Source organism: Amycolatopsis sp. (assembly GCF_025464955.1).
GTDB lineage: Bacteria > Actinomycetota > Actinomycetes > Mycobacteriales > Pseudonocardiaceae > Amycolatopsis.
On sequence record NZ_JAODNM010000174.1, the window covers coordinates 1 to 57,671 of the forward strand.

Sequence of the window (57,671 nt, forward strand, 5' to 3'; positions counted from 1 at the left end):
ACCGCACGTGCCGGCTTGCGGCACCGGGATCCGTCATTGGCGCGGCCGCTGGCGGGGCGGCCCGGGTGGCAAGACGTCGACGTGCGCGCGGTGGACACCGCCCGGTTGCTCGCCGCGGACGCCGTCCAGAAGGCGGGCAATGGCCATCCCGGGACGGCGATGAGCCTGGCACCGCTGGCATACCTGCTGTTCCAGAACGTGATGGTCCATGATCCTGCCGATGACCAGTGGCTTGGCCGGGACCGGTTCGTGCTGTCGGCCGGGCATACCTGCCTGACCCTCTACATCCAGCTGTTCCTGTCCGGGTATGGGCTGGAGATAGCGGACCTGGCGGCACTGCGCACATGGGGCTCGAAGACGCCTGGGCACCCGGAGTACCGCCACACCCGTGGGGTGGAGATCACTACGGGCCCCCTCGGCCAGGGTCTGGGCGCTGCCGTCGGGATGGCCATGGCCGCGCGGCGGGAACGCGGGCTCCTGGACCCGGAGGCGCCGCCGGGTGAGAGCCCATTCGACCACCATGTCTACGTCATCGCCTCGGACGGCGACATGATGGAGGGCGTCTCGAGCGAGGCAAGTTCACTGGCCGGCCATCAGCAGCTGGGCAGCCTGATCGTCTTCTACGATCAGAACCACATTTCCATCGAGGACGACACCGACGTCTCGTTCAGCGAGGATGTCGCCACCCGCTACGCCGCCTATGGCTGGCATGTCCAGAGCGTGAGCTGGCGTCGCCGGGACGGGTACGTCGAGGACGTGAATGCGGTTCTTGACGCTGTTACCGCGGCCAGGCAGGAGACCGGCCGCCCGTCGATAATCGTGCTCAACACCATCATCGGCTGGCCGGCACCCACCAAGCGGGACACCGGCAAGGCCCATGGCGCTGCCCTCGGCGCGGACGAGGTCGCGGCCACGAAAACGCTGCTCGGTTTCGACCCGGCGCAATCCTTCACCGTGGAGGAGCCAGTACTGCGGCACGCCCGCGAGATCGCCGACCGGGGCCGCGCCGCGCACGCAGCCTGGCAGCCCCGCTACCAGGCCTGGCGATCAGGCAACCCGGACCGGGCCGCCTTGCTGGACCGGCTCCAGGCCCAGCGGCTGCCAGACGGCTGGACCGGCGCCCTGCCCGGCTTCGAACCCGACCCGAAGGGGATGGCGACCCGCAAGGCAAGCGGCATGGTCCTGTCCGCACTGGCGCCGGTATTGCCTGAGCTTTGGGGCGGGTCGGCGGATCTGGCCGAGAGCAACAACACCACCATGGACGGCGCGGACTCATTTATCCCGCCGGGCCGGCAGACAAAGGAATGGCACGGGGGTTTCTACGGGCGGACGCTGCACTTCGGCATCCGCGAGCACGCCATGGGCTCGATCCTCAACGGGATCGCGCTGCACGGCGGCACCCGCCCGTACGGCGCGACGTTCCTGATCTTCTCCGACTACATGCGCCCGCCGGTCCGGCTGGCCGCGCTGATGAAGGCGCCGGTCATCTACGTCTGGACGCACGACTCCATCGGTCTCGGCGAGGACGGCCCGACGCATCAGCCGATCGAGCAGCTCTCCGCGCTGCGCGCGATCCCGGGCCTCAACGTCGTCCGCCCGGCGGACGCCAACGAGACCGCGGCCGCGTGGAAGGCCTCCCTGGAGGACATCCACCACCCGTCCGGACTCGCACTGAGCCGGCAGAACCTGCCAATCCTCGAGGGCACCAGCACCGAGGGTGTCGCCAAGGGCGGTTATGTCCTGTCCGATAGCGAGGGAACTCCCGATGTCGTCCTGATCGGCACCGGCTCGGAGCTCCACCTCGCCGTGAACGCGAAGAAGACCCTCGAAGAGTCCGGCGTCAAGGTCCGCGTCGTCTCCATGCCCTGTGTCGAGTGGTTCGACGCGCAGGACGCCGAGTACCGCGAGTCCGTGATCCCCGCCGGGGTCAAGGCGCGCGTCTCGGTCGAGGCCGGCATCGCGCAGTCGTGGCACAAGATCACCGGTGATGCCGGCGAGAACGTGTCGATCGAACACTTCGGTGCCTCGGCCGACGCCGGGACGCTGTTCCGCGAGTTCGGTTTCACCGCCGAAGCCGTCGTAGACGCCGCTCGCCGCTCAATCGCCAAAACCCAGAACGCTTGAGCCCTCTTAACCACAGGGCGAATCCATTACCCACGAACAGGGGATGACGAAATCATGACCACCGATCGCCTCGGCCAGCTTTCCGAAGCCGGCATCTCGATCTGGCTCGACGACCTGTCCAGGCAGCGCCTGGTCAGCGGAAACCTTGCCGCGCTCATCCGCGACAAGCACGTCGTCGGCGTCACCACGAACCCGACCATCTTCGCGAACGCCCTCTCCAATGGCGAAGCGTACGACGAGCAGGTCCGCGAGCTCGCCGCCCGCGGTGCCGACCTCGACGCCGTCGTCCGCGAGCTGACCACGTCCGACGTGCGCAACGCCGCGGACCTGTTCCGCGACGTCTACAACGCCTCGAACGGCGTCGACGGCCGCGTGTCGATCGAGGTCGACCCGCGCCTGGCCAAGGACACCGACAGGACCGTCGCGGAAGCCCAGGACCTCTGGAAGACCGTTGACCGGCCCAACGTGCTGATCAAGATCCCGGCCACCGAAGAGGGCATCCCCGCGATCACCCGCGTGCTCGCCGAGGGCATCAGCGTCAACGTCACGCTGATCTTCTCGATCGAGCGCTACCGCGCGGTCATCGAGGCTTTCTTCGCCGGTCTCGAGCAGGCCAAGGCCAACGGCCACAACCTCGCGGGCATCCACTCGGTCGCGTCGTTCTTCGTGTCCCGTGTGGACAGTGAGATCGACAAGCGCCTCGACGCCATCGGCTCCGACGAGGCCAAGGCCCTCAAGGGCAAGGCCGCCATCGCCAACGCCGTCCTCGCGTACTCGCTGTTCGAGAACCTCACCGGCACCGACCGCTGGGCCGCGCTCGCCGCCGACGGCGCCAACGCGCAGCGTCCGCTGTGGGCCTCGACCGGCGTCAAGGACCCGGCCTACTCCGACACCCAGTACGTCGACCAGCTCGTCGTCGCGGACGTCGTGAACACCATGCCGGAGAAGACGATGGACGCCGTCGCCGACCACGGTGAGATCACCGGCGACACCGTCACCGGCAGGGGCGCGCAGGCGCAGGAGGTCTTCGACCAGCTGACCGCCGTCGGCATCGACATCGACGACGTCTTCGTCGTCCTCGAGACCGAGGGCGTCGAGAAGTTCGAGAAGTCGTGGAGCGACCTCCTCGAATCCGTCACCGGCCAGCTCGACAAGGCGAAGGGCTGAATCGACCTATGTCAGGAGCAGGAATCGGCGTCGACATCGTCGACGCCGAACTGAACAGCAAGTCCGCGGCGCTGCTGAGCAAACTTGTCGAAGACAAGGTCGCTTCGAAACTCGCCGCGCAGGACCCCACGCTTTGGGGCCCTGACGCCGAATCCGAGGCGTCGATCCGGTTGTCCTGGACGACGCTGCACAAGACCTCGCGCTCGCTGATCGGCGAGATCGAGACCCTGCGGGCGGAACTGTCCGCCGAGGGTGTCGACCGCGTGGTGCTGGCCGGGATGGGCGGCTCCTCGCTCGCCCCCGAGGTCATCACCGGCACCGACGGCGTCGCACTCGTGGTGCTCGACACCACCGACCCCGGGCAGGTGGCCGACGCGCTCGCCGGCGACCTGTCCCGCACGGTGCTCGTCGTGTCGTCGAAGTCGGGCGGCACCGCCGAGACCGACAGCCACCGCCGCATCTTCGCCAAGGCGTTCGCCGAGGCCGGGATCGACGGTGCCAGCCGGATCGTGGTCGTCACCGACCCCGGTTCGCCGTTCTCGAAGCTCTCGGAGACCGAGGGCTACCGCAAGACGTTCCTCGCGGACCCGAACGTCGGCGGCCGCTACTCGGCGCTGACCGCGTTCGGTCTCGTGCCGGCCGGGCTCGCCGGGGCGGACATCGCCCGGCTGCTCGACTCCGCCGCCGGTGCCGCCGAAGCACTCGGCGCCGACTCCGCGGACAACCCGGCGCTGCGCCTCGCCGCCGCGCTGGGCGCCGCGCACACCGCGGGTGCCGAGAAGGTCGTCCTCGCGGACACCGGTTCGGGGATCAAGGGCTTCGCCGACTGGGCCGAGCAGCTCATCGCCGAGTCCACCGGCAAGCTCGGCACCGGCCTGCTGCCGGTCGCCGTCGAGAGCTCGGACGCTCCCGGTTTCGCCGACGCGAAGTCCGACGCCACCCCGGTGGCCATCGGACCGGTCGCCGGTGCCGCCAAGATCGCCACCTCCGGCGGCCTCGGCGGGCAGATGCTGCTCTGGGAGTTCGCCACCGCGATCGCCGGGCGGCTGCTGGAGATCAACCCGTTCGACCAGCCCGACGTCGAGTCCGCGAAGGCCGCCACGCGCGCCCTGCTGGACAACCCCGACGCACTCAAGGGCGGCGAGAAGCCGTCCGGTGTGGACGGTCACGTCGAGTTCTACCCGGCTGACGGAGTTTCAGGCGAGGGCAGCCTGGTGGACGTGCTCCGCGCGTTCATCGCTTCGGCTCCCGAGCACGGTTACCTCGCGGTGCAGGCGTACCTCGACAGGCTCGACGACGCGTCGACAGCGTTGCTGCGCCAGGAGTTCGCGAAGAAGACCGGCCTGCAGACCACGTTCGGCTGGGGCCCGCGCTTCCTGCACTCCACCGGGCAGTACCACAAGGGCGGCCACCAGAACGGCGTCTTCCTGCAGATCAGCGGGGCAGTCGAAAACGACATCGACGTCCCGGACCGCCCGTACACGCTGGGCGTCCTGCAGCACGCACAGGCGCTCGGCGACGGTCAGGTGCTCCACGAGCACGGCCGTCCCGTTCTGCGTCTGCACCTCACCGACCGGGCCGCCGGCCTGGCCGAGCTCGTTCGCGCTGTGCAGGAGGTAGGCGAGTGACCGGCGCCTGGAACAACCCGTTGCGGGACCCCCGCGACAAGCGCCTGCCCCGGATCGCCGGGCCATCCAGCCTGGTGATCTTCGGTGTGACCGGCGACCTGGCCCGCAAGAAGCTGATGCCGGCCATCTACGACCTCGCGAACCGCGGGCTGCTGCCGGCGGGCTTCTCGCTCGTCGGGTTCGCCCGCCGCGACTGGGAGCACGAGGACTTCGGCGAGCTGGTGCACGACGCCGTCAAGGAGCACGCGCGGACCCCGTTCAAGGAGTCGGTGTGGAACCGGCTGGCTGAAGGCATCCGGTTCGTGCAGGGCACCTTCGACGACGACGACGCGTTCGACAGGCTCGCGCAGACGGTCAAGGACCTCGACCACGAGCGGGGAACCGGTGGCAACACCGCGTTCTACCTCTCGATCCCGCCGGGCGCGTTCCCCGTAGTGACCAAGCAGCTGGCTCGCTCCGGGCTCGCGAACGCCGACGCCGACACCTGGCGCCGCGTGGTCATCGAGAAGCCGTTCGGGCACGACCTGAAGAGCGCCAAGGAGCTCAACGGGATCGTCAACTCCGTCTTCCCCGAGGCGTCGGTGTTCCGCATCGACCACTACCTCGGTAAAGAGACGGTGCAGAACATCCTGGCGCTGCGCTTCGCCAACCAGATGTTCGAGCCGATCTGGAACGCCAACTACGTGGACCACGTGCAGATCACCATGGCCGAGGACATCGGTCTCGGCGGCCGCGCGGGGTACTACGACGGCATCGGTGCCGCTCGCGACGTCATCCAGAACCACCTGCTGCAGCTGCTCGCCTTCACCGCGATGGAGGAGCCCGGCTCGTTCTCGCCGCGCGCGCTCCGCTCGGAGAAGATCAAGGTACTGGCCGCGACCAAGCCGGTCTACCCGCTGGAGGAGACCACTTCGCGTGGTCAGTACACCGGCGGCTGGCAGGGCGGTTCGAAGGTGCCCGGCCTGCTCCAGGAAGGTGGCTTCGCGAAGGACTCGAAGACCGAGACCTACGCCGCCGTCACCGTCGAGGTGCAGAACCGCCGCTGGGCCGGGGTGCCGTTCTACCTGCGCACCGGCAAGCGGCTCGGCCGTCGTGTCACCGAGATCGCCGTGGTGTTCAAGCGCGCGCCGCACCTCCCGTTCGACTCGACGTCGACCGAGGAGCTGGGCCAGAACGCGCTGGTGATCCGCGTCCAGCCGGACGAGGGCATCACGATGCGCTTCGGGTCCAAGGTGCCCGGCAACACCATGGAGGTCCGCGACGTCACGATGGACTTCGGTTACGGGCACGCGTTCACCGAGTCCTCCCCCGAGGCGTACGAGCGGCTCATCCTCGACGTCCTGCTCGGCGAGCCCTCGTTGTTCCCGGTGAACGACGAAGTCGAGCTTTCCTGGGAAATCCTGGACCCGGTGCTGGAGCACTGGGCGAAACATGGCACCCCCGAGACCTACGCACCGGGTACCTGGGGCCCACCGTCCGCGGACGAGCTTCTCGCCCGCAGCGGCCGGAACTGGAGGCGACCGTGATCATCGACCTGCCCTCGACCACCACTTCGGCGGTCAACCACAAGCTGGTCGAACTGCGGGCCCGCGGCGGGGCCGTGGCGCTCGGCCGGGTACTGACCCTGGTGATCGCGGCCGACGACGACGAAAAGCTCGAAGAGGCCATCGACGCGGCCAACGAAGCCAGCAGGCAGCACCCGTCCCGGGTGATCGTCGTGGCGAAGGGCGCCCGCACGGCCGCCCCGCGGATCGACGGCCAGATCCGCATCGGCGGCGACGCCGGCGCGAGCGAGGTCATCGTGCTGCGGCTCTACGGTCCACTGGCCAGCCAGGGGCAGAGCGCCGTCGTCCCGCTGCTGCTGCCGGACGCGCCGATCGTCACCTGGTGGCCCGGCGTCGGCCCGAAGTCGCCGGCCACGGACCCGCTCGGTGAGCTGGCCCAGCGCCGGATCACCGACTCGGCCGCGGAGAAGAGCCCGGTCAAGGCGCTCACCGGACGCAGCAAGACCTACGTCGAAGGCGACAGCGACCTGGCGTGGACCCGGCTGACGCACTGGCGTGCCCAGCTCGTCTCCGCGCTGGACCTGCCGCCGTACGACAAGGTCACCTCCGCGACGGTCACCGGCGAGGCCGACTCACCGTCGACCGAGCTGCTCGCGGGCTGGCTGGCCGAGTACCTGAAGGTGCCGGTCAAGCGGGTCAAGAGCTCGGGTGCCCAAGGCATCATCTCGGTGTCGATGGAACGCCGGTCCGGGGCGATCTACCTGCACCGGCCGGACGGCCGGGTGGGCACGCTCACCCAGCCGGGCCAGCCGACGCGGCGTATCGCGCTGCAGCGCCGGGACAACAAGGACTGCCTGATCGAGGAACTGCGCCGGCTGGATCCGGACGAGGTCTACGAGGCGGCGCTGAACGGGCTGTCGAAGATCGGCACCGGGGTACCGCCCAAGGCTGCCCCCGAGTCGAAGCCCGCCGCTGCCGCGAAGGCTCCGGCGGCCAAGGCCGAAGCGAAAGCCGCGCCTGCTGCGAAGAGCAAGGCACCCGCCAAAGCCAAGGTGACGGAGAAGAGCAGTTCATGAGCAAGACCGAGGTCGTCGTCTACGCCAATCCGGACCTGCTCGCCGCCGCCGCTGCCGCGCGGCTGGTGACCAGGCTGGTGGACGTGCAGTCGGCGAAGGGATCCGCGTCGCTGGTGCTCACCGGTGGTGGCACCGGCGTCGCGGTCCTCGAACAGTTGCGCGACTCCCCCGCGAGGGACGCCGTCGACTGGTCTCGGCTCGACATCTACTGGGGTGACGAGCGGTTCGTCCCGGCGGACAGCGACGAGCGCAACGAGAAGGCGGCACGCGAAGCGCTGCTGGACCACGTGCCGGTGGACCCGGAGCGAGTGCACGTGATGGCCGCTTCGGACGGCGAGTTCGGTGACGACGTCGACGCGGCGGCCGCGGCTTATGCCGAGGTGGTGGCGAAATACGCGCCGACGTTCGACATCACCCTGCTCGGGCTGGGTGGCGAAGGGCACACCGCGTCGGTGTTCCCCGAGTCGCCCGCGGTCTACGAGACCGTGCGGACGGTGGTGTCGGTGCGCGACTGCCCGAAGCCGCCGCCCACCCGGATTTCACTGACCCTGCCGACCATCCGCCGTTCTCACGACGTCTGGTTGATGACAGCGGGCGAAGCGAAGGCCGAAGCCGTCTCGCTGGCCCTCGCCGGTGCCGGCGAAGTCCAGCTCCCGGTCGCCGGTGCCCGCGGCCAGCGCCGCACGCTCTGGCTACTGGACCGCTCCGCCGCCGGCAAACTCACCAAGGTCCACGCCTAGCCGCACTGGCGAACAGGCGATCCAGGGACGCCTGTTCGCCAGTGTGGGCGGTTCTCGCACGGCGCTCGGCGGCGTTCGCTACCGTTCCTTCCCGTGACCGTCAGCGAACCCAGCACTCGACCGATCACCCGGTCGCCGGTGCGGTTGGACTTCGCGGAACCGCTGGACGCCGGGGAGCGGCACGCACTCGGCGTGGTCCGGCGGCTGGGCACGGTCGGCGCGCTGTTCCTGGCGATCGGTTCGCTCGGGGCCGGGGCCGCGCCGGTACTGAACCCGGTGCAGACCCTCCCGGTGCTGCGGCTGTTCGTCCGCATCCCCACCGTCTCCCTCGCCGTCGCGTTCGCCGGGATGGCGATGCTGGTCATCGGCTGGCTGATGCTGGGCCGGTTCGCCCGGCCCGGACGCCCTCGGCTGGCCAGCAACCGGCAGATGAGCCGCACGCTGATGATGTGGCTGACGCCGTTGCTCGTCATCCCGCCGCTGTTCTCCCGCGACGTCTACGCCTACCTCGCGCAGAGCGAGATCGTGCACCGCGGACTCGACCCGTACTCCCTCGGCCCGGCGCAGGCGCTCGGGGTTGGTGACCCACTCACCATGGGCGTGTCCAGCATGTGGCGGGACACGTCGCCGCCCTACGGCCCGCTGTACCTGAGGGTCGGCGGCTGGCTGGCCGGCATCTCCGGTGACCACATCGCGGTCGGCGTCCTCCTGCACCGGGTGCTCGCGCTGGCCGGAGTGGCGCTGATGGTCTGGGCGATGCCGAGGCTGGCCCGGCGGTTCGGCGTGCAGCCGGTCACCGCGCTGTGGCTCGGCGCGCTCAACCCGCTCGTGCTGTTCCATCTGGTCGCGGGCGCGCACAACGACGCACTGGGGATCGGGCTGATGATGGCGGGGCTCGAACTCGGCCTCCGGCGCCTGCCGATCCGCGTCAAGGGCGACACCCCGCCGCCACTGGCGCAGGGCGAGCTGCTGTTCATCGCGCTCGGGACGTCGGTGATCACAATCGGCGTCGCGGTGAAGCTCTACGCGATCTTGGCGCTGCCCTTCTTCACCGTGATGGTGGCCAGGCGCTGGCACGGCAAACTGATCGACCTGTTTCGTGCGGGCGCGGCGATGTTCGCGGTGTTTGCCGTGGTACTGGTCGCGGCCTGCCTCGGCTCCGGCCTCGGGTTCGGCTGGCTGAGCAACCTCGGCACGCCCGGACTGGTCCGCGCCTGGATCTCACCGATCGCCGAGCTCGCCAACGTCGGCGGTGTCCTCGGGATCGCGCTCGGCCTCGGAAACCACACCGACGCGCTGGTGCCCATCATCGGCACGCTCGGCTACGTGCTGGCCGCCGCGATCACGGCGAAGTTCCTCTGGGACAGCTTCAAGTGGCGCTACCGGCCGATCATCGGGCTCGGGGTCTCGCTCGGCGCGGTGATGGTCCTGCAGATCGCGCTGCAGCCGTGGTACCTGCTGTGGGCGGTCGTGCCGCTCGCGGCGGCGGCCGGGACGTCCCGATTTCGCGTCGCGGCGACGGTGATCAGTGCCGTGCTCGCGTTCGTCGACTTCCCCAATGGCGGCACCTACGGCGACCATGCGTACGTCGTCCCGCAGGCGTACGTAGCCGGGGGAATTGTCGTCGCACTCGCCCTGGTCGTCGTCCGACTGTCCGCGCCGACACTCCTCCGCCGCCCGGAGCGCCAGACGCCGGTCACTCTCGAGGTCTTCGAAACGTGAACCTGTCACTCGATCTGGTGACGCTGGGTGAAACTAACCGCCTTCTCACAGCTGTTCGTTAGCATCCGCACATTTGTTTGGCTCCACGCGTCCCGTTCGGGTGGCTCGGCACTCTCCTGTGCAAGTCCACAAGACGAGTGAGGTCCAAGCGATGAGCACAGAGGGACTCTCCATTCCAGGCATATCGGTCGGCAGTCCGGGCACCGGCGCGGCTGATCGAGCGCGGCGGATGGCCGCGTTCAGGTCTTTCCCACTGTTCCAACGACCCGCACTGCAGTCACTGGCCCTCGACGCGGCCGCGCTCATGCTGGCGGTGCTCGACGTCTGGCTGGTCATCCCGACCAAGGCCCAGCCGTACTCGATCTACCTCTCCGGCATCGCCTGCGGCGCGATCCTCTTCCGGCGGAAGCTCCCGTTCATCGCCGTCCTGGTCGCCGTCCCCGGCTTCTTCGCCGGCTGGTCCCAGCTCGCGGCCATGATCACGCTCAGCATGCTCGCCACCCGCAAGCAGCTGCACTGGCAGACCTGGACCGGCGCCGTGCTCGTCTGGATCTGCCGATTCGTCCAGTGGCCGTTCAGCGAGTTCACCGCATTGAGCTGGCGCGAGCACTTCCTCGACGGCATCTATGGAGTCCTGGTGGCCGGCATGCCGGTGGCGCTGGGGCTGCTGATCGGCGCTCGCACCGAACTCTCGGCGAAACTCGCCGAGCTGGCAGCGAGCCGCGACCGCGAACACCGGTTCCACGCCGACGCCGTGCGAGCCGAGGAACGGGCGCGGTTGGCGCGGGAGATGCACGACGTCGTGTCTCACCAGATCACTCTCATCGCCATGCAGGCGGGGGCGCTCCAAGCTTCTTCGACCGACCCGCAGGCCCTGCAGACCGCACGGGTCATCCGGCAGCTGAGCACTCGAACACTGGAAGAACTCCGGTCACTGGTGAGCGTGCTGCGCTCCGGCTCGGAGGACGACGGCCCCAGCCACGGCATCGGGGAGCTCGACGTGCTCATCCGGGCCTCTGACGTGCCCGTGCACCTCAGTGTCGAACAACTTCCGGAGACACTCCCCAAGCAGGTGTCCGCGGCCGCTTACCGGACCGTTCAGGAGTGCCTGACGAACGTCCACAAGCACGCCCCGGGCGCTGCCGCGACGGTGCGCATCCACCACGACCGCGACGGCCTCCGCGTGGAGGTCCGCAATGAACGCTCCGGGCAGTCGGTGAGCGGCCTACCCTCGGGCGGCCACGGGCTGACCGGGCTGGCCGAACGCGCCCGTCTGCTGGGCGGCAGTTTCGAAACGAAGGACACCGAGGACGGCGGCTTCCGCGTACGCGCCCGCTACCCCCTCGACCACTGACTCTCCCCTGCGTCCCCCAACCCTCAGGGGCACCTTCCGCCGAAGGTGCCCCTGAGGGCTTTTCGGGACACACAAAACGACTCGGGGGACCCCTGTACGAATGATTCGTACAGGGGTCCCCCGAGTCGGATGAAACGGTGAAGCTCTAGATCTCCCGGCGCTCACGGAGACGCTGGAGTGCCTCGGCGAGGATCGCTTCGCCATCAGCGTCACTCCGGCGTTCCTTCACATAAGCCAGGTGAGTCTTGTACGGCTCGGTGCGCGGAGCGGCGGGAGGGTTTTTCTCGTCCTGCCCTCCCGGGAGACCGCAGCGAGGACAATCCCATTCGACCGGGATCTCCGCTTCCTTCGCGAAGGAAGGCTGTGCCTCGTGCCCGTTCGCACACCAATAGGAAATCCGGTTGCGGGGAGCGGACTCGCCGCGCTCCGACTCACCGATAGGACCGGCACCGACTCTGGTGCCACGAATCGCGTTACCGCCAACCATGAACCCTCACACCTAAGGAATCGGCGGCGCGCCCCCCATAGGCACGCCGAAACACTTAAACCTTGAGCAGGAGCCCAAGGCCGACGATGCTGATCAACCAGACCGCACCCAGGAGCAGGGTGATCCGGTCGAGGTTCTTCTCGGCCACGCTGGAGCCGGACAGGCTGGATGCCATGCCGCCACCGAACAGCGACGAAAGACCGCCCCCGCGTCCTCGGTGCAGCAGGACGGCTATCACCAGCAGCGTGCTGGTGGCGATCAACAGGATTTGCAGGAACAGCTTCATCTCATCCTCGCTGTGTGACGGGCCGAACACGCAGATTACCCGATAGTGGCCTCGATCAGGGCAGCGGCCCACCAGCGGCAAGCGCGCAGAGTTTGGTGAACTCGTCGGCGTCGAGACTGGCACCACCGACGAGTGCCCCGTCGACATTCTCCTGGGCGACCAATTCACTCACGTTGTTGGCCTTGGCGGAACCCCCATAAAGGACCCTGACCTCGGCCGCGACGTCGGCGCCGTACTTTTCGGCCAGTGCCGCACGCAGCGCCGCGCACACCTCTTCGGCGTCGGCCGGGGTCGCCACCTTGCCCGTGCCGATTGCCCAAACGGGCTCGTAGGCGATGACCACAGTGCGCACCTGCTCGGCTTTGAGCCCCTTGAGGCCCGCGGCAAGCTGGTCGGTGGTGTGCTGAATCTGGCCGCCGGCCTCGCGCACGTCGAGCTTCTCGCCGACGCAGAGGATCGGCGAGATGCCGTGCTTGAGCGCCGCCTTGACCTTCTTGTTGACGAGCTCGTCGTCCTCGCCGTGGATCTCACGCCGCTCGGAGTGACCCACGGTGACGAAGGAGCAGCCGAGCTTCGCGAGCATGACACCCGAGATGTCCCCGGTGAAAGCACCCGAGTCGTTCGGCGACAGGTCCTGCGCGCCGTAGGTCAGCGGCATCTTGTCACCGTCGGTGAGAGTCTGCACGCTGCGGATGTCGGTGAACGGCGGAAGCACCGTCACGTCGACCTTCGCGTAGTACTTCTCCGGCAGCGTGAACGCGATCTTCTGGACGAGCGCGATGGCCTCGAGGTGGTTGAGGTTCATCTTCCAGTTGCCCGCGATGAGCACCTTACGAGCCACTACTTGCTCTCCTCAAGAACCGAAACCCCGGGCAGTTCCTTGCCTTCGAGGTACTCCAGCGACGCGCCGCCACCGGTGGAAATGTGCGAGAACCCGTCTTCGGGCAGGCCGAGCTGCCGGACCGCGGCGGCGGAGTCGCCACCGCCGACCACGGTGAACGCGCTCGAGGCGACGAGGGCCTCGGCGACGGCACGGGTGCCGCCCGAGAACGCCTCGAACTCGAACACGCCCATCGGACCGTTCCAGAACACGGTCTTCGCGTCGGCCAGCTTGCCGGCGAAGAGCTCGCGCGTCTTCGGGCCGATGTCGAGGCCCTGCCTGTCGGCGGGGATCGCGTCGGCGTCGACGATCTTGATGTCGGCGTCGGGCTTGAAGTCGTCGGCGGCGAGGAAGTCGACCGGGAGAACCAGGTCCACGCCGCGCTTCTCGGCCTCGACGAGGAAGCCCTTGACCTGGTCCAGCTGGTCGGCCTGCAGCAGCGACTGGCCGACCTCGTGGCCCTGAGCCTTGAGGAAGGTGTACGCCATGCCGCCGCCGATGAGCAGCCTGTCGACTTTGCTCAGCAGGTTGGCGATGACGCCCAGCTTGTCCGAGACCTTCGCGCCGCCGAGGACGACGACGTACGGGCGGGACAGCTCGTCAGTCAGCTTCTTGAGCACCTCGACCTCGGCCAGCACAAGACCGCCCGCGTACGCCGGAAGCGCCCGCGCGATCTCGTAGACCGAAGCCTGCTTGCGGTGCACGACGCCGAAGCCGTCCGACACGAACGCGCCACCGGGGACCAGCGCGGCGAGCTCGGCGGCCAGCTCGGCCCGCTCGGACTCGACCTTGCTGGTCTCACGGGCGTCGAACCGGACGTTCTCGAGCAGCGCGACCTGGCCGTCGGCGAGCGCGCCGACGGTGGCCTTGGCCGACTCTCCGACGAGGTCGCCGGCGAGCGCGACGTCGGCGCCCAGCAGCTCGGAAAGCCGCGTGGCGACCGGGCTCAGCGAGAACTTCGGGTCCGGCTCGCCCTTGGGGCGGCCGAGGTGAGCCGTGACGACGACCTTGGCGCCCGCCTCGGCGAGCTTCTTGATCGTCGGCACCGCGGCGCGCACGCGGCCGTCGTCGGTGATGGTCTGCCCGTCCAGCGGGACGTTCAGGTCGGAGCGTACGAGTACGAGCCGACCTGAAACGCCCTCGCCGAGCAGGTCATCGAGGTTTTTCAGAGCCATGGATTCAGGAGAGCTTCGAGCCGACGAGGACGATGAGGTCCGCGAGGCGGTTGGAGTAGCCCCACTCGTTGTCGTACCAGCCGACGACCTTGACCGTGTTGCCGAGGACCTTGGTCAGCGGCGCGTCGTAGATGCAGGACGACGGGTCGGTGACGATGTCCGAGGAGACGATCGGGTCGGTGTTGTAGCGCAGGTAGCCCTTGAGCGCGCCTTCGGAGGCGGCCTTGTAGGCGGCGTTGACCTCGTCGAGGGTGGCGCTCTTCTTCAGCACGACGGTGAGGTCGGTGGCCGAACCGGTTGGGACCGGGACGCGGATCGCGTAGCCGTCGAGCTTGCCGAGCAGGTCCGGGAGGACGACGCCGATGGCCTTGGCGGCACCGGTCGACGCCGGCACGAGGTTCAGCGCGGCGGCGCGGGCGCGGCGGAGGTCCTTGTGCGGCCCGTCCTGCAGGTTCTGGTCCTGTGTGTAGGCGTGGATCGTGGTCATCAGGCCGTTTTCGATGCCGAACGCGTCGTTGAGGACCTTGGCCAGCGGGCCGAGGCAGTTGGTGGTGCACGAGGCGTTGGAGATGATGTTCTGCGAGCCGTCGTACTTCTCGTCGTTGACGCCCAGCACGACCGTCAGGTCCTCGCCCGAAGCGGGCGCGGAGATGATGACCTTCTTGGCGCCGCCGGCGAGGTGGGCCTTGGCGGCCTCGGCCTTGGTGAAGAAGCCGGTCGACTCGACGACGACGTCCACGCCCAGCTCGCCCCAGGGCAGGTTCGCCGGGTCGCGCTCGGCCAGTGCCTTGATGGTCTTGCCGTCGACGACGATGCCGCCTTCGCCGACGCTGACCTCACCCGGGAAACGGCCGAGGATGGAGTCGTACTTGAGCAGGTGGGCCATGGTGGCCACGTCGCCGAGGTCGTTGAACGCGACCACCTCGATGTCGTGCCCCGCGGCCTTCACGGCGCGGAAGAAGTTGCGGCCGATGCGACCGAAGCCGTTGACACCTACGCGAACCGTCACTGCTGTAACTCCTCTGAAACTCGACCGGTGTGTTTACACCGAGAAGATCTGCTGGGGTTCCAGTCGCAACACTAGCGTGCTGGACTGGGGCGCTCGGACTGCCCCGAAGGGACAGTAGTGAGACTTGCATCATGACCCTCACCAGGTCAAGAATCGATCAAGAAGACAAGGTTTTCTCGAGTGGCGTACGGAACTTCGGGATCACTCTGGTGGTGCCGAACCACTCTTCGAGGTGGTTCGCTTCGGCCGTTATAGCCGCCTCGACGTCGGCGCCGACGTCTTCCAGTAGCCGGTACACCACCTCGCCCGAGGCGCGCTGCGCCCAGGCGCCGACGATCCGGCCGTCCGAGAGGATCGTGGGACCGATGTTGCCGGTGCGGTCGAACAGCGGTTCGCGGTGGGCGCCGAGGTAGAAGTCCCGCTGCTGCCAGCCCATCGGCGTCGGGTCGAGGGCGGGCAGCAGCGCGACCCACGGATTGGGGACCACCGTCGGCTCGACGTCGTCCGGGAGCACGAGGCACGCGACGCCGTCGACGTCCACCTCGACCGGCCCGATCTCGGCGAGCGACTTGGTGGTCTGGCCGGCCGTCCAGCCCGTCCACCAGCGCAGATCGGTGACCGGCGCCGGCCCGAAAGCGAAGAGCCAGCGACGGGCCAGTTCGGTGCGCGCGGCCTCGGCGGACAGCTCGGGGAGCCCGCCCGGAAGCCAGTCCTCGACCGTCGACCATTCGTACTGGGTGCTGATCCACGAGCCGCGCGGACGGCCGCGCACGATGCGGCCGTCGACGGCGAGCTGAAACAACACCCGGCTGGTCACACCGCCGATCGACTCGTACGGCTTGCCCTTCGCCATGATCAGCTGCTGCCGCAGCCGGGGCTCGTCCGCGGAGAGCTGCTGGGCGGTGGCTGTGCCCCGCGCCGACAGGGCGGCCGCAGCGGACTCCTCGACCTCGGCGAGCCACGCATCGGCGTCGGCGACGTTGTCCGGGTAGCCCTGGGTGGACAGGTGCCCGACGAGGAGCTTGCGCTGTTTCTTGGCGATGTCGGCCGAGCACGCGGCTTGGACGACCGGCGCGAGTGACCGGCTGACGACGAACATCGTCCGCCGCATCCCGAGCATCCGCAGCAGCGACTTGTCTTCGTACAGGGCGCGCCCGACTTCGCCCACGACCTCGCACCTCGCCCTGGCCCGCACGGCGAGGTACACCGTGGCCGGGTCCGTGGCATGCAGCGCCACAACCGCGTCCGCGGCCTCCTCCGGGCTCGCTCCCCTGTTCGCGAGGCCATGGCGCACGCCCAACCTCGCCCGCCGCTCGCCGATCCCGAATCTCCGCACGGATCAGTCGTACCAGGCGACACCGACATTCCGGCGCGCCACCTTCACGGCGTAAGGCGTACTCAACTAGGCCTTCACACCGTCTCTGCCCTACCGAGAGTGCCTTCGGGAGCCCCAGCAGTCACATCGCCATCACCAGCGCCACCTGCACGGCGTGACGGGCCCTCAGTTCCGCTACCAGCGCCATTCGCCCCGGTCCTTGCTGCTGTGGACAGAACCGACCACCCCGACCTCCTCAAGTTCCAGGCATTGGCGTTCAACGCCATAAGGGTGGCCTTGAGGGGTATTCGAAGCCGCACGCACCGAATCAGCAGTCACACCGGCGGAGGAAGCTACTTCGGCAGCCGGGGCTCGACTATGTAGGCGATCTTCCCCGCGACATCGCACGCGGTGCCGACCAGGCCGACGACACTGACGTCTACGCGCGTCTTGTCGGTCATCTTCAGCCGAATCACGCAGTCTCCAGCGGCCGGGTCCGCCGATTGGACGGCCGGCCGGCCGTTCACGTCAGCACTCTGCCCGGTAGGCCCGTCGTTGATCCCGGCGTTGTCCCGGACGCCGACACTAACCCCGTAGCCGGGATCGCCGACATGCGTCAAATGCACCTTCCACGAGCACATCCGAAGATCGGAGAGCGTCTCCGGCTTACCGTCTTCGAAGGTGCCGAACTGAGTGAGATCGGCTGGTTTCAGGATCGCGCAGGGGTCGATCGCAGCAACCGAAGGCTGCCCGGCGGTCGATCCACTGGGGCTCGTAGCAGCCGGACTACTGCTCGACGGCACCGGCGAGGCACTCCCCTGCTGGCTGCTCGAACACGCGCTGACGGACAAAATTGCGAATCCGAGCAGGAACGGCAGGGCAGCCCGCCGCGTCGCTTTCCTCATCATGATCGGAGAACTTAGGCCAACGGCTTCTTCAACGAATCCTGAGCGCCCTCTTCGACTCCCTGATAGCGGCCGGATGCTCGTTCCAAGGCTTCCCCGACCTGCTGAAGGATCGTGTCGAACTGCTCCAGCACCACATTGGCGGAACCCGGCTGGCCACTGCCGCCCTTCTGCACATGGGTAGCGACCTCGTAGCCATAAGGGTGGCTTCCCAGTTGCGGTGCCTGTTCCAACGCAGATCCGGTAATTTGCAAATCCTGTAAGTCGCCACGCAGTTCGCGGATGGCGTCGAGCATGGGCTTGACGCCCTCTTCGGTGATGGTGAAGCCGCCGCTTTTGACGGAGTCGACGAGCTTGCCCGCTTCTGACTTCGCGCTCGCGACGGCGTCGGCGCTGAGCCCCGCGCTGAACGGGTCGATGACCGACGCCAAGCTCGGTGGTGCGCCTGAAGAATTCAGGTCCCTCAACTCGACCATGCGTCGCCCCCGATCGTCGCTGTCCGTCACTAGCCGTCGTTAGACGAACCAGGGTAGCGCAAGGTTCCGACACGAATCAGCACTTCGGGAATCAGCTGCCGGGCTTGACGAACAGGCGGGTGGCCGAGATGCGGGCGGTGCCGTCGGACTCCTCGAGGGTGTCGAGCTGGTTGCGGATGGTGGCGTCGACGGAGAGGTACTTGCGGCCGGCGCGCAGGTCGGCGTCGTTACGGAGGCGGACGATCAGCGGGAACTCGCTCAGCGCGCCGGCGTCGAACAGGCCGGTCGTGTAGATGAGCTGAACGCCCAGTGCGCTCGCGACGACGCGCTGCAGTTCGAGCAGGTAGCCCGCCGACGCGCGGCCGATGGGGTTGTCGAGGAACAGCACGCCGGAATGCCGGTTCTTCATCCGCCCGCGGTTGTTGGACCGCAGCGCCGCCAGGGTGCAGTAAAGGATGATCGCGGCGGTCAGCTGCTGGCCGCCGGAGAACACGTCCCGGATCTCCGACACCCGCTGCCGCTCAGTACGCAGCACCGAGTCCGGCTTCAGCATGTCGACGCGGAATCCCTTGGGCACCGCCGCCTGGACCCCGTGCAGGACCAGCGACATACCGTCGCGTTTGACGTCGCGGCCGTCGCTCGTCTTGCCGATCGCGGCTTCGTCGACGACGCCGCCCAGCGCCTCGGCGAGCACGTCCTCCTCCGGATCGGCGAACCGGATCCGCAGGAACTCCTGGCCGGACCAGTCGCCGAGGCCCTCGGGCAGCCGGGACAGCCGTTGCGCGGACCGCAGCAGCCGCAACGCGCCGTCGACCATGCCCTGCAGCCGCGCCACGATCCCCGACCGGTGCCGGTCGATCTGCGCGAGGTCGTCGGTGAGCGTCCGGAGCCGGGGCCGCAACGCGACCGACCATTCGGCCGCGTTGGCGGGCAGGCTGTCGCGCCGGACGGCGATGATCTGCTGGCGAACCGGGCTCGTGAGCTTCTCGAACCGCTTGTCCGTCGCGTACTGCGCCAGCGCGTCGGCATGCCCGCGGACACGCTTCTCGGCAGTGTCGACGGCCGCGTCGGCGTCGGCGAGCGACGCGTTCAGCCTGCCGATGCGCGACTGCGCCGTGTCGACGTCGCCGTCGAACACGGACTCGGCCTCACCTTCGGGCGCTAGATGCGCGAGGGACTCGGCGAGCAGCCGGAAACCGGCCGCCGACGAGTTCGCGGACTCCAGGACGTGCTCGGCCTCGGAACGCCGAGCCGTCGTCTGCTCCCAGACGCGCGCGGCCGCGGTGGCCTCCTCCGCGGCGATGTCGATCAGTTCCTTGCCGTGCTCGATATCGCGCGGACGCCCGTAGTGCTCCAGCGACGCAGGCTGCTTCGGGAGCTGGTCGAGTTCGGCCTTGCGCGTGGCGACCAGTCCGATCGCCTCGGCGCGCTCGTTCTCCAGCGCGGCGACCGTCCGACCAGCGCGGGCGTACGCCGCGGCCCTGGTCGCGGCGTCGGACCCGTCCGCGGTCTCCAGCAGCTGCCCGGCCAGGTCGCGGACGACCTGGTCGAGGCCTTCGAGCGCCGCGCGGGCGGCCGACTCCGCGGACTCGGCCTGGTCCAGTTCCGCGCGGAGGTCGCTGCCGACCTCGACCTTCGCGTAGGAGTCGCTCGCCTCGGCAAACGCCCGGCGCAGCACGTCGACGGGCTCCTTCGGGACCGGTTCGTCCTCGGAAACCCCGCCACCGCCGGGAACTTCGGCGAGCTCGGCCCGTGCGCTGCTGACCGTCCGGCGGTGCCCGTCGGCGGTCCGCTGCTCCTCGGCAACCTCTTCGCGCAGCCGCGCGGCGCGGGTCTTCGCCGCCTCGGCCTCGGCCTCGGCCTGGCCGACGATCTCCTGCGCGCGCCCGGCGGCGTCCGTCCACTCAGGAATCCTGGTGGCGCGGCCCGCCAGCTCGACGAGGGCACGCGAACGCTCGTCGCCCATCCGTACCTCGACACGCAGCGCCGGGACGGCCTCGCGCAGCCGAGTGCGCTTCGCGGCGAGATCGGCGAGGATCCGCTCCGCGGCGGAGACCTCGGACTCGGCTTCGGCGAGATCAGTCGCCGCTTGTTCGGCTTCCTCGGCGAGCGTACCGATGGCGCCGGCCGGGTAGTCCTCACGCCAGGTGGTGAGCTTCCATTCGAGAGCTGCGTCGTCGCCGAGGACCCCGGACAGCACTTCGAGCTGCTTCTGCCGCTGACTGTGTCGCGCGGCGATGGCTTCACGCTCGGCGTCCGCCGCGTCTTCGTCATACATCGCGGGGTTCGGCGTCACCAGGAATTCAACGCCGCCAGCGCCTTCAGCCGACCGCAGCGCCTCCGTCGTCGAGACCGGCAGCACGACGCGAGGCAGCAGCTTCGCCTGTTCCAGCGCGACCTTCGCACGCGACAGCTGCTTCGCCTCGTTGACGAGCACACCGCCGACAAGGTGCGGCAGCTCCGCGAGGACTCGCTTACGCTGCTTGTCATCCATTGTGGACAGATAGCGCCAGCCGGACCACGCCGTGACGCCCGCGGCTTCGAGGACTTCCAGCGCCGACTGGACTTCCGGCGGTTCCGGAAGCAGGCCGCCGTCGCCCAGCGCGCCGAGCGCGCGCTCGTCGACCGCTTCGGACATCCGCAACGCCGTCTGCTCGCGTTCCGCTTCCAAACGCGCTTCGCGGAGTCGTTTGAGCAGCGAGGGAGTGTCGGTCTCCAGCCGGACGTCGTCGCCGCCGAGCAGTTCGAGCAGGCGCGGGTGCGCCGCGAGGCTGTCGGTCCGGCGGTGGGCCCGGTCGAGTTCGAGCGCGGTCCGTTCGGCGGCGGCGTGCGCGACCGAAGCCCGCTGCTGGAGCCGGTGCAGCTCTGTCTGCGCTTCGGTGTGTTCCTCGGCCGCGTGTTCGAGGTCGGCTTCCCGCGAGGCGAGCTCTGACACGGCGTTTTCGGCGCGGCCGCGGGCTTCCTGCGCCGCTGAAGCGAGCTCGCCCGCGTCCCCGAGAAGCCCGTCACGGACCGCTTGGCGGATCTCCGTCTTGATCTCGTCGATGCGTGACGTCAACTGAGCATGTTCCGCGCGATGTTTCGCGGCGGTGCCGGTGGCTTCGTCGCGTTCCATCTGGGCGACGGCGGCCGCCTCGCCGGTGGCCGCGACGCGGCTCTCGGCGGCCTTCGCCTGATCTGCGGCTTCGGCCGCCAAGGCCAGCAAACCGCGGGCGAGGCCCGAGGCAGCGGCATTCTTCGCGCGCAGAGCCGGTTTCGCCGTCTGCTCACGTTCTCCGACCAGCTCACGGATGTCGGCTGCCTTGCGTACGGCGTTGACGTGCCCGAGCACAGTGCCGGTCTCTCGCCACGCTTCGGCCGTCGCCCGCGCTTCGGCGACGTCGTCATCGAGACGCTTCTTGTCCTCGGTGGCCGCAGTCAGGCGAAGGTCCGCGACTACGCGACGCAGCTCGGTGACGACAGCAGCGAGGCGCCGGTGATCGCCTTCGGCGAGCTTCTCCGCGTCGCGAGTCTCGTTGACATGCGCTTCGAGACCGGACAACCGCTCCGACTCGATGCCGTGACGTGCGGTGATCGACCCCGCGAGCACCCGGGCTTCTTCGCGCGCTCGGTCCGCCATCTTGCGCGACGCGGCGGCAAGTCCCTCTTCGTCGGTCAACGGCGTCAGCAGGTCGAGCGCGCCGGCGACGAAGTCCCGCTCGGCGAGCAGTTCCCCGCGCTGAGACAGGTTGTGGGCGTAGGTCTGGACGACCTCGGCCAGGTCGCGCGGGTCGTCCTCGGCGATGACCGCGCGCAGCAGGAACTCGACGAACGCCTCGTCGGTGTTGAACGCGAACGCGTCGGCCGCCTCGCCCTCACCGGCGTTCATCGCGCGCTGGTAACGGAAAAGCTCGGTGTCCAGGCCGATCGAGTCGAGCCGCTCGGTCCACTCGTGGTGCCGTCGCGTCCAGAACAGCTCCAGCTCGGGCTCGTCGTGCTGCCCGGCGTCCAGCTTCTCCTGGAACGCCGACATCGTCAGCAGGCGGCCGTCGACGGTGAGCGGCAGGTTGTCGAGCCCCAGCGAGGAGCTCGGCCGGAAGCAGAACCACGAGTCGATCAGGTTGGCCGGGTCGGTCGAGGTCACGTGCCCGCGCCACTCGGAGACCTTGCCGGTGATCACGCGGGCACCGGTTTCGGTGTGCTGCCACTCCAGCACGACGTGCGAAACGTCCTTGGCGGAGACGAACTTCTCCAACACGCGAGTGTTCGTCGTACCGACCACCTGACGACGTCCCGGCAGCATCACCGAGAAGATCAGCTTGATCAGGACGGACTTCCCACCACCGTTCTCGAGGAACAGCACGCTCGCCGGTGACGGCCGGTGTGGCAAGCCCTGCTCCGCGGAATGGATGCCGGCGCTGAACAACGCGTCCTGGGTGGGCGCCTTGACGACCTCGCCGACCCCGGACAGGTCGAGCACGACGTCCTGGTAGCGCGCGCCGGCCGGGCCGACGGAGTGCAGGCGGACCCGCGAAAGCTCATACATGCCAGTCCCTCACAGAGTGTCCGAAATGGACGGACGAAGGGTGCCGCCGCCGTCGCCGACCGAAACCACGCCCAGTTCCAGGAGTTCCTCGAACGCGCTGTCCGCGGCCAGTTCGCGAACCTGCACCTGGTAGCGCGGGGTCGTCCGGTAGGTGCCGCCCTGCTCGTTGTCGATCTGCACCAGGAAGCCCTGCTCGGACAGGAACCTCAGCGCTCGCGCCACCATGCCCCGGGTGGTGTCGGACGCGAGCCTGCCGTCCTTGGTCGCCGCTGTCGCCGGGCGACGCGCGTACGCCCGCCAAGCCTGTTCCAGCTCGGGGGCGTCGGACAGCGGGTCGTTGTTCTGCTCGGCCTTCGCGGCGCGCTCGTCAAGGATGCGGCACGCTTCGCGGACCACGCCGTCGACCTGCTCGACGCTGACCCGGCCGATGTAGGTGTCGTTGGCGAGGTCGTCGGGCCTCGGGTAGCCGAGCGCGGCGGCCGCGAGGTGAACCAGGCCGTGCAGCACCTTCTCGGTCTCGCGCCGCTCGCGGATCTTGCTCTGCCGCGCGTAGCTGTCCATTTTGATCTCGAACACCGACTCGTCGGTCGCCGCGAGCACCGCCCCGGCCTGCGTGCTGACGTCGAGCACCATCAGGCCGAGCCCGGCCGCGACGGAGTTGGCCAGCTGCTTGAACGCGCTGTCCTGCCCGTAGCGGCGGACGAGCTCCGCGTAGACGACGTCACGCCCCGGAAGCTGCTTCGGCCGCATGCCGAACGAAATCAACCTGGCCGCCGACTCGGCGTCCCCGTTGGTGCTCACGCCGTCTCCCCCTGTTGGTCACTCGGTCCGGCGCCCCGGTCGATCAGTGCCGACGCGAGCAGCAGGTCCGCGCCGCCGAACTCGGCGTCGACGAGCTGCGTGCCGTCGTCGATGCCGATCAGCGCCCGATCATCGCCCTGACGCACCGCCGCCGCCACTCCCGGGCTGTACGAATAGAGCGCGCGCAACGCGACCAGCCGTGCCAGCCCCGGATCGAACTCCCTCGCCTCGGCGAGCAGGCCGGACAGCCGTCGCGGCACGTCGGGCAGGTCCAGCAGCTCGTCGGCTTGGCGCCACTGGTCGTCGCTGTAGTAGTCCAGCGTCTCCGGCGGCACCAGCTCCGGCTCGGGCACCTCCCCGACCAGCTTGTCGCGCTCGGGCGCGGGCCGCAGCAGCAGCGAGACCAGCGACGACAGCGAAGGCACGGTAGGCACCGCGAGCCCGGACGAGCCGAGGAAGAACTTCTCGACCGGCGCGACAGCGTCCGAGATCGGCAGTTCGAGGCAGGGCACGAGCAGCTGGCCGAACAGGTCGATCGTGGCGCGCCGGGGCGGCCCGGAGAACTGCTGACGGTCCTGCTCGGCGCGGAACGTCGCCCCGGCCGCCTGCAGGCGCGACTGGAGCTGGGTGTGCCGGCTGATGCAGTCGCCGACGATGTCGACGAGCTCGGCGGCCCGGCGCTTGCGGTCCGGGTCCTCGGCGTCGTCGCGCGCGATGGTGATGTTCTTGAGGATCGCGTTCTCGGCGCGGAACCGCGCCTCGATGTGCGTGAGAGCGGAATCGAGCAGCTCGGGCATCTCCGAGTCCCAGTCCACCGCGCGGACGTCGCGGCGGGTCGCGTCGAGCTTCACCCGCAGCGTCTCGCCGTACTGCACGGTCCGGTACCGGGCCTGCTCGGCGGCCAGTTTCGCGTCCGCCAGCCGGCCGCGGTTGATCAGGTTCTCGAGCTTGACCTCGGCCGCGATATGGGCCGACTCGACGTCGGTGTCCAACGCGCCGACCAGCACGTTGATCGCTTCGTCGGTGGCGCGGAGGTACACCTCGCCGTCCGACGCGGCGAGCTCGATGAGCAGCTTGAAGTCGAACGCCCGCCGCTGGTAGACGCCCTGAGCGTCGACGCTGCCGTAGACGCGGCGGAACCCGCGGTCGGCCGTACCGACGTTGATCAGGTTGTCCAGCACCCAGCGAGCGACCCGGACGTGCTCCTCCGGACGCCGGCCTGGCGCCTGCGCGGCGACGAACGGCTGCAGGCGCCGGACGACCTCGTGGTGGTCGGCGCCGGTGTCGAAGTCCATCGCGATCGTGACCTGGTCGATGGTGTGCAGCGCGATCTCGGCCATCTGGTAGACCGTCGCGTCGGCCCAGTCGAGCTTGGCCTTGCGGGAGTCGAGGTCGTGCAGCGGCGCGGTGCAGGCGAGCGCCTTGAGCCGACGGGCCAGGCCCTCGTCGGCCAGTCCCCCACCGATCAGCTCCGAGTCACGCACAGCGAGCCAGATTAGTCGGCGTCCCGGCTACCCGCTCGGGTGACCGGCTCTCGTCACTTACGGAACAGGGGGCATTGCGCAGCGGGTAGGGCACCGGTCTTCCCCCGGAGAACCGCCCACACGTTGCGGGGGTCGACCGTCCTCGCCATGGCCTTCACCCCGACCACCGTGCAGACGATCTGTTCCACCGCGATCGGGCTCAGGGCGCGCACGTCCATCAGGACGCTGATGACCACGGACCCGTCGTCGACGTAGACCGAGCTCGCCGCCGAGTCGGGCACGGACCGAGGCGGGAGGTCGGTGGTCAACCCCGCGGCGAGGTCGGCGTCGGTCGGTCCGGCAAAGAGCAGGGAGAGCGCGGTCGTGGCGTCACCCAGGTGCCCGATGTTCCGCTGGACCGGCGCCATCAGGCCGCCCTTGACGAAGTACAGCACCGGCCCGGTGGCGACCCCGGCCGCGGCCATACCACCGCCGAGCACCCCGGTCGGGCGAACGCCGCAGCCCGCGAGCACGGCGAGCAGCCCGGCCAGGACGACTAACACTGCCTTCCTCATACCTCGCTCCTCTCGCCGGGCAGTCGCAGGACGAACCGCGCGCCGCCGTCCGGACTGTTGCCCGCCTCGATCCCGCCGCCGTGCAGGTTCGCGTTCTTCAGCGCGATCGACAAACCGAGCCCGCTGCCCTCGGACCGGGCTCGGGCCGCGTCGGCCTTGTAGAACCGCCCGAACACCTGCGGAACCACGTCGGGGGCGAGACCGGGCCCGGAATCGGTAACCTCGACGACGACGTCGGCGCCCTCTCGGCGCAAGACCACCCGAACGGGCTGCTCACCGTGCCGCAGAGCGTTGCCGACGAGGTTGGCGACGATGACGTCCAGCCGCCGTCGGTCGACCGGCGCGAAGACCCCGGCCGGCAGGTCGGCCTCGACGGACTCCGTCCAGCCGCGGGTCCGCAGGGTCCCGGCGATCATCGCGCCGACGTCCTCCCGATGGGTGTCCAGCATCGCGGTCTGGGCGTCGAACCGGGAGATCTCGATGAGGTCCTCGACCAGGCGGGCGAGCTTCCGGGTCTCTCCGCCGACGAGCCGGGCCGCCTGCCCCGCGTCCGGAGTGAGTCCGGTTTCCTCTTCCAGGATTTCGTTCACCGCGGTCATCGCCGCGAGCGGGGTGCGCAGTTCGTGCGAGACGTCGGCGACGAACCGCCGCGCGTCGGCCTCCATCCGCCGCAGCTCGGTCATCGATGCCTCGAGACTGGCGGCGGTGTCGTTGAAGGTTCGCGCGAGATCGGTGAGCTCGTCGGAGCCAGTGGTCACCAGCCGGGTCGACAAGTCGCCCTTGGCGAGGCTGCGCGCCGCGTCCCGCAGCCGTCGAACGGGCCGCAGCACCGCCCCGGCGGCCAGCAGGGCGATGAGCATGGCCAACGGGATCGCCACCGCGGCGGTCTTCCAGCCGTTGTCGGCGAACTCCTCGATGCTCTGCTGGGCGGTGTACAGGGAGTGCACCGCGTAGACCTCGATCCCGGAATGCGTAGCGGTCCCATCGGGACGGAAGGCCAGCACGGGCATCCCCACCAGCAGGTACGGCCCGCCGTAACGATCTACACGCTGGAAGAACAGCTGGTTCGCAGCCCTCACCTCGGAGCGCAGGTCGTCGGGAAACCAAGACAAGGCGGCCGACTGCGAGGAATTCATGCCCTGGTAGACGATGGTCGCGTCGTAGCCCAGCTTCCGCGCGACCAGGTCGAGCGTGGTCTGGTCCGGCGGCATGGTGATGGTCGGCGCGATCGTGTTGATGTTGTCGCGCAACGTGGTCATGTAATCGTCCTGGGCCGCGGTGAGCACCGCGCGACGCCCGGAGACGTAGCTCGCGCCGGACGCGGCGACGGTCGCGACCAGTGCCACCACGATGAACGCCAAGATGAGACGTGGGCGGATTCCCTTGGCCCACAAGGGGATATCACGTGGTCGGGGAAGTTTCACAGCGGCCCGAACCGGTAGCCGAAGCCACGGGCGGTGCGGATGTAGACCGGGTCCGCCGGCACGTCCTCGACCTTCGCCCGCAGTCGCTGAACACAGGCGTCGACGATCCGGGAGTCGCCGAGGAAGTCGTGTTCCCACACCAGTTCCAGGAGCTGCTGTCGCGTGTGGACACGACCGGGCACGCGGGACAGTTCGAGCAGCAGCTTCATTTCCGTCGGTGTGAGCCCGACCGGCTTGCCCGACTTCGTCACCACCAGCGCCGCGCGGTCGATGTGGAGGTCGCCGTAGGTGTTCTGCTCTTGCCCGCCGCGGGCGCCGATCCGCCGCAGCACCGCGCGGATCCGCGCGTCGAGCACGCGGGACTGCGCCGGCTTGACCACGTAGTCGTCCGCTCCCGCTTCCAGGCCGCCGACGACGTCGATGTCGTCGCCCCTCGCGGTCAGCATGATGATCGGCACGCTGCCCGACGCGCGGATCCGGCGGCACACCTCGAAACCGTCGATGCCGGGCAGCATCAGGTCGAGCAGCACGATTTCCGGTGGCGAGGCTGCCAGCAGGCGCAATCCGCGTTCGCCGTCCTCGGCGGGCTCGACGCGGTGGCCGTGGCGGCTCAGGCCGAGGCACAGTCCTTCCCGGACGGCGGGGTCGTCTTCGATCAGCAGCACAGTGGGCACCGGGCAAGTATCGAGGTGGATCAAGCCCCGCGCAGTGGCTGTAGCGAAACCATGACAAGACCACGACGAAACCAGGGTTTCCGAGTGCGAATCTCAGTCACATGGTCGAGCAGAAGACGGATCGCCTCGCGTTTCGCCGGTACCCCGCCGCACCGCGGCAGGACCCGCGATGGGTCCTCGCCATGCCGGAACTGACTCCCACCCCGCTACGGCAGCGCCCGCCACGAGCCCCGCGGACCAACCGCGGGCTGCTGTTCGGCGCGATCGCGATCGTCGCGGTCATCATCGCGGCGATCGCGCTGAGTTGGGCGGCTTCGAGAGCGTCGAAAGCTCCGAGCGGGCCCGTGGGCAGCTCGGTCGCCGGCGCCCGGATCGGCGCCGAGGTGCTCGACCTCAGTTCCGGGACGACGCTCCTCGACACCTCGGGGGACGTGAAGTTCCGGGCGGATTCACTGGTCAAGCTGCTCATCGCGGCCGACCTGGTCGATCGCGGGTACGCCGGCGGGTCGAAGGCGTCACCCCGGGTGACCCGGATGCTCTCCTACAGCGACGACCAGATCGCCGACCAGCTCTGGCAGTCCGGCGGCCGGACCGCGATCATCGCGCGGGAAGTGGCGAAGCTCGGGCTGACCGACACCGAGCCGCCCGCCGACCCCGGCCGGTGGGGCGACACCACGACCACGGCGTCCGACGTGGTCCGGATCTACCAGCACATCCTGTCGCTCGCCGCGCCCGACCGCGACTACCTGCTCAAGGCGCTTCGCAACGCCCCGGAGGTTTCGGCGGACGGGTTCGACCAGCACTACGGCATCGCGTCCGGGCTCAGCGGCTGGCCGTGGGCGATCAAGCAGGGCTGGGCGTCCGGGCGGGGCAGCGTCGAGGCGCATACGACCGGACTGGTCGGCAAGGGCGACCGCTACCTCGTCGTCCTGCTGGCCGGCTACCCCGACGGCACCGACCTGGCCACCGCGGCCAAGGCCACCTCCGATAGCGCGGCGACCCTCGCCCCGCTGCTCGCCAAAGACGCCGCGCGCTGACCCGTCCGCCTTTCGGGGTGCGGACGGGTCAGCGTGCGGACCATCCCCAAAGGGCACTCTTGCCCAAGAGTGCCCTGCCCTGGTCGGGACGAGCGACGGCGAGTGCACGTAAGGGCAGGGCTGGCGCCCGGTCGGGAAAGCGCTTTCAGCCGGTATTGACACGGGTGTCCGGAGATGGTGTGATTCACGTCATAGAATAGAAAGGAAACTTTCTTAACTATAGAGACCAGAGATCAGACCGGCGGGCCCCGAGCTCGTTTCCGTCGCCTCAGTACCTCCGTCATCCCCGACAACGCAGGAGGCCTCACGTGGCACCGCGAACATCCTGGCGCACGCTTCTGGCCTGCGCCTCCGTAGCGATCATCACCATGGCCGCCGCTCCGGCCGTCAGCTCCGCAGCACCCACGCCCGTCGACTACGAGTCCGAAGCGGCCACGATCTCGCACGGGACCGTCGCTTCCGACCACGCCGGCTACTCGGGCACCGGGTTCGTCGACTACGAAAACGCCGTCGGCGGGTACGTCGAGTACGACGTCAACGCGGCGCAGGCCGGAACCCACTCACTCACCTTCCGCTACGCCAACGCCACGACCGTCGACCGCCCCCTCTCGATCACCGTCGACGGCGGCCAAGTGACGAACCTATCGTTCCCCGGCACCGGCGACTGGACGACGTGGAAGACCTCGACCGTCTCGGTCACCCTGACCGCCGGCATCAACCACATCCGCGCGACCGCCACCACCGTCAACGGCGGCCCGAACGCCGACAAGCTGACCGACACCTTCGTCGCCCCCGTCGACACCCAGCCCCCGACCCCGCCGACGAACCTGGCGCTCAGCAACCTCCTGCCGACCGCGGCCACGTTCAGCTGGCAGGCGGCGACCGACAACGTCGGCATCGTCCGGTACGAGATCAACAAGGGCGGCAACGTCCTCAAGACCGTCGACGGCAAAACGCTGTCGGCCACCGTCGACAACCTGACGCCCAACACCGCCTACGACGTCTCGGTGGGCGCCTACGACGCGGCGGGCAACCCGTCGCAGCAGAGCAACGTCGTCACGTTCACGACGCCGAAGAGCAACGACACCACTCCCCCGAGTGTGCCGGCCAACCTGACGGTCACCGGGACTTCGAGCTCCAGCGTCTCGTTGTCCTGGAGCGCTTCCACGGACAACAGCGGCACCATCGCCGGCTACGACGTCTACCAGGGCTCGACGAAGGTCGCGACCACGACGTCGCTCTCCTCGACGGTCAGCGACCTGACGCCCAACACGTCCTACACCTTCACCGTGAAAGCCCGCGACCCCGATGGGAACTCCTCCGCCGCGAGCAACCCGGTGACCGCGAAGACCACCGGCGGCGCCACGAGCGGTGGCGGGATCCCCTCCTTCGACAAGCAGATCGCGACGGTCGACCTCGGCTGGTCCGTGGCGTTCCTGCCCGACGGCTCGGCGCTGGTCACCGAGCGGGACCGCTTCGAGATCGACCACATCACCACGAGCGGCACGAAAACCGTGCTGGGCAAGGTGCCCGGGGTCGTCACAACGAGCGGCGAAGGCGGCTTGCTCGGCCTCGCGCTCTCGCCGACGTACAGCACCGACCACTACATCTACGTCTACCACACGGCTTCCGACGACAACCGGATCGTCCGGATGACCTACGACAACGGAACCCTGTCGACGACGTCGACGCCGATCCTCACCGGCCTGGCGAAGAACCGCTACCACAACGGCGGCCGCATCAAGTTCGGTCCTGACGGCAAGCTCTACGCCACTGTCGGCGACGCGAAGAACAGTGACAACGCGCAGAACAAGCAGTCGCTCAACGGCAAGGTGTTGCGGCTCAACGCGGACGGCAGCGCGCCGAGCGACAACCCGTTCTACGCCAGCGGCGGCAACGCCCGCTACGTCTACAGCTACGGCCACCGCAACCCGCAGGGTCTCGCTTGGGACTCCAGGGGACAGCTCTGGGAGTCGGAGTTCGGCGAGAGCAGCCAGGACGAGTTGAACCTGATCCAGAAGGGCGGCAACTACGGCTGGCCCAGCTGCGAAGGCACGCAGGGCAGCTGTGACGGTTTCATCGCGCCGAAGACGACCTGGCCGACTTCGCAGGCCGGACCGAGCGGGATCGCGATCGTCAACGACTGGATCTACATCGCGGCGGTCACCGGCCGGCAGCTCTGGGTCACCCAGATCAACGCGGCGGGCAACGGCGTCAGCCAGCCCCAAGCGGTCTTCTCCGGCAAGTGGGGCCGGCTCCGGGACGTCGTCCCGTCACCCGACGGTGGCCTCTGGCTCACCTCGACGAACAACGACATGAACGGCGGCACGCCGGACACGCTCGACAACGTGATCGTGCGGCTGAAGTTCCCCTCCTAGAACCACGGCTGGGGTGAGCGGGAGAACCGGTCACCCCAGCCGTAGCCACCTGGAAAACGGCTGTGGGGACCCGCGTTCGCGGGTCCCCACAGCCGTTTCTTGAAGAACTACGCCGTCTCGCGAAGGGTGGCTTCGCGGACCGACGCCAGCGGTGGACGCTGCGCGCAGGTCAGGTCGGTCAGCACCATCTCCCGCTCGACGCCGTTCTCGGAGTTGCCGCGCTGGAACTGCGCCAGCAGAGTCGCCGGGGGTTGCGCCGAAACGAGCCGTCCGTACTGTTCGAGCCGGTCGAACATGGTGAGCATGATCTGCCCGGCCATCCGCCCCAGCGCCTGCGTGCTCTGGTGCCGGTGAACTCGGCGACCGAGGTCGACCTGGGCGAGCGCGTCGAGCCCGTGGGCCTCGAGCAGGTCGATCAGGTGCCCGACCTCGACGCCGTAGTTCGCCACGAACGGGATGCTTTCCAGCACGTCCCGGCGTCCGGCGTACTCGCCGGCCAGTGGCTGGACGAAGCCGGCCAGCTCGGGCCAGTACATGTTCAGCATCGGCCGGGCGACCAGCTCGGTGACACGCCCGCCGCCGTCGGCGTCCGTACCGGTCTTGCCGACCAGCGGCCGGTGGTAGAAACCCTTGACGTACGCGACGCTCGGGTCGGTGAGCAGCGGCCCGAGCAGGCCGGTCACGTAGTCGCTGGTGAAGTCGTACAGGTCGCCGTCGACGAAGACGACGAAGTCACCAGTGGTCGCGGCGACGCCCTTCCACAGCGCCTCGCCCTTGCCCGCGAGACCGCCGAGCTCGGGCATCACCGAGTCCTGCGCCACCACCCTCGCGCCCGCTTCCGCGGCGACCTTCGCGGTGGCGTCGGTGGACCGGGAATCGACGACGAGGATTTCGTCGACGAGCGGATGCGTTTCGACCAGGTCGCGGCGAATCGTGCGAATGATGTCGCCGACCGTCGTCTCCTCGTCGCGAGCGGGGATCACCACGCTGACACGGGCCCCGCGTTTGGCCGCCACGAGGTCGGCCACCGCCCAGTCGCCGGACTGGCTGCTTCGCCTGGCGAGCCAGGTATCGACCTCGGAAGAAACCTTCAGTGGGGTAGTCCTGTTCGTGCGCATCGAATTCACCTTCCCTCGTCGGGTCGTCCGCCAAGTCCGAGATTCGTCGTGCCCTGTTTCGATTCAGCGCGTGTGCGTGAAACCGCTGCGTTACGAAAACGGCGCCAGAACGCGGTCTTGTTAACCGCGCGTGTCACGCGCCCAACACCGCTGCTATCGGGTTACCGATTTCACGTTTGGCCAGGTAAAACGTCGCTTCGTGCGGTTTCGCACCGTTGTCCACGGTGTAACCGCTCTCCAACACTCCGTCGGCACCGGGGAAAAGAGCGGTGAGATCGGGCCGGGCGGCCACCAGGTCGTCACGGTCGGCGACGTTCACCCAGCGTCGGACGCGGGGCGGGACCTCTGGTGGCTGCGGGCGGACCCGGTCGTAGACGACGTTGCGCAGGCCCAGCGGCGAGCCGACGGTGATCAGCAACGGCAGCGGCCTGTTCAGCCGATGTGCCGCCTCGAAAGCCACCACCGAGCCGAGCGAGTGGCCGATGATGATCTCGGTCTCCGGACCGACGAGCGTGGCGACGCGGTCCTGCACGCGTTCACGGATGACGTCGTCGGTCAGGTACAGCGTCACCTGCCGGAGCGCCTTGACCACGAGCCGCTCGGCGAAAGCCGCCCCGAACCGCGCGAACGGGCGCACTCGCACCAGCGCGTTGAGCACCGGCCGCAGCGCCGCGCGGACTCCCTGGGTCTCCCCTGCCTGTCCACGCAGGTTCTCCAGCTCGCGTTGAGCCTGAGCCTGGTCAGACTCCCTGGTCGCGGACTCGGCCACCCTGGCCAGCCATTCCTCGGCGAGCGCCTCGGCTACGACCCACTCCGCGTCGTCGAGCTCGTCGGCAGATCCTTGCTGGTCAGGACGGGTGAAGACGTCTCCGTAGAAGGCCATGCGCGTCTCCGCCGACCCGGGCAGCGCACCGCGCCACAGCTGGTCCGCGAGCTCGGAAAACCCGGCCGTGCGGACGCCGCCGGCCAAGCTGGGCAGCCACTCCGCCTCCAGGGTGTCGGCGGACTTCTGCTCCTGCGCAATGCCGTGCACCAGGACGATACGAGCCACAGCGCACAGTATCGTGATCGAGTGGGAGAGCGCCGGGTTTTGGTCATCGCGTCACAGTGTGAATCGCTGAACCTGCTTTCGTTCTTACCCGAAGCCGCGAAAGACGTCGCCGACGCGCTGCTCGACGAAGGCGTCGGCGGCTGTGTCCCGGCGTTGGCCGACGGACGGCACCTGCTCGTCGACCCGACGATGGTCCAGCTGGACGACGCCGTCACCGAGGCCTTCGAACGCGCGTCCGAGGACGAGGCGACGCTGTTCATCGCGCTGGTCGGGCACGGCGACTACGCCGAAGAAGACTTCTACTTCCTCACCAAGGACAGCACCGACCCGGTGAACAGCCGGAATTCGTTCCTGCTCGCCCAGCGGATCAAGGAGCTGCTCGGCCGGTATTCGCTGCTCGACGGCCTGGTGATCCTGCTCGACACCTGCCACGCCGGCATGGCCGCCCAGCAAGCGGCGACCCGGTGGATCAAGATCGTCGGCGAGGCAGGCAAGCGCTTCGAGGTGCTCACGGCGTCGGACGACCGGACAGCGGCCGATGGCTGCTTCAGCCGCTCGCTGGCCAAGACCCTGCGTGCAGGTAGTCCGGAGCTCGGCGAGCGTGTCCGCTGCCCGGACCTCAAACGCGTGGTCAGCGGTCTGTGTCCGAACCAGACCGCGGTGCACCTCGCCTTCGACGGTGTCCGCACGGTCGAAAAGGGCGACCAGGGCCTCTGGCTCGCGATGAACGCGTCCGACGCCTGGCAGCCGTTGCGCGGGAACCCGGCGGCCACCGAGATCGAGCGGCTGACCGCAGGTTACGTCGCACCGCCGGAACTCGAGCGCATCATCGGACTGCTGCTTTCCGGTGCCCGGTGCGTCGAAGTCACCGGTTATGGCAGTGACGCGCTGATCGCCGCGCTCGCCCGGCCGGCGGTCGCAGCCGAGGACATACCGCCGAAGTTCCTGCACGCGGTCCTGTTCGTGAAGGCGGGGCAGACCCTGGAGCAGGTCGCGACGGAGCTCGCCCGGCAGCTGCGCCGGAGCGTGAAGGAATTCGGCCCGGCAGAGCTCCTCTACCTCGAAACCGCCGACGTCCAAAGTCAAGATGCCTTCGAACGCGCGGTGCTCGGCCCGCTGCGGACCATGACCGCCGCCCGTACCGCCCCGATCCGCCTGGCTTTCCTGCTGGCGGGCGTCATTCCCGAGGACCGCGACCGATTGTTCGGATCGCTGCGCACCCTCACGGGGGACCGGGCACTGCGCGGGGTGCGGACGGTGTTCGTCGACCAGATCGGCGGCACCTCGGGACTCAAGGCGGCCGAGACGGTGTACCTGTCCGCTCTCCCGGCAGCACCGGAACCTGCAGTGTGGCCTGACTATCCTCCGGAGTCGCTCAGCGATTGGCTGGACTACGAAGAATTCCGGACCGTTTCACCTGGCCAGTACACGGGCTCACCGCCGCCATCTCCCCAGCAGGGTGCACCGCCCAGTCCCGGTGACTACGACCTGGACGACGAGGAGGTCCCGGTTCCGGCTGCGCCGCTAGGGGCGGTGAACGAACTGTTGAACTTCGCGTACGGCTCGGGCCCTCTTCCGCTGAACATCCTCGTCGCGGCGAGTCGTCGGCTCGACGGGCCGGACAGGCCGTCGAAAGTCCGCGATGTCCTGGCGCAACTCGGGGACGACGTCATGCGCATACAGCCGGGGACAGACGCCGAACTCGTCCAACTGACCACTGCCTGGTACGGCTACCTGGACGCCCCCGGGCTGCCCGGCATTCTCGCTGACACGATCGAGGAAGTGGCTCCGGTGAGCGAAAAAGACCGGGACACCCCGGAACACCACTACGCCCGGACGAACCACGCCGAATACCTCTGGCTGGCCGGCCGTCACGAAGACGCGCTGCGCAGTCTCGACGACCGACATTCGGACGTGCCAGTGGAAAACCGCGAGCGCTGGAAACAGTGGTCAAGCAGAGTTGCCCTCGAGCTGGGTGACGGGGAGCCGCTGACCATCCTCTGTCGGGCCAGGGAGGCGACGTGGACCGGCAAGTCCGGGGACGCCGCGGGAGCGCTCGCGCAGTTCGAGGCACTGTTGCCGATCGCAGAAACCGTGTTGGCCGCGGAAGATCCGGAACTGCTCAGCATCCGCAACAACGTCGCGTATCAACTCATGGACCTCAAACGGTTCGAAGAGGCCAGGGTGGCTTTCGGGGCTTTGATCCCCGAAACCAGGCGTGCGCTGGGCGCCGACGATCGGGAGACGATCCACGCACGGCATCTGTTCGCGGTCGCCACCGGCAAGTGCGGCGACGGCGACGAATCGCTTCGCCTGTCCTGGGAACTGCTCCCGGATGCCGAACGGGCGCTCGGCGAAGACGACGAAATCGTCGGACACATCCAGCACAACATCGTTTTCTGGAGTGCTCACGGAGTTGCGCACCCCCCCCCCGAACTTTTGGAGATCTACCGGCGAATCCTCGTTCGAACGCGGGGGCGACTGAATGACCGCCACCCTGACCTGCTCGAACTCCGGTTCCTGGGCACGATCCTGGTCGCCAAGGACGGGCAAGTCGGCGAAGCACTGGCCGAGTGGACTGTCCAACTCGAACAGTCCATCGACGTACTCGGCGAACGGCATGATCACGTCGCCAAGATTCGCGAGCAGCTCGAGTTCTGGGGTTCCGCGGGGTGAGCGGTGAGGATCGCGTTGCTGACCTACCGCGGTAACCCGCACTCCGGCGGGCAGGGGGTTTACGTTCGGCATCTGAGTCGCGAGCTGGTGGCACTCGGCCATGACGTCGAGGTCTTCTCCGGTCAACCGTATCCCGAACTCGACGCCGGGGTCCGGCTGACGAAGCTGCCCGGGCTCGACCTGTTCTCCGAACCGAATCCCTTCCGCACCCCGGCTCTGCGCGAGCTGCGAACGCTGCCGGATTGGGTGGAGTTCGCCGGGATGCGCACCGGCGGCTTCTCGGAAGCGCTCGCGTTCTCTTTGCGGGCGGCCTGGGCGCTGCGACGGCGTCGTGGTGACTTCGACCTCGTCCACGACAACCAGGGCCTCGGCTACGGGATGCTCACGCTCGGACTGCCGGTGCTGACCACCGTGCACCACCCGATCGCGATCGACCTGGAGCTGAAGCTGGCCGTCACTTCCGGCGACGAGCGGCGCGGAGTCCTTCGCTGGCACAGGTTTCTGCGCATGCAGCACCGGGTCGCGCGGAGACTGCCCGCGATCCTGTCGGTCTCGGAGGCATCGCGGAGGTCGATCGCCGAGCGGATGGGCGTCGACTCGGCGGGGATCGACGTCGTGCCGATCAGCGCGGACACCCGGGTCTTCCGGCCGCGGCCGGAGATCGCACGGGTGCCGGGCAGGCTCGTCACCACGGCCAGCGCCGACGAGCCGTTGAAAGGCCTGGCACACCTGCTGACCGCGCTGCCGAAGCTCGATGGCGCCGAGCTTGTCGTCGTCGGTAAGCCGAAACCCGACAGCCTCACGTCTCAGCTCGTCACCGGGCTCGGTGCGTCCGTGCGTTTTGTCAGCGGTCTTGGCGACAACGAGCTCGCCGAGCTGGTCGCGAGCGCGGAAATCGCCTGTGTGCCTTCACTGTTCGAAGGTTTTTCGCTGCCGGCGGCCGAGGCGATGGCGTGCGGAACACCGCTCGTGGTGACCTCGGGCGGCGCGCTGCCCGAGGTCGTCGGGGACGCCGCGCTGATCGTCCCGCCCGGCGATCCCGACGCGCTCGCGGACGCACTTACCCGGCTGCTGAACGACGCGGAGTTGCGCGCCCGGCTGTCTGCCGCCGGGCTTGTCCGCGCGGCGGCGCTGAGCTGGCGGCGGACCGCGGAGGAGACCGCCAACCACTATCGACGCCTGCTGGGACAGACCGAAGGAGCGCTGGCGTGCTGACCATCGACTTCGAACGTTTCCCGGTCGGCAAGGGAAACCGCGTGCTGGACTTGGGCTGCGGCGACGGGCGACATGCCTTTGCGGCGTACAAACGTGGCGCCGATGTCGTCGCCACCGATCTCGACGACATCGCCTTGAAGCACGTGCGCGACATGTTCGTCGGAATTGCCGAAGCCGGGGAGGCACCCTCCGACGCCCGCGCACTCGCGCTGCGAAGCGATGCTTTCGCACTTCCCTTTCCGGACAACAGCTTCAACCGCGTCATCGCGGCCGAAGTACTCGAACACCTCGACGACGACAAGGGCGCGCTGGCCGAAGCGGCACGGGTGCTGGCGCCGGGTGGACTGCTCGCCGTCACCGTGCCGCGGTGGTGGCCCGAGCGTGTCTGCTGGGCGCTTTCCAGTGAGTATCACGAGGTCGAAGGCGGTCATGTCCGGATCTACCGGCGCGGGCAGCTTCTCGGCCGCATCCGCGCTGCCGGGCTCGACGTCCTCGTGACCCATCACGCGCATGCGCTGCACGCGCCGTTCTGGTGGCTGAAGTGCGCGGGCCTCACCGACGACCACGCGGTGATCCGGCGCTACCACGACCTGCTGGTCTGGGAGATGATGCACGGGCAAAGTTCCGTCCGGCTCGCCGAGCAGGCACTGAACCCGTTGCTGGGCAAGAGTTTGGTCGTCTACGCGCGCAAGCCGGAATGAACGGCACGGCTGCCTCGATCGCAGCCGCACAACGCTCCGACGGCGGGATCCCGTGGGAGGCGGGCAGCTCGCTGGATCCGTGGAACCACACCGAAGCCGCTATGGGCCTCGATGTCGCCGGGTACCACGCCGAGGCCGAAGCGGCCTACGAATGGCTTGCCTCGAAACAGAATCCCGACGGCTCGTGGTTCGCCGAATACCGTGACGGCGAAGTCGTGAATCGCTCGAAGGACACCAACTTCAGCGCGTACGTGGCCGTCGGTGTCACCCATCACGCGCTCATCCGTGACGACGACGTGTTCCTGCGACGGCTCTGGCCGACCGTGGAGCGGGCCATCGAGTTCGTGCTGGGCCAGCAGACTGCCAGCGGGGAGATCCCGTGGCGTCCGCCGCGACCGGAGGCGCTGCTCTCCGGATGCTGCAGCATCCACCACGCGCTGCGCCGCGCGAGCGCCATGGCGACGCGCCTCGGACACCCGCGTCCGGCCTGGGACACAGCCGCGGACCGGTTACGTGAAGCCATTGTCGAGCAACCGCGCCTGTTCACCCCGAAACCGCACGCGATGGACTGGTACTACCCCGTCCTGTGCTCGGTCGTGCCCGGAGTCGACACCCTCGACTCGCAGTGGGACCGGTTTGTCGTACCAGGCCTCGGCGTCCGCTGTGTGCGCGACCAGCCGTGGGTCACCGGCGGTGAGACGGCCGAACTGGCGCTGACGCTGGCCGCCCGCGGCGACCGGGACCGGGCGGCGGCACTGCTCGCCGACATCCAGCACCTTCGGCACGAAGATGGCTCCTACTGGACGGGTTACCAGTTCGCCAACGACGTCCTCTGGCCGGAAGAGCGCACCACGTGGACAGCCGGCGCGCTCCTCCTCGCCGAAGCCGCCCTCGCCGGCGAACCAGCCACCCTGACCGTCTTCGGCGAGTCCTAGGTGTTGCGAGGCATGTCGCGGGTGACAGGCCGGTCGAGTTGACGCATTCCGATATAGGCATATGATGGCGGCATGGCACGAGCGGCGACGACCTCGGACGCGTTCAACGCGATCGCCGAACCGCAGCGTCGGGAGATCCTGGTGCTGCTGCGGGGCGGCGAGCGGCCGGTGACCGACCTGGCGCGGGACCTGGGAATGACCCAGCCTCAGGCGTCCAAGCACCTGCGGGTCCTCCGGGAGGTCGGGCTCGTGCGAGTCCGCGGGGCGGGTAAGCAGCGGCTGTACGACCTGGACGCCCACGGGCTGCGGCCGGTCCACGAGTGGGTGGGCGGCTTCGAGCGGTTCTGGAGCGAGAGTTTCGACCGGCTGGACGAGTACGTGCAGGATCTCAAGCAGGCAAGGCAGGAGGGACCACACGATGGCGATGACCAGTAGCGGCGGCGAGCTTGCACACGCGACCGCGGACCGGGAGATCGTGATCTCCCGGGTGATCGGCGCGCCACGGGCGCTGGTGTTCGAGGCATTCACCGAAGTCCGGCACCTGTCGCGGTGGTGGGGGCCCGAGGGCTTCACCACCACCACGCGGGCGTTCGAGTTCCGCGTCGGAGGGGAGTGGGACTTCATGATGCACGGGCCGGACTGGACCGACTACCCAGAGTGGATCACCTGGCGGGAAATCGTCCCGCCGGAGCGGATCGCGCTACTGCACGGCGAGTTCCGCAACGACCCGAACGCCTTCGAGTCGGTCCTGACCTTCGAGCCGGCCGGGGAGCGGACCCGGATCGTGATGGGCACGGTATTCCCCACCAAGGAACTGCGCGACGAGGCCGTGGAGAAGTACCACGCGATCGAGGGCGGCGAGCAGACCCTGGGCAACCTGGCGGCCTACGTCGCCGAACTCACCAACGAGATCACCCGGAAGGGAGCGGAAAGCTGATGGCCGGCAAAGTGTTCTTCAGCGTGACGATGTCACTGGACGGCTTCATGGCGCCGGAAGCCGTGCCCGTCGAGGACGTCTTCTCGCCCGGGGGTCAGAACGACCCGAAGGTCCAGCGCTGGATGACGAAGTGGTCGGAGCTGCAAGCGTGGCTGTTCCCGCAGCGCTGGTTCCGGGAGAACCTCAAGCTCGGAGAGGGCGGCGAGGAAGGACTCGACAACGACATCGCACGGGCGACGTACGAGCGCACCGGCGCGAGCATCATGGGCAAGCGCATGTTCGACGCCGGCGAGCTGGCATGGCCGGAGGAGGCCCCGTTCCACACCCCGGTGTTCGTCGTCACGCACACCAAACGTGACCCGTGGGTGCGGCTGGGCGGTACTACCTTCCATTTCGTCAACGACGGCATCGAGAGCGCGCTGCTCCAAGCCCGCGAGGCCGCCGGCGACCGCGACGTGCGCATCGCCGGCGGCGCCGAGACGATCCAGGAGTACCTGGACACCGGCCTGGTCGACGAGTTCTCGGTTACCCTCGCGCCCGTGCTGTTCGGCACCGGCATCCGCCTGTTCGACCGCGTGGACACCGACCGCCTCGCGCTGGACCAGGCCCGCGCGGACGCATCATCCCGGGTGACCCACCTGACCTACACCCCCATGAAACGCTAGCCCGCGTTCCCGCATTGCCTGGCGCAACTGGGAAACCGGCGTGACCAGCAAACGCTCACTGACCGCGTTCGACCACTGTCACCAACGTCCGGCCCTCATCCACCTAGGCGTCGTCCTCGTCGTCGAGCATGTCGGGGGTGACGGCCGACTCCGTGTCCGGGATGTTCTGGTCCTTCGCGCGCTTGTCGGCCATCGCCAGCAGACGTCGGATACGGCCGGCGACGGCGTCCTTGGTCATCGGCGGGTCGGACAGCTGGCCCAGCTCCTCCAGCGACGCCTGCCTGTTCGACAGCCGCAGCTTGCCGGCCGCGAGCAGGTGGTCGGGGGCGGTGTCGCTGAGGATCTCCATCGCGCGCTGGACCCGCGCCGCGGCAGCGACTGCCGCGCGTGCCGAACGCCGCAGGTTCGCGTCGTCGAAGTTCGCCAGGCGGTTCGCCGTGGCGCGCACCTCGCGCCGCATCCGCCGCTCTTCCCACTGCAGGACGCTCGCGTGCGCACCCAGCCTGGTGAGCATCACGCCGATGGCGTCACCATCACGCACCACGACCCTGTCCGCGCCGCGCACCTCGCGCGACTTCGCCTGGATACCCATCCGCCTGGCCGCCCCGACCAGCGCGAGCGCGGCCTCCGGCCCGGGGCAGGTGACCTCGAGCGAGGACGAACGGCCCGGCTCGGTCAGGGAACCGTGGGCCAGGAACGCGCCGCGCCAGGCGGCCTCGGCGTCGGCGACCCCGCCCGACACGACCGCGGCCGGCAGCCCCCGCACCGGACGGCCGCGCTGGTCGATCAGCCCGGTCTGCCGGGCGAGCCCTTCGCCATCCTTGACGACCCTGACCACGTACCGCGTCCCCTTGCGCAGTCCGCTGGACGAGAGCACGTGCACGTCGGAATGGTGCCCGTACAGCTCATGGATCTCCTTGCGCAGCCGTCGCGCGACCGAGCCGGTATCCAGCTCGGCCTCCACCACGACCCGGCCGCCCACGATGTGCAGGCCACCGGCGAACCGGAGCATCGACGACACCTCCGCGCGCCGCGGCCCGATCTTGGTGATCTCCAAGCGACTCAGCTCGTCCTTCACCGAGGCGGTCATCGCCATTGCTGCCCCTCCATACTGTTTCCGCCCCCGGTAAGACCGAGAGCCTCCCTCATACAGCTCGCCAGCGCATCCGGATCATGCCTGCCCGCCACGACCGGGTCAGCCACTACCGCCAAATGCGCGCGCCCACCGAGTCCGGCCGCGGCACGCCGCAGCCGCGCCGGCGCGGGCACCGACTCCAGATCCGCGATCACCGCGTCCACACGCAGCAGCGGGGCGTGCTGAAAGAGTACGTCGAGATGCTGTTCGGGTGAGAAGCCCGCTGTCTCCCCCGGTTGGGGGATCAGGTTGAGAATCACCACTTTGGTGGCCTTGGTCTGCACGAGCGCGTCATGCAGTTCGGGCACCAGCAGGTGCGGGAGGACGCTGGTGAACCACGAACCGGGCCCGAGGAACACGACGTCGGCACCGAGAACCGCCTCCACGGCCTCCCGACACGCCTTCGGCGGCTCCCCCGGCTGACGCGCGCTGTGCAGCGTGATGCGCTGTACCTGACCCGGGGTGGACGCGACGGCGACCTGCCCGCGGATCCGGCGCGTCGCGGTTTCGTCATCACTGTCGAGCCCGGACACCTCGGCTTCGATCTCGAGCGGTTCGGGGGACATCGGCAGCACCCGGCCCGAGACCCCGATCAGCCTGCTGACCTCGTCGAGCGCGGCGACCGGATCCCCGAGCACCTCGAACAGCCCAGCCAACAGCAGGTTCCCCACGGCGTGGCCGGCCAGTGCACCGTCACCGCCGAAGCGGTGCTGGAACACCTCCGCCCACAACGTGCCGCCGTCCTCGGCCGCGAGCGCGGCGAAGGCCTGCCGCAGGTCTCCCGGCGGCAGCACGTCCAGTTCACGACGCAACCGCCCCGACGAACCGCCGTCGTCGGCGACCGTGACCACCGCGGTGACCTCGGTGGTGATGCGACGCAACGCGGTGAGCGTCGCATGCAGTCCGTGGCCGCCACCCAGTGCGACGGCGCGTACTTCACTCCCGGCCAAGATCGCGGTGCACCACCTTCACGGCCATGCCGTCCTCGGTGGACAGACGCTGCGCGAGCTCCTCGGAAATGGCCACACTGCGGTGCTTACCGCCAGTGCAGCCGACGGCGAGGGTCAGGTAGCGCTTGCCCTCGCGCTTGTAGCCGGCGCCGATCAGCCGCAGCAGCTGGTGATAGCGGTCGAGGAACTCGTCCGCGCCTTCCTGCGTCAGCACGTAGTTGCGCACGTCGCCGTCGAGGCCGGTGTGCTCGCGCAGTTCGGGGATCCAGAACGGGTTCGGCAGGAACCGGACGTCCATCACCAGGTCCGCGTCCATCGGCAGGCCGTACTTGTACCCGAACGAGAGCACGGTGACCCTGGTCTGGGTACTGGACTCGGAGCCGAACGCGTCCTCGATCTTGGCGCGCAGATCGTGCACGGACAGCGCCGAGGTGTCGAGCACCAGGTCTGCCTCTTCGCGCAGCGGCGAAAGGAGCGCCCGCTCCGCGGTGATGCCGTCGGCGAGCCTGCCATCACCCTGCATGGGGTGACCGCGCCGGACCGCCTCGAAGCGGCGGACCAGCACCGCGTCGGTGGCTTCGAGGAACAGCACCCTCGGCTTGTAACCGCTGGCATCGAGGTCCTTGATCACCGAGGAAAGGTCCTCGGTGAACGCCCGCGAACGGACGTCCATCACCACGGCGACCTTGGTGATCGCGCCCCGCGCCTGCGCGCCGAGCTCGACCATCGTCGCGATCAGCTCCGGCGGCAGGTTGTCCACGACGAACCAGCCGAGGTCCTCGAGGCATTTCGCCGCGGTGCTCCGCCCGGCCCCGGACAGGCCGCTGACCACGGCCACCTCCATGCCGGTGGTGCGTTCTCCGTCGGTCTCGGTCGCTGCGTTGGCTTCGCCCGTCACGAGTCTGACTCCCCTTCTCCCGTAGTGCTTTGCGGACCGGCCAAGGTCGTGTGGACGGCCTCCGCGGTACGCCTGCCCACGCCCGGCACCGCCGCGATCTCGTCCACACTGGCTTGTTTGAGCTTCTTCACCGAGCCGAAGTGCTTGATCAGCGCGGTGCGGCGAGTCTGCCCCAGTCCGGGCACACCGTCCAAAGCAGACGCCTGCATCCGCTTGCCGCGCTTCTCCCGGTGGTAGCGGATGGCGAAGCGGTGTGCCTCGTCACGCACCCGTTGCAGAAGATACAGCGCGTCGGACGTGCGCGGCAGAATCACCGGATCGGGGTCGGCCGGTAGCCACACCTCTTCGAGGCGCTTGGCCAGGCCGACCACCGCGACGTCGGTGATGCCGAGCTCCGCGAGGACGTCCGCGGCGGCGGTGGCCTGCGGGCCCGCGCCGTCGACGACCAGGAGGTTCGGCGGGTACGCGAACTTGCGCGGCCGTCCCGTTTCCGGGTCGATGCCGGGATTCGGGTTGTCCGGCTCGTCGTTCGCCGTTTCCTTGAGGTAGCGGGAAAAACGGCGCCGGACGACCTCCGCGATCGAGGCGACGTCGCCCTCTTCGGCGGCCTCGCGGAGCGCGAACCGGCGGTATTCGCTCTTACGTGCCACGCCGTCTTCGAACACCACCAGCGAAGCCACCACGTCACTGCCCGCGATATGGCTGATGTCCACGCATTCGATGCGCAGCGGGGCGGTTTCGAGCGCGAGGTGCTCCTGCAGCTCGGCCAGCGCGGCCGAACGCGCGGTGAGGTCGCCCGCGCGGCGGAGCTTGTGCTGGGCGAACGCCTCGGAGGCGTTGCGCTGCACGGTTTCGGCCAGCGCGCGCTTGTCGCCGCGCTGCGGGACCCGCAGCTGGACCCGCGAGCCGCGCAGCCCGGACAGCCACTCGGTGACGGCGTCCGCATCCGCGGGGAGCTCGGGGACGAGCACCTCACGTGGGACCGGAGACGCGGGCTCGTCTTCGCCGGCGAACTCGACTTCTTCCCCGTAGAACTGGGTGAGGTAGTGGTCGACGAGCTCCGGGATGCCCATCTCCTCAGCCTTGTCGATGACCCAGCCGCGCTGCCCGCGAACCCTTCCGCCACGTACGTGGAAAACTTGCACGGCCGCTTCGAGTTCGTCGTGTGCGAAGGCGACGACGTCCGCGTCGGTCCCGTCGCCGAGCACGACGGCCTGCTTCTCCATCGCGCGGCGCAGCGCCCCAAGATCGTCACGCAGGCGCGCCGCCTTCTCGAACTCCAGCTCGTCGGAGGCTGCGGCCATCTCCTTTTCCAGCCGCCGCACCATCCCGTCGGTGCGGCCGGCGAGGAAGTCGCAGAAGTCTTCGACGATCGCGCGGTGCTCGTCCGCGGACACCTTGCCGACGCACGGCGCGGAGCACTTCTCGATGTACCCGAGCAGACAAGGGCGCCCGATCTGGCCGTGCCGCTTGAAGACCCCGGCCGAGCAGGTGCGCGCCGGGAAGACCCGCAGCAGCAGGTCGAGGGTCTCGCGGATCGCCCACGCGTGCGCGTACGGCCCGAAGTACCGCACGCCCTTCCGGCGCGGCCCACGGTAGACGTAGAGCCGCGGAAACTCCTCGTTCATGGTGACCGCGAGGACCGGGTACGTCTTGTCGTCCCGATAGCGCACGTTGAAGCGCGGGTCGAACTCCTTGATCCAGTTGTACTCCAGCTGGAGGGCTTCGACCTCGGTGCCGACGACGGTCCACTCGACGCTCGCGGCGGAGGTCACCATCTGCCGGGTACGCGGGTGCAGCCCGGCCAGATCGGCGAAGTAGGAACTCAGCCTGCTCCGCAGGCTCTTGGCCTTGCCGACGTAGATGACCCGTTTCGTGGCATCACGAAACTTGTACACGCCGGGCGCGTCCGGGATGCTCCCCGGCGAAGGACGGTAGGTGGACGGGTCTGCCACGCCGTCAAGACTATGGCTCGGCACCGACAGTCCTGCGTGCCCCCGGTCTGTCGACCCGCCGCGCCCGCACTTTCGCGGCCCGGGCACACCGCGGGTATGGCTCCCACCCGCCGGAAGTACTGCTTTCCGACAAACCCGACCTTCGTGGGTTCCTGCCGGGTGACCCGCTGATTACTTTCCGTCCCAAGCCGGTTTTCCCGGTGGGATCTCTCCCCAACCCCACCCGGTTGTCCAATACTGCCCGAAAGGACACGCAAGTGAGTCGTCTCCGCACTGTCGGCACCGCAGCGAGCCTCAGCGTCGCCGCGCTGGCGCTGACCTTCAGCTCCGGCGCAGCCGCCGTCGCCCAGCCCGCCATCGTCGGCGGCGGGACCGCGCCCGCGGTCAGCTGGGGCGCACAGGTCTACGTCAACACCCCGGGACGCGCCTTCGACGGGTTCAACTGCTCCGGCACCGTCATCGCGTCGCGGTGGGTGATGACCGCGCACCACTGCCTCGACCAGGACGGCAGCGGCATGCACGTCAAGGTCGGCAGCAACGCGCTCGGCGGCGGCACGCAGATCGACGTCGACCAGGAGAAGGTCTCCCCGAACGGCGACATCGCGCTGCTGCACCTCACCGCGGACGCCGGCACGGCGCCGGTCACCCTCGGCACCGGCGACCCGGCCTCGGGCACCACCAACCAGCTCTACGGCTGGGGCCGCACCACCCCGACCGGACCGCCCGCGACCCAGCTGAAGGTGGCGAACGTCCAGGTGACCGGCCGGTCGACGGACAATGACGGCGGCCGCGCGATCCAGAGCGTCGGCGTCAACGGCTCGGCGTGGAAGGGCGACTCGGGTGGTCCCGAACTGTCCGGCGGCAAGCAGGTCGGCGTCGCGTCGACCGTGCAGAACCAGAGCGGCACCAACACCCGCGGCACGAACAACTACGGAAGCGTCGCGTCCAGCCGCTCCTGGATCAAGACCACCGCCGGGGTCTGACAGCTGAGGACTCGTGAGCGTTCCGGCCGTTCTAGGCGGCCGCAACACTCACGAGTCCTGGTCACGGACGGCTCACACAAGACTGTCGGGGGTGTGTGCGATCCTCGCGGTATGCGCATCGCGACCTGGAATGTGAACTCTGTCGGCGCCCGGCTGCCGCGGCTCGTGGCCTGGCTCGAATCGGCGCGGCCGGACGTACTGTGCCTGCAGGAACTGAAAAGCACCACCGAGGCGTTCCCGAACGCCGAGGTCGAGGCGCTCGGTTACGAGGTCGCCGCGTACGGCACAGGCCGGTGGAACGGGGTCGCGATCCTGTCGAAGGTGGGACTGGACGACGTAAAGCGCGGGCTGGTCGACGAGCCGCGCTACGAGGACGCCGCCGAGCCGCGGGCAATCGGCGCGACCTGCGGCGGCGTCCGGATCTGGTCGGTGTACGTCCCGAACGGCCGCGAACCGAGCCACCCGCACTACGAGTACAAGCTGCGGTGGCTCGAAGCGCTGAACACCACGGTCGTCGCGGAATCCGTGCCCGGCACGCCGTTCGCCGTACTCGGCGACTTCAACATCGCGCCGACCGACGCCGATGTCTGGGACATCAGCCTGTTCGCCGAGTCGACCCACGTCACCGACGCGGAGCGCAAGGCGCTGGCCGTGCTGCGCGACGCGGGCCTGACCGACGTCGTCCCGCGGCCGCTGAAGTACGACCACCCGTACACCTACTGGGACTACCGGCAGCTGGCGTTCCCGAAGAACAACGGCATGCGCATCGATCTGGTCTACGCCAACGAAAAGTTCGCTGCCGAGGTCGAGGATTCCTACGTCGACAGGGAAGAGCGCAAGGGAAAGGGCGGTTCGGACCACGCCCCGGTCGTCGTCGATCTCAAGGCTTAGCCAGTACGGCTACGCGCCTTCCCAGGCCTGCTTGTGCAGACGGCGCAGGGCGCGCACGGCGACGACGGCGCGTTCGCGGTCGACGGCCTGCACAGCCATCACGGAGTAGTACTCGTCCTCGGGCAGTTCCAGCCGGGCCCACGACGCGCCGTCCGGGAAGCTGATCGACAGCACGTCGTGCCAGGCGAACCGGCGCGCCAGCAGCACGTTGCGCACCTCGATACCCTCGGCGTCGGCCCGGACCCGCGGCATCGCGAACAGCATTGTCGCCGCGGCCAGGGCGATCCCGATGCCGACCATCGCGGCCTGGTCCGAGGGCTCGAAGATCGCGCCGGTGTTGGAACTGCGCAGCAACGTCGCGACGACGACGAATACGGCAAGCAGGATCACCGCCAGGATGCTCGCCATCCACATCACCCGCCGCGGGCGGATTTCCAGCGTTGCCTCGACCATCGTGCTCACACAAATCCCCGTTCGGTCCACGGCTGCCGAAGGCTCCGCAGCACGTGTGCGGTGTCCAGCGCGGCCACCGTCGCCTCGTGACCCTTGTCCTCGGGAGAGCCGGGGAACCCGGCCCTGTCCAGTGCCTGCTGCTCGGTGTCGCAGGTGAGCACGCCGTTGCCGATCGGCGTCGACTCGTCGAGCGCGATCCGCGTCAGCCCGGCGGTGACGGCGTCGCAGACGTACTCGAAGTGCGGAGTCCCACCGCGGATGACCACTCCGAGCGCCACGACGGCGTCATGGTTATGGGCCAGGGCCTGCACGACGACCGGCAGCTCGATCGCGCCGGCCACGCGCACGACGGTGGGTTCTTCTTCGAGCTTCGCCTCGTGGGCCGCGACCAGCGCCCGCGCGACGAGGTTGTCGGTGATCTTCGGGTGCCACCGGGTGGCTACGATCGCCAGCCGGATGTTGCCGCAGTCGCTCAGGTCGAGCTCGACGTCGGGCTGTCCTTCACCACTCACAGCTCGCCTCCGCCGGTCGGTGCACCTTCAGTCTCGGCGCCGACCTGGTCGTAGTGCTCCAGCTCCGACAAGTCGTGCCCCATCCTGTCCCGCTTGGTCCGCAGGTAACGGAGGTTCTCCGGGTTGGGCGAGATCGGCAGCGAGACCCGGCCGGTGACCCGCAGCCCGTAACCCTCCAGCCCGACGCGCTTGGCCGGGTTGTTGGTCAGCAGGCGCATCGATCGGACGCCCAGGTCGCACAGGATCTGCGCGCCGGTGCCGTAGTCACGCGCGTCGGCGGGCATGCCCAGCGCGAGGTTGGCGTCGACGGTGTCGGCGCCGGTGTCCTGCAGCTGGTACGCCTGCAGCTTGTGCAGCAGGCCGATCCCGCGGCCCTCGTGGCCTCGGATGTAGAGCACGACACCGCGTCCCTCGGTGGCAACGGCGGACAGCGCCGCCTCCAGCTGCGGGCCGCAGTCGCAGCGCAGCGAACCGAACACGTCGCCGGTCAGGCACTCCGAGTGCACCCGAACCAGGATGTCCTCGCCGTCGCCGATGTCGCCGTAGACGAACGCGATGTGCTCGATACCATCGATCAGGCTGTCGTACCCGACCGCGCGGAAGGTGCCGGCGGCGAGGGGGATCCGCGCCTCGGCGACCCGTTCCACCTGCTTCTCGTTGCGGCGGCGGTACGCGATCAGGTCGGCGATGGTGATGATCTGCATGTCGTGGTCGGCGGCGAAGACCTCGAGCTCGTCGCGCCGGGCCATGTCGCCTTCGTCCTTTTGGGACACGATCTCGCACAGGACACCCGCCGGGTGCAGCCCGGCCAGACGCGCGAGGTCCACGGCGGCCTCGGTGTGGCCGGGGCGGCGCAGGACACCGCCTTCCTTGGCGCGCAGCGGCACGACGTGCCCGGGGCGGCGCAGGTCGTTCGGCTTCGAATCGGGGTCGGCGAGCACCTTGATGGTGTGGCAGCGATCGGCCGCGGAGATACCGGTGGCGATGCCCTCGGCCGCGTCGACGGTGACCGTGTACGCGGTGCCGCGCACGTCCTGGTTCGTGTGGTACATCGGCGGCAGGTCGAGCCGCGCGCAGTCGGCGTCGGTCAGCGACACGCACACATAGCCCGAGGTGTAGCGGACCATGAACGCCAGCAGCTCTGGCGTGGCCTTCTCCGCGGCGAAGATCAGGTCGCCTTCGTTCTCGCGGTCCTCGTCGTCGACCACGACGACCGGGCGTCCGGCCGCGATGTCGGCGATCGCCTTCTCGATGGCGTCGGAGTCCAGCGAAACTCCCGTCCCGCACGGCGTCCACGCGACCCCGGCATCGCCCTCGGCCGGGCCCGCCTGTGCTGTCTTCGACTCGCTCACACCTGCTCCTTAGTACCGCTCACGCCATTCTCCCCCGTATTCGCAAAGTGCGGCAAAGCCAGCTTCTCGACGTACTTGGCGATCACGTCGACCTCGAGGTTCACCAGGTCACCGGGCTCGTTGCGACCCAGCGTCGTCAGCTCGAGCGTGGTCGGGATCAGCGCGACGGACATCTCGTCGCCGTCGATCGCGGCGACCGTCAGCGAGATGCCGTCGATCGCGATCGAGCCCTTCTCGACCACGTACCTGGACACCGCGGGCGGCAGCGCGAACCTGGTCAGGCCCTGGTCGTCACGCGAGAGATAGACGCCGGTGCCGTCGACGTGGCCCTGCATGATGTGCCCGCCGAGCCGGCCGCCGGCCGGGGTGGCGCGCTCGAGGTTCACGCGGTCGCCGACGTTGACCTTCGCGAGGCTGGAGCGCTGCAGGGTCTCGTGAACGACGTCCACGGTGAACTCGCTGCCGGCGACGTCGACGACGGTCAGGCAGACACCGCTCACCGCGATCGAGTCGCCGTGGCCGGCGTCGGCGGTGACCACGGGGCCATGCAGGGTCAGTCTCGCCGCGTTCGGCACCTGCTCGACCGCGGTGACTTCGCCAAGCTCCTCGACTATGCCGGTGAACACTGCCCTGTGCCTCCTGTGTTTCGTGACGCGACCGGGCGGGGTGTGGACGCGCCGTCCGGAGTCCATGGTGAACCTTCCGCGGCCCGGCGAGGCGTCGCGGTGACGGCCGACACTCCACCGAAGGACCGGATCACCCCATCCAACACCCGCGCGACCCCGGCGATTTCGCCGGTCCCGCGATGTGCCCACCAGCTGGGACGGCTCAGCGACCGCCGGCCCGCTCGGCCGCGGCGCGCAAGGAGGCGATGGCCTTGCCGGGGTCGCTCGCGCCGTAGACGGCCGAACCGGCGACGAAGCAGTCGACGCCCGCCTCGGCGGCCTGTTCGATCGTGTCGGCGTTGATGCCACCGTCGATCTCGACGATCAGCTTGAGGTGGCCGGTGTCGACCAGGCGACGGGCCGTGCGCACCTTGTCGAGTACGTCGGCGATGAAGGACTGCCCGCCGAATCCGGGTTCGACCGACATCACCAGCAGCGTGTCGTAGTGCTTGAGCACGTCGAGGTGGTCTTCCAGCCGGGTGTTCGGCTTGACCGACAGACCGGCCTTCGCGCCCGCCGCCCGCAGGTCCTTCGCGAGCTTGACCGGGTCCGCGGCGGCTTCGACGTGCACGGTGACGTTGTAGGCGCCCGCCTCGGCGTATCCGATGGCCCAGCGGTCCGGGTCGTCGATCATCAGGTGGCAGTCGATCGGCACGTCGGTGGACTTGATCAGCGACTGCACGACTGGCAGGCCCAGCGTCAGGTTCGGGACGAAATGGCCGTCCATGACGTCGACGTGCACCCAGTCGGCGCGGTTTTCGCCGCTGCCGGCGACGGCGCGGATCTCCTCGCCCAGGCGGGCGAAGTCGGCGGACAGGATGCTCGGGGCGATCAAAGGTCGGTGGGCCACGGTTACCGAGTGTACGAACCCGTCCCGACCCTTCCCCACACCCCCGGGGCGGGCACTTTTGCACAAAGGTGCCCTCGTTGCGAACGCCGGTAGACCGCGTGTGCAACAACAGCAACTCGCCGTCGAGTTGCGGTACTTGCGGTCCCTAGCTACCGCAACTCGACGGCGAGTTGCGAGGTGGGGGTGGGGTTAGGGGGCGGGGAGGAGGGTGAGGATGTCGGTCCAGGGGCGGTTGTAGTGGAGGCGGTGGGTCGCGACGTCTGCCGAAGCGAGCGTCTCGAGGTGGCCCTTCCACGCGGGATGGTTCAGCCGGGCGTCCTGGAGCTGGTACCCGACGACGATGGTGACGTGCGGCGCGCCAAGGACGTCGCCGAGCAGCGTCAACGCCTGGTTGTCCGCAATGCCCAGCGCGAGCTTGGCCACGGAGTTCGCCGACGCCGGCGCGAACAGGAAGACGTCGGGGTCCGGATGCGGCCGAGGCTGTCCCGGCAGCCGCGAAACGCTGCGGACGTCGAGATCGGTCAGTGCCGCCAGCCGGGCCAGCTCGCCGGTCGACTCAAGCCAGCGAGCCGCTGTCGGGGTCAGGGTGACGGCGAGCCGCCAGCCCCGCTCTACAGCCGGGGCGGCCAGTTCGGCGACGAACCTGGTGTCCAGGCCGCCGCACGAGCTGGCCACCAGGCCGAGCACCCGCGTCATCAGCCGGCTTCGGGCCGGCGCAACACCGCGCAGAACATCGCGTCGGTGCCGTGGCGATGCGGCCAGAGCTGCACGTACGGACCGTCACCGAGCATCGGAACCCCCTCGAAGAACGGCCGCGCATCGAGAACTTCGGCCTTCGCGCGCCGCGCCGTCTCACCGAGAACGCCCTCGGTCTCCGCGAGGTGCGGCGAGCAGACGACGTAAACGACCACGCCGCCGGGACGCACGAGCTCCAACGCGGCCGTGAGCAGCTGACCCTGCAGCTTCGTCAGGTCGGCGACGTCGGACGGCTGACGTCGCCAGCGTGCTTCCGGCCGCCTGCGCAGCGCGCCGAGACCGCTGCACGGCGCGTCCACCAGGATGCGGTCGTACCCGGGGTTCAGCCCGGACTCGCGGCCGTCGGCGACGTGCACGGTGACGGGCAGTCCTCCGACGGCGTGCTCGACGAGCCTCGCGCGGTGCGGCGCCTTCTCGACGGCGTCGACGTGCGCGCCGACGATCCCGGCGAGCGAACCGAGCAGCGCGGCCTTGCCACCGGGCCCGGCACACAGGTCCAGCCAGCGCTCGTCAGTGCCCGCAAGCGGGACCTTGGTCGCGGCGATGGCGCACAGCTGGCTGCCCTCGTCCTGGACCGCGGCGAGCTTCTGCTTGATCGGCTCGGCGTCGGCGAGGTCGCCCGTGCCCGGCGGAAGCCGCACGCCGTAAGGGGAATACGGCGAGACCTCGCCGCCGGTCATCGCCGCGAGCTCGTCCGCGGTGATCTCGCCCGGACGCGCGATCAGGTGCACCTCGGGGCGGGTGTCGTCGGCTTCGAGCGCGGCCTTGAGCTCCTCACCCTTGTCCCCCAACGCCTCGGCGAACGAGCGCGCGATCCAGCGCGGGTGGGCAGTGCGCAGCGCGAAGTTGCCGATCGGGTCCTTCTCCGGGTCCGGCGCGAGCTGGTCGAGCCAGGCCGCCTCGTCCTTCTCCGCGATCGTCCGCATCACCGCGTTGGCGAACCCGGTGACGTGCGAACCGGCGTCCTCGCGCACGAAGTCCACAGTGGACGTCACGGCCGCGTGCGGTGGAATCCTGGTGCGCATCAACTGGTACGCGCCCAGGCGCAGGCAGTCGAGCACAGTGGGGTCCACTTTGGACAGCGGACGGTCGAGGCAGGCGGCGATGATCGCGTCGAGCAACCCCGCCGCGCGTGACGTCCCGTACGCCAGTTCCGTGGCCAGTGCCGCGTCCCGCCCGGTGATCCGGCGCTCGCGCAGCAGGTCCGGCAGGATCAGGTTGGCGTAGGCGTCGCGAGAACGGACCGCGCGCAGCACGTCCAACGCGACGCGGCGAGCCGGGTCGGGCGGGGGCAGCGGCCGCGCCGGGGCGTCCCTGCGCTGGGCCGGGTGGCCCCGATCCGGCCGTGACGGCCGCCGTACCCTGTCTTCGCTCACTGCAGGCGCTCTCCTTGTTCGATCCGTGTTCCGCGCGCCCAGTCGGTGGCCGCCATCCGTTTCTTGCCCTGCGCCTGCACATCCGTGAGCTGCACCGGCTTCGTCGCCGTGCCGGCGAGTACCCGGCGGCGCTCGATGACGAGTTCGCCGGGAGCCGGTCCGGGTTCGTCCAGCGGGGTCACCGGACCGAGTTTGATCCGCTCACCGCGGAACTCGGCCCAGGCGCCGGGTTCCGGCGTCACCGCGCGGACCAGGCGATCCACCGAGTGCGCCGGGGCCTCGAACGAGACCCTCGCGTCCTCGACGGTGATTTTCGGCGCGTAGCTCACGCCGTCCTCCGGCTGCGGCACCGCACGCAGCGTGCCATCGGAGATACCGTCCATTGTCGACAGCAGCAGCTGCGCCCCGGACACGGCGAGCCTGCCGAGCAGCTCGCCGGAGGTGTCCGACGGGCCGATCTTCTCGGTGACCAAGCCGAACACCGGCCCGGCGTCGAGCGCCTTGACGATCTGGAAGGTCGCCGCGCCGGTGATCTCGTCACCCGCGCGGACGGCCGCCTGCACCGGCGCCGCCCCGCGCCAGGCGGGCAGCAGGGAGAAGTGCAGGTTGACCCAGCCGCGTGCGGGGACGTCCAATGCGGACTGCGGCAGCAACGCGCCGTAGGCGACGACCGGGCAGACGTCCGGCTCGAGCTCGGCGAGCCGCGCGAGGAACTCCGGGTCACCGGCCTTGACCGGGGTGAGCACCTCGATGCCGTGCTCGTCGGCAAGCGCGCCGACCGGGGACCGGACGACGTGGCGGCCGCGGCCGGCCTGGGCGTCGGGCCGGGTCACCACGGCGACGACCTCGTGGCGGCCGGACTCGAGCAGGGCACGCAGCGCGGGCACCGCCGGTTCGGGGGTCCCGGCGAAGACGAGTCGCATCAGCGCACCTCGCTGGACGGTGTGGCGGGCAGGGCGGGTATCTCAGACTGGGCGAACATCGCCACCGAGTCTAGATGTGCCCGCTCTGCCCGCCTGCTACCAGCCGCTCACTTGTCCCAAGGCCAGCTCCACGGGAGGACGACGTCGGCCGAGCCGCCACCCCTGCGGACCGGTTCTGCCGCCGCCAGCCAGCGCCCGTCAGGAAGGTGTTCGACGCCGGTCGCGGCCCCGATGTCGGCCGGGGTGCTGGAGAAGACCTGCCCCTTCGCCCGCAAGGCGGCCGCCGCGGGCTGGGCGAGGAACTGCTGCTCGACGTCGGTGGTGGCGCCGTTGCGCTGCGACGCCCGCGGCGCGGCGATCGCGTTCTCGAGCGACAGGCCGCGGTCCAGCCTGCCGAGCAGGATCTGCAGCTGGTCGCATCAATAGACAAAAACGCTGACCGCACACAAGCGAGCACGAACTGCCCGCGGACGCGCAGGAAGTGCACACACTGCGTCAGATGAGTTCGAGCGGGTCGAGCTGGACGCGGATCGGCTCGGGTTCTTTGCGGGCGTCGCGGCGGGCACTCGCGGCGTGGATGGCGGCCGCGAGGGCTTTGCCGTCTGTCCTGGCGACGCGGACCAGCGCCCGTTCGCGTTCCGAGCGGCCGTCCTCGTCGACCTCGCCGAGCGGAACCGGGCCGAGTATCTCGCCCGACGCGGGGAGCGCGAGGTCGTCGAGTACCGCGGCGACGGCTGCCGGCGAGCCCTCGATGCTGGCCATCCGCATCACCGGCGGAAACCCCAGCTCACGGCGTTCGGCGAGCTCCAGCCCGGCGTGCCACACCGGGTCCCAGCGGACCAGCGCCTGCACCGCGCTGAGCCCTGCCTCGGCGCCCACGACCACGCGCCCGCCCGACGTCGACGGCCGTACCAGCGCGGCGGCCGCCATCCAGCGGCGCACGGTCTCCTCCCCCGCCCGCAGGTCCGGCCGGCCGAGCAAGGCCCAGCCGTCGAGCAGCAGGGCCGCGCCGTAACCGCCCTCGGCGACCGGCTCGGCGCCGGGTGTGCAGACGACCAGCGCCGGTTTGCCGGGGACGGACGCCAGGACTTCGGTGGCGCCGGAAGTGCGTACCGGCACGCCGGAGAACGCCCGGCCGAGCTCCTCCGCCGTGCGCTTCGCGCCGACGATGACCGCGCGAAGCCGCGGCGAACCGCACGCCGCGCACCGGAAACCTGTGTCGGGAACGCCGCACCAGCGACAGCTCGGCGGCCGGGCCACGCCGTCCTCGGAACCCCCCGGCAACGCCAGCGGACCCGCACAGCGGCGGCAGTGGGCAGGCGTGCGGCAGTTTCCGCAGGCCAGGCCGGGTACGTACCCACGGCGAGGTACCTGGACGAGCACAGGAGCGCCGTTGGCCAGCGCCTGACGCGCGGCTTCGAAGGCCACCGACGGCAACCGCGCCGCCTTCGCGGCCTCATCACGAGCGACGTCGAAGTCCTCACCGACCGGGGTGACCCGCGGCGCCGACGCGCGCAGCTCCGCCCGCTCGCCGACGACCGTCTGCGCCCATCCCGACTCGACCAGGAACTGCGCCTCGGCCGTCCGGGCGAATCCGGCGACCACGAGCGACGCCTTCGCGGTGTGCGCGCGGTCCATCAGAACGTCCCGCACGTGGGGGTACGGCGCATGCGGGTCGAGATGCAGGTCGTCGCCGTCGTCCCAGACGACGAACAGGCCAGGATCGGCGACCGGGGCGAACATCGCTGCCCTGGTGCCGAGCACGACCCGGACCGAGCCGCGGAGCACGGCGAGCCAGCGGCGGTACCGCTCGGCGGGCCCGAGCCCGGCGATCAACGAGGTGACCGCCTCCTCGCCCATCAGCTCCAGGCAGGCGGCGTGCATGCGGGCCAGATCCCGGTGGTCCGGGACGACGATGACCACGCCCCGGCCCGCCGAGGCCACCACGGCCGCGGCTTCGGCCAGCCTGGCCGGCCAGTCCTCGCCCGGCAGCGCCTGCCAAACGGCGTGCGCGGGGCGTCCCGCACCCAGCGTCTCGATGAACGCCGGACCGGCCTGATAGCGCGACCACGACGTGACGTCCGGTCGGAGGGGCTGCGCACTCGGCAGCGCGGCGGGTTCGGCCTCGACTTTGGCGTGCCGCGGCGGGATCGCGAGCCGAAGGACGTCGGTCAGTGTGCCGCCGTAACGATCGGCGACGGACCGGCACAGGGCGTGCAGCGGCGCCGGGAGCACGGGCTCACTCGACGTCACCCGCTCGATGAACGCGAGCTTGCGCTCGTACTCGGTGGTGTCGGTGCGTTCCAGCAGGAAGCCGTCGACGAGCTGGCCGGCGAACCGGACCCGGACGCGGCAGCCGGGCACGGCGGCTTCATGGAGCTTCTCGGGGATCTGGTAGTCGAAGGTGCGGTCGAGATGCGTCAATGGGATGTCCACGACGATCTTGGCGACCGGGTTCTCCGGCGCGGGCAGCTGCGCACCGCGCCGCTCCGCCGCCGCCGACTTCGCGCGCTTCGCCTTCGACGCTGTGGCCTTGGCGGGTGCCGCTTTCGGCTCGGGCTCGGTCTGGGCGCGCGGGGGCACCACGATGTCCCACAGGGGTGTCGGCTCCGAGCTGCTCACCCCGTGATCTCTACCAGACACCCCCGACACCGCGGCGTCCAAGGCCAAAGCTCGTGAGTGTTTAGGCCGGTTCTAACCGGCCTAAACACTCACGAGTCCTAGGAGCCGGCGGCAGATCGGAGAGACTCCGCGCGGGCGACGCTCTCCCAGGGGAGGTCGAGCTCCGGGCGTCCGAAGTGGCCGTAGGCGGAGGTGGGCGCGTAGATCGGGCGAAGCAGGTCGAGGTCGCGGATGATCGCGGCGGGCCGCAGGTCGAAGATCTCGGAGATGGCCTGCTGGATCTTCGACGGGTCGACCGTCTCGGTGCCGAACGTCTCGACGAACAGCCCGACCGGGGACGCCTTGCCGATCGCGTACGCGACCTGGACCTCGACACGCGTCGCGAGCCCGGCCGCGACGACATTCTTCGCGACCCAGCGCATCGCGTACGCGCCGGAGCGGTCGACCTTGGACGGGTCCTTGCCGGAGAACGCGCCGCCACCGTGACGAGCCATGCCGCCGTAGGTGTCGACGATGATCTTGCGACCGGTCAGGCCGGCGTCGCCCATCGGACCGCCGATGACGAAGCGGCCGGTCGGGTTGACCAGCAGCCGCACGTTCGAGGTGTCGATGTCGATGCCGTCGAGCTCGGGCAGGACCACGTGCTCGCGGACGTCGACGCCGAGCATCTTGTCCAGGTCGATGCCGTCGGCGTGCTGGGTCGAGACGACCACGGTGTCGAGGCGGACCGGCTGGTCACCGGCATATTCGATGGTGACCTGGGTCTTGCCGTCGGGACGCAGGTACGGCAGCACGCCGTCCTTGCGGACGCGGCTCAGCCGCTGCGAAAGCCGGTGGGCGAGCGCGATCGGCAGCGGCATCAGCTCGGGGGTGTCGGTGCAGGCGTACCCGAACATCAGGCCCTGGTCACCGGCGCCCTGGCGGGCGATCAGGTCGTCGAGGTCACCCGCCTCGAGCCGGGTCTCGTAGCCGGTGTCCACACCCTGGGCGATGTCGGCCGACTGCGCGCCGATCGCGATGTTGACGCCGCAGGAGTTGCCGTCGAACCCCTTGGCCGAGGAGTCGTAGCCGATCTCCAGGATGCGCTCCCGGACCAGCGTCGGGATGTCCACGTAAGCGCTGGTGGTCACCTCGCCCGCGACGTGCACCTGCCCCGTGGTGACCATCGTCTCGACCGCGACCCGACTGCGCGGGTCGGCCGCGAGCAAGGCGTCCAGAACCGAGTCGCTGATCGCATCGCACATCTTGTCCGGGTGACCCTCGGTCACCGACTCGCTGGTGAACAACCGCCGGCTGCCGCTCGCCACTCGTACTCCTCAGTCTGTC

The 57,671-nt window shown here is 69.3% G+C and carries 48 protein-coding genes and 2 pseudogenes; 19 read left to right on the forward strand and 31 right to left on the reverse strand.

The features are described from left to right. Positions 1–15: 15 nt before the first annotated feature. From tkt to JWQ81_RS43850, 8 genes are all read left to right on the forward strand, one after another. Entirely contained in the window at positions 16–2,124 is a 2,109-nt protein-coding gene (gene tkt / locus JWQ81_RS43815; RefSeq protein ID WP_297551594.1) for a transketolase, read from the forward strand. 54 nt (positions 2,125–2,178) lie between these two features. Next, the gene (tal, locus tag JWQ81_RS43820) at positions 2,179–3,291 is read left to right on the forward strand and encodes a transaldolase (protein WP_297551553.1); all 1,113 of its coding nucleotides are present in this window, start codon (positions 2,179–2,181) and stop codon (positions 3,289–3,291) included. A gap of 8 nt (positions 3,292–3,299) precedes the next feature. Next, positions 3,300–4,919, forward strand: coding sequence for a glucose-6-phosphate isomerase (locus JWQ81_RS43825; protein WP_297551554.1), 1,620 nt, complete (start codon positions 3,300–3,302; stop codon positions 4,917–4,919). Then, positions 4,916–6,445, forward strand: a complete 1,530-nt coding sequence (gene zwf, locus JWQ81_RS43830; protein ID WP_297551555.1) for a glucose-6-phosphate dehydrogenase — start codon at positions 4,916–4,918, stop codon at positions 6,443–6,445. The genes JWQ81_RS43825 and zwf overlap by 4 nt, the downstream gene beginning before the upstream one ends. After that, on the forward strand, positions 6,442–7,500 hold the full coding sequence (gene opcA / locus JWQ81_RS43835; RefSeq protein WP_297551556.1) for a glucose-6-phosphate dehydrogenase assembly protein OpcA: 1,059 nt from the start codon (positions 6,442–6,444) through the stop codon (positions 7,498–7,500). The genes zwf and opcA overlap by 4 nt, the downstream gene beginning before the upstream one ends. Further along, on the forward strand, positions 7,497–8,240 hold the full coding sequence (pgl, locus tag JWQ81_RS43840) for a 6-phosphogluconolactonase (RefSeq protein WP_297551557.1): 744 nt from the start codon (positions 7,497–7,499) through the stop codon (positions 8,238–8,240). Before opcA ends, pgl begins: the two co-directional genes overlap by 4 nt. Positions 8,241–8,363: 123 nt before the next feature. Beyond that, positions 8,364–9,962, forward strand: coding sequence for a polyprenol phosphomannose-dependent alpha 1,6 mannosyltransferase MptB (gene mptB, locus JWQ81_RS43845; RefSeq protein WP_297551595.1), 1,599 nt, complete (start codon positions 8,364–8,366; stop codon positions 9,960–9,962). A 151-nt stretch (positions 9,963–10,113) separates the two neighbouring features. Then, positions 10,114–11,316 (forward strand): histidine kinase, encoded by a 1,203-nt coding sequence (locus tag JWQ81_RS43850; protein WP_297551558.1) that lies wholly within the window; start codon positions 10,114–10,116, stop codon positions 11,314–11,316. A 145-nt stretch (positions 11,317–11,461) separates the two neighbouring features. Here the strand turns inward: JWQ81_RS43850 and JWQ81_RS43855 are convergent, their stop codons facing one another. The 14 genes from JWQ81_RS43855 to JWQ81_RS43920 form a co-directional block, all read right to left on the reverse strand. Then, positions 11,462–11,803: an RNA polymerase-binding protein RbpA gene (locus JWQ81_RS43855; RefSeq protein WP_297551559.1), complete on the reverse strand. Its 342-nt coding sequence runs from the start codon at positions 11,801–11,803 to the stop codon at positions 11,462–11,464. Positions 11,804–11,858: 55 nt separating this feature from the next. Beyond that, positions 11,859–12,089, reverse strand: coding sequence for a preprotein translocase subunit SecG (gene secG / locus JWQ81_RS43860; protein WP_297551560.1), 231 nt, complete (start codon positions 12,087–12,089; stop codon positions 11,859–11,861). 55 nt (positions 12,090–12,144) lie between these two features. Then, a complete protein-coding gene (gene tpiA / locus JWQ81_RS43865; RefSeq protein WP_297551561.1) occupies positions 12,145–12,930 on the reverse strand; it encodes a triose-phosphate isomerase in 786 nt (261 codons plus the stop codon). Beyond that, complete coding sequence (locus tag JWQ81_RS43870) at positions 12,930–14,138, reverse strand: phosphoglycerate kinase (protein ID WP_297551596.1); 1,209 nt, start codon at positions 14,136–14,138, stop codon at positions 12,930–12,932. The genes tpiA and JWQ81_RS43870 overlap by 1 nt, the downstream gene beginning before the upstream one ends. A gap of 10 nt (positions 14,139–14,148) precedes the next feature. Further along, a complete protein-coding gene (gene gap, locus JWQ81_RS43875; RefSeq protein ID WP_297551562.1) occupies positions 14,149–15,153 on the reverse strand; it encodes a type I glyceraldehyde-3-phosphate dehydrogenase in 1,005 nt (334 codons plus the stop codon). 157 nt (positions 15,154–15,310) lie between these two features. After that, positions 15,311–16,489, reverse strand: a complete 1,179-nt coding sequence (locus tag JWQ81_RS43880; protein WP_297551563.1) for a winged helix DNA-binding domain-containing protein — start codon at positions 16,487–16,489, stop codon at positions 15,311–15,313. 332 nt (positions 16,490–16,821) lie between these two features. Further along, on the reverse strand, positions 16,822–17,376 hold the full coding sequence (locus tag JWQ81_RS43885) for a DUF3558 family protein (protein ID WP_297551564.1): 555 nt from the start codon (positions 17,374–17,376) through the stop codon (positions 16,822–16,824). An 11-nt stretch (positions 17,377–17,387) separates the two neighbouring features. Beyond that, positions 17,388–17,879, reverse strand: coding sequence for a hypothetical protein (locus JWQ81_RS43890; protein WP_297551565.1), 492 nt, complete (start codon positions 17,877–17,879; stop codon positions 17,388–17,390). Positions 17,880–17,940: 61 nt separating this feature from the next. Next, the gene (locus JWQ81_RS43895) at positions 17,941–22,374 is read right to left on the reverse strand and encodes a hypothetical protein (protein WP_297551566.1); all 4,434 of its coding nucleotides are present in this window, start codon (positions 22,372–22,374) and stop codon (positions 17,941–17,943) included. A gap of 9 nt (positions 22,375–22,383) precedes the next feature. Next, entirely contained in the window at positions 22,384–23,124 is a 741-nt protein-coding gene (locus JWQ81_RS43900; RefSeq protein ID WP_297551597.1) for a hypothetical protein, read from the reverse strand. Between the two features lie 47 nt (positions 23,125–23,171). Beyond that, positions 23,172–24,659 carry a hypothetical protein gene (locus JWQ81_RS43905; RefSeq protein WP_297551567.1) on the reverse strand — a complete coding sequence of 496 codons (1,488 nt, stop codon included), beginning with the start codon at positions 24,657–24,659 and terminating at the stop codon, positions 23,172–23,174. Between the two features lie 53 nt (positions 24,660–24,712). After that, complete coding sequence (locus JWQ81_RS43910; RefSeq protein ID WP_297551568.1) at positions 24,713–25,213, reverse strand: hypothetical protein; 501 nt, start codon at positions 25,211–25,213, stop codon at positions 24,713–24,715. Further along, a complete protein-coding gene (locus tag JWQ81_RS43915) occupies positions 25,210–26,574 on the reverse strand; it encodes an ATP-binding protein (RefSeq protein ID WP_297551569.1) in 1,365 nt (454 codons plus the stop codon). Before JWQ81_RS43915 ends, JWQ81_RS43910 begins: the two co-directional genes overlap by 4 nt. Positions 26,575–26,633: 59 nt before the next feature. After that, positions 26,634–27,311, reverse strand: a complete 678-nt coding sequence (locus JWQ81_RS43920; protein WP_297551570.1) for a response regulator transcription factor — start codon at positions 27,309–27,311, stop codon at positions 26,634–26,636. 101 nt (positions 27,312–27,412) lie between these two features. Between JWQ81_RS43920 and JWQ81_RS43925 the strand changes: the two genes are divergently transcribed. Together JWQ81_RS43925 and JWQ81_RS43930 are read left to right on the forward strand one after the other, a co-directional pair. Continuing rightward, the gene (locus tag JWQ81_RS43925) at positions 27,413–28,348 is read left to right on the forward strand and encodes a serine hydrolase (RefSeq protein ID WP_297551571.1); all 936 of its coding nucleotides are present in this window, start codon (positions 27,413–27,415) and stop codon (positions 28,346–28,348) included. Between the two features lie 308 nt (positions 28,349–28,656). Then, positions 28,657–30,720, forward strand: a pseudogene (locus tag JWQ81_RS43930) (PQQ-dependent sugar dehydrogenase); the annotation flags it as partial. A gap of 113 nt (positions 30,721–30,833) precedes the next feature. Here the strand turns inward: JWQ81_RS43930 and JWQ81_RS43935 are convergent. Beyond that, a complete protein-coding gene (locus JWQ81_RS43935; protein WP_297551573.1) occupies positions 30,834–31,844 on the reverse strand; it encodes a glucosyl-3-phosphoglycerate synthase in 1,011 nt (336 codons plus the stop codon). Positions 31,845–31,977: 133 nt separating this feature from the next. Next, positions 31,978–32,895, reverse strand: a complete 918-nt coding sequence (locus tag JWQ81_RS43940) for a hypothetical protein (protein ID WP_297551574.1) — start codon at positions 32,893–32,895, stop codon at positions 31,978–31,980. Positions 32,896–32,916: 21 nt separating this feature from the next. Between JWQ81_RS43940 and JWQ81_RS43945 the strand changes: the two genes are divergently transcribed. The 7 genes from JWQ81_RS43945 to JWQ81_RS43975 all read left to right on the forward strand — a co-directional run bounded on the left by JWQ81_RS43945 (position 32,917) and on the right by JWQ81_RS43975 (position 40,024). Beyond that, positions 32,917–35,571, forward strand: a complete 2,655-nt coding sequence (locus tag JWQ81_RS43945; protein ID WP_297551575.1) for a phosphopeptide-binding protein — start codon at positions 32,917–32,919, stop codon at positions 35,569–35,571. Positions 35,572–35,574: 3 nt separating this feature from the next. Further along, entirely contained in the window at positions 35,575–36,786 is a 1,212-nt protein-coding gene (locus JWQ81_RS43950) for a glycosyltransferase family 4 protein (protein WP_297551576.1), read from the forward strand. Then, positions 36,780–37,487, forward strand: a complete 708-nt coding sequence (locus JWQ81_RS43955) for a class I SAM-dependent methyltransferase (RefSeq protein ID WP_297551577.1) — start codon at positions 36,780–36,782, stop codon at positions 37,485–37,487. The genes JWQ81_RS43950 and JWQ81_RS43955 overlap by 7 nt, the downstream gene beginning before the upstream one ends. Further along, entirely contained in the window at positions 37,484–38,422 is a 939-nt protein-coding gene (locus JWQ81_RS43960) for a prenyltransferase/squalene oxidase repeat-containing protein (protein WP_297551578.1), read from the forward strand. The genes JWQ81_RS43955 and JWQ81_RS43960 overlap by 4 nt, the downstream gene beginning before the upstream one ends. Before the next feature lie 72 nt (positions 38,423–38,494). Next, positions 38,495–38,857, forward strand: a complete 363-nt coding sequence (locus JWQ81_RS43965; RefSeq protein WP_297551579.1) for a metalloregulator ArsR/SmtB family transcription factor — start codon at positions 38,495–38,497, stop codon at positions 38,855–38,857. Continuing rightward, positions 38,841–39,359 (forward strand): SRPBCC family protein, encoded by a 519-nt coding sequence (locus tag JWQ81_RS43970; protein ID WP_297551580.1) that lies wholly within the window; start codon positions 38,841–38,843, stop codon positions 39,357–39,359. The genes JWQ81_RS43965 and JWQ81_RS43970 overlap by 17 nt, the downstream gene beginning before the upstream one ends. After that, complete coding sequence (locus JWQ81_RS43975; RefSeq protein ID WP_297551581.1) at positions 39,359–40,024, forward strand: dihydrofolate reductase family protein; 666 nt, start codon at positions 39,359–39,361, stop codon at positions 40,022–40,024. Before JWQ81_RS43970 ends, JWQ81_RS43975 begins: the two co-directional genes overlap by 1 nt. A gap of 103 nt (positions 40,025–40,127) precedes the next feature. Here the strand turns inward: JWQ81_RS43975 and whiA are convergent, their stop codons facing one another. The 4 genes from whiA to uvrC are packed head-to-tail and all read right to left on the reverse strand — an operon-like array spanning position 40,128 to position 44,962. After that, a complete protein-coding gene (gene whiA, locus JWQ81_RS43980; RefSeq protein ID WP_297551582.1) occupies positions 40,128–41,120 on the reverse strand; it encodes a DNA-binding protein WhiA in 993 nt (330 codons plus the stop codon). Beyond that, a complete protein-coding gene (gene yvcK / locus JWQ81_RS43985) occupies positions 41,111–42,109 on the reverse strand; it encodes a uridine diphosphate-N-acetylglucosamine-binding protein YvcK (protein WP_297551583.1) in 999 nt (332 codons plus the stop codon). Before yvcK ends, whiA begins: the two co-directional genes overlap by 10 nt. Beyond that, a complete protein-coding gene (gene rapZ, locus JWQ81_RS43990) occupies positions 42,096–42,953 on the reverse strand; it encodes an RNase adapter RapZ (protein ID WP_297551598.1) in 858 nt (285 codons plus the stop codon). Before rapZ ends, yvcK begins: the two co-directional genes overlap by 14 nt. A gap of 50 nt (positions 42,954–43,003) precedes the next feature. Further along, positions 43,004–44,962, reverse strand: coding sequence for an excinuclease ABC subunit UvrC (uvrC, locus tag JWQ81_RS43995; RefSeq protein ID WP_297551584.1), 1,959 nt, complete (start codon positions 44,960–44,962; stop codon positions 43,004–43,006). Between the two features lie 257 nt (positions 44,963–45,219). Here uvrC and JWQ81_RS44000 point away from each other — a divergent pair, with 257 nt between their 5' ends. Both JWQ81_RS44000 and JWQ81_RS44005 read left to right on the forward strand, forming a co-directional pair. After that, a complete protein-coding gene (locus JWQ81_RS44000) occupies positions 45,220–45,945 on the forward strand; it encodes a trypsin-like serine protease (RefSeq protein WP_297551585.1) in 726 nt (241 codons plus the stop codon). 111 nt (positions 45,946–46,056) lie between these two features. Beyond that, complete coding sequence (locus tag JWQ81_RS44005; RefSeq protein ID WP_297551586.1) at positions 46,057–46,836, forward strand: exodeoxyribonuclease III; 780 nt, start codon at positions 46,057–46,059, stop codon at positions 46,834–46,836. Between the two features lie 9 nt (positions 46,837–46,845). Here the strand turns inward: JWQ81_RS44005 and JWQ81_RS44010 are convergent, their stop codons facing one another. From JWQ81_RS44010 to metK, 11 genes and pseudogenes are all read right to left on the reverse strand, one after another. Then, a complete protein-coding gene (locus JWQ81_RS44010) occupies positions 46,846–47,289 on the reverse strand; it encodes a PH domain-containing protein (protein ID WP_297551599.1) in 444 nt (147 codons plus the stop codon). A gap of 5 nt (positions 47,290–47,294) precedes the next feature. Continuing rightward, positions 47,295–47,801: a 6,7-dimethyl-8-ribityllumazine synthase gene (gene ribH / locus JWQ81_RS44015; protein WP_297551587.1), complete on the reverse strand. Its 507-nt coding sequence runs from the start codon at positions 47,799–47,801 to the stop codon at positions 47,295–47,297. Beyond that, positions 47,798–49,069, reverse strand: coding sequence for a bifunctional 3,4-dihydroxy-2-butanone-4-phosphate synthase/GTP cyclohydrolase II (locus JWQ81_RS44020; protein ID WP_297551600.1), 1,272 nt, complete (start codon positions 49,067–49,069; stop codon positions 47,798–47,800). The genes ribH and JWQ81_RS44020 overlap by 4 nt, the downstream gene beginning before the upstream one ends. A gap of 80 nt (positions 49,070–49,149) precedes the next feature. Next, a complete protein-coding gene (locus JWQ81_RS44025) occupies positions 49,150–49,779 on the reverse strand; it encodes a riboflavin synthase (RefSeq protein ID WP_297551588.1) in 630 nt (209 codons plus the stop codon). 202 nt (positions 49,780–49,981) lie between these two features. Continuing rightward, the gene (gene rpe, locus JWQ81_RS44030; RefSeq protein WP_297551601.1) at positions 49,982–50,653 is read right to left on the reverse strand and encodes a ribulose-phosphate 3-epimerase; all 672 of its coding nucleotides are present in this window, start codon (positions 50,651–50,653) and stop codon (positions 49,982–49,984) included. Positions 50,654–50,857: 204 nt separating this feature from the next. Beyond that, a complete protein-coding gene (locus JWQ81_RS44035; RefSeq protein WP_297551589.1) occupies positions 50,858–51,364 on the reverse strand; it encodes a flavoprotein in 507 nt (168 codons plus the stop codon). Continuing rightward, the gene (locus tag JWQ81_RS44040) at positions 51,364–52,800 is read right to left on the reverse strand and encodes an RsmB/NOP family class I SAM-dependent RNA methyltransferase (protein ID WP_297551590.1); all 1,437 of its coding nucleotides are present in this window, start codon (positions 52,798–52,800) and stop codon (positions 51,364–51,366) included. Before JWQ81_RS44040 ends, JWQ81_RS44035 begins: the two co-directional genes overlap by 1 nt. Beyond that, a complete protein-coding gene (fmt, locus tag JWQ81_RS44045) occupies positions 52,797–53,723 on the reverse strand; it encodes a methionyl-tRNA formyltransferase (protein ID WP_297551591.1) in 927 nt (308 codons plus the stop codon). Before fmt ends, JWQ81_RS44040 begins: the two co-directional genes overlap by 4 nt. Positions 53,724–53,830: 107 nt before the next feature. After that, positions 53,831–54,133, reverse strand: a pseudogene (locus tag JWQ81_RS44050) (gamma-glutamyltransferase); the annotation flags it as partial. A gap of 85 nt (positions 54,134–54,218) precedes the next feature. Beyond that, positions 54,219–56,345, reverse strand: a complete 2,127-nt coding sequence (locus tag JWQ81_RS44055; protein WP_297551592.1) for a primosomal protein N' — start codon at positions 56,343–56,345, stop codon at positions 54,219–54,221. A 98-nt stretch (positions 56,346–56,443) separates the two neighbouring features. Then, positions 56,444–57,652, reverse strand: a complete 1,209-nt coding sequence (metK, locus tag JWQ81_RS44060; protein ID WP_297551593.1) for a methionine adenosyltransferase — start codon at positions 57,650–57,652, stop codon at positions 56,444–56,446. Positions 57,653–57,671: the final 19 nt, after the last annotated feature.

What these genes read in the sequence shown, in the direction of transcription:
- tal (WP_297551553.1), top strand. Translation starts at nt 2,179, where the DNA reads ATGACCACCGATCGCCTCGGCCAGCTTTCCGAAGCCGGCATCTCGATC.
- JWQ81_RS43825 (WP_297551554.1), top strand. Translation starts at nt 3,300, where the DNA reads ATGTCAGGAGCAGGAATCGGCGTCGACATCGTCGACGCCGAACTGAAC.
- pgl (WP_297551557.1), top strand. Translation starts at nt 7,497, where the DNA reads ATGAGCAAGACCGAGGTCGTCGTCTACGCCAATCCGGACCTGCTCGCC.
- JWQ81_RS43850 (WP_297551558.1), top strand. Translation starts at nt 10,114, where the DNA reads ATGAGCACAGAGGGACTCTCCATTCCAGGCATATCGGTCGGCAGTCCG.
- JWQ81_RS43855 (WP_297551559.1), bottom strand. Translation starts at nt 11,803, where the DNA reads ATGGTTGGCGGTAACGCGATTCGTGGCACCAGAGTCGGTGCCGGTCCT.
- secG (WP_297551560.1), bottom strand. Translation starts at nt 12,089, where the DNA reads ATGAAGCTGTTCCTGCAAATCCTGTTGATCGCCACCAGCACGCTGCTG.
- JWQ81_RS43885 (WP_297551564.1), bottom strand. Translation starts at nt 17,376, where the DNA reads ATGATGAGGAAAGCGACGCGGCGGGCTGCCCTGCCGTTCCTGCTCGGA.
- JWQ81_RS43895 (WP_297551566.1), bottom strand. Translation starts at nt 22,374, where the DNA reads ATGTATGAGCTTTCGCGGGTCCGCCTGCACTCCGTCGGCCCGGCCGGC.
- JWQ81_RS43900 (WP_297551597.1), bottom strand. Translation starts at nt 23,124, where the DNA reads ATGCGGCCGAAGCAGCTTCCGGGGCGTGACGTCGTCTACGCGGAGCTC.
- JWQ81_RS43910 (WP_297551568.1), bottom strand. Translation starts at nt 25,213, where the DNA reads ATGAGGAAGGCAGTGTTAGTCGTCCTGGCCGGGCTGCTCGCCGTGCTC.
- JWQ81_RS43925 (WP_297551571.1), top strand. Translation starts at nt 27,413, where the DNA reads ATGGTCGAGCAGAAGACGGATCGCCTCGCGTTTCGCCGGTACCCCGCC.
- JWQ81_RS43935 (WP_297551573.1), bottom strand. Translation starts at nt 31,844, where the DNA reads ATGCGCACGAACAGGACTACCCCACTGAAGGTTTCTTCCGAGGTCGAT.
- JWQ81_RS43960 (WP_297551578.1), top strand. Translation starts at nt 37,484, where the DNA reads ATGAACGGCACGGCTGCCTCGATCGCAGCCGCACAACGCTCCGACGGC.
- JWQ81_RS43965 (WP_297551579.1), top strand. Translation starts at nt 38,495, where the DNA reads ATGGCACGAGCGGCGACGACCTCGGACGCGTTCAACGCGATCGCCGAA.
- JWQ81_RS43970 (WP_297551580.1), top strand. Translation starts at nt 38,841, where the DNA reads ATGGCGATGACCAGTAGCGGCGGCGAGCTTGCACACGCGACCGCGGAC.
- JWQ81_RS43975 (WP_297551581.1), top strand. Translation starts at nt 39,359, where the DNA reads ATGGCCGGCAAAGTGTTCTTCAGCGTGACGATGTCACTGGACGGCTTC.
- whiA (WP_297551582.1), bottom strand. Translation starts at nt 41,120, where the DNA reads ATGGCGATGACCGCCTCGGTGAAGGACGAGCTGAGTCGCTTGGAGATC.
- rapZ (WP_297551598.1), bottom strand. Translation starts at nt 42,953, where the DNA reads ATGGAGGTGGCCGTGGTCAGCGGCCTGTCCGGGGCCGGGCGGAGCACC.
- JWQ81_RS44005 (WP_297551586.1), top strand. Translation starts at nt 46,057, where the DNA reads ATGCGCATCGCGACCTGGAATGTGAACTCTGTCGGCGCCCGGCTGCCG.
- JWQ81_RS44010 (WP_297551599.1), bottom strand. Translation starts at nt 47,289, where the DNA reads ATGGTCGAGGCAACGCTGGAAATCCGCCCGCGGCGGGTGATGTGGATG.
- JWQ81_RS44035 (WP_297551589.1), bottom strand. Translation starts at nt 51,364, where the DNA reads ATGACGCGGGTGCTCGGCCTGGTGGCCAGCTCGTGCGGCGGCCTGGAC.
- fmt (WP_297551591.1), bottom strand. Translation starts at nt 53,723, where the DNA reads ATGCGACTCGTCTTCGCCGGGACCCCCGAACCGGCGGTGCCCGCGCTG.